The following is a 57671-nucleotide window of genomic DNA, read 5'->3' as shown; positions in this document are numbered from 1 at the left end:
ATCAAGAAGGAGCATAGGTGTTTGTTGAGCAAGTACCATTGCTACCCAAACTCTTTGTCTTTGTCCACCGGACAGCTCGTCTACGTATCGATGTGACAAATCGCTCGTATTCGTAAGCTCCATCGCAGACATTACTGCTGCTTCATCTTCATCAGTCCATTGTCTTATAAGACTCTGATATGGATATCGTCCATGTGCAATTAAATTAGCTACCGTTATTCCGTCTGGAGCCGTTGAAGATTGAGGTAATAGACCTAGTTTACGAGCTACTTCCTTTGACTTATAAGATGTAATAGCTTTTCCATCTAGTAAAATTTGCCCTTCAGATGGCTTTAACAAATTTGAAAGTGTTCGAAGTAAGGTTGATTTCCCACATCCATTTGGACCAACAATTACTGTAAACGATCCATCTGGAATTTGTACTGAAAGGTTTCTGGATATTACCCGATTATCGTATTTGATTGTAATGTTTTCTGTCCAAAGCCTAGACTCTGTTTTTATGGTCTTTTTGCTTTGAATTTCCGCCGCTGTTAACTTCATAATTCATTTTCAACTTCTTTCAATCAGAATATCGTAATACTTGAAACCCCTTCTCGAGAAAGGTTCTACTATGCCTTGTACATTTTTATTTCGTTTAAGCTGCTGATCGTGCTTGACGAAATAATAGCCACACTAAGTATATTCCTCCTAATGATAAAGTTACTACACCTACTGGAAAGATTGTTCCTGGAATTACTCTTTGCGCTAGAACATCCGCTCCAAGTAAAAGAAACGCTCCCATCATCACTGTTGGTAAAATACTTTCCTCTGATTTAGTGATACGTTTAGCGATTTGCGGTGCAACAAGCGCCACAAAACTAACTGGCCCAATAACCGCTGTTGGAGCAGCAGTCAATGCAACTGCAATAAGAATCAGTAATAGTTGGGATCGTTCAATACGAACACCATGAGTTTTCGCAGCATCCATACCGAACTCCATTTCACGCAATGGTCTGTTCATAATCCCAGCACAAATAATGAGAATAATGACAGCAATTGCTGGAGTAACTACTTGTTTCCAATCAATCCCATTTAATGATCCAACTCCCCAAGTTGCAGCAGTTAACGCAACCTCTGCATCACTTTTAATAAGGAGCATCGAATTAATACTTCCTAAGATGGCCGAAACCGCTATTCCGACGATAATTAGGCGAAAGTTCTGCATTCCTTTTCGAAAAGCAAGCAAATAGATTAGAAGAGCTGTTGTGAATCCACCAATCAAGGCTCCACCAGCTACACTAATGTTAGAAGACGACTTAGAGACAAGAAGCACAATAAGTGCTCCAGTATAGGAGCCTGATGTAAAACCAATGATATCAGGAGACCCTAATGGATTCCGAGTGATTGATTGAAAAATCATGCCACTTATTGCTAAACCTGCTCCAAAAACCATCGCAGCCACCACTCGTGGTAACCGCCATTCGACCACAACAGTTCTCATCATCCCTGTCGCTTGGCCAATTAAAGCAGAAAAAACTTCGTGAACACTCAATTTCAGTGTGCCTACCATTAATGCAAACATTGCAATTGCAATCGTGGCTATAAGAAGGATTGCCGTAACAATCATGCTCCTCACATCAATTCGCGCCTTTACAGGCCATTTCAATTGTAGATAGTGCCTACCATAATTAATGGGGCGCATAATATTCACTCCTTCTTACATTCAAACCTTTGCCACAAATCATTTCCATTTTATAATCCACTCGCTTTACGTCTACGAACTAGAATTAATAGAATCGATGCACCAACTAGTCCCGTGATGATACCTACTGGAACTTCTGAAGGTAACAATACAACCCTACCAATAATATCTGAAAGGATGAGTATGATAGGTGCTGCTACTATTGAGTATAGAAAAATCCAGAATTGGTCTGGACCGACGAACCATCGTACACAATGTGGCACCATTAAACCTATAAAACCAATTGGTCCAGCTATCGCAGTAGCACCACCAGCTAATAGTGTAATTGCAATCAAACCTATTGCACGAGTCATACCAACATTTACTCCTAAAGAAGATGCACGATCATCTCCAAAAGCAATCGCGTTTAATGCAGGAGTAATAACAAAAGCTAATAATGCTCCAACGATTAAAATGGGCAGAACAAGCCATAGGTCATCAAGACTTCTCCTAGCTAATGTCCCTACACTCCAGTTCAACATTCGTGCAAATGCCTTACTATTAATTAATGTCAATGAGGTAGTAATCCCACTCAAAGTGGCACCAAGTGCTACCCCAGCAAGAGTAATTTGAACAGGTGTGGGAGCTTTTTTACCAGCTCCTCCACTTATAACATACACAGCTATTGTCGCAATTAATGCACCGGCAAGTGCAAACCACATATAAGCAGACATCGATGTAACAGAAAATACACCCACTCCGATCGCAACTGCGAAGGCAGCCCCAGCATTTACGCCAAGAATACCAGGGTCTGCTAGTGGATTTCTAGTCAGTACCTGGATTAATGCTCCAGCTAGTCCAAATGCAGGACCAACAATTAAAGCAATAAGTGTTCGTGGTATCCTAGTATGATGAATGATTGTGTGATCATAGCTATTGTTTGGTGAAAACAAAGCATCCCATACTATTCCAAAAGGTATGGACTTAGCACCGATCATTAAACTTAAAAACACTACGGCTACCAAAAGTAAAAGTGCTACGATGAAGCCCAAAAATCGTTGCAACCTCATTGAAGTAATTGTCTTTTTATTTTCCCCAACTACTTGAGTCGTTTTGTTTTTTGGTTGCTTCATCGCTGTCACTGTATTACTCCCCGCCTTCTAATGCTTTTTTAAATTGTTGTGGTAAATTATCGATTGCCCATAATAATGCTGGAACCGTTCCTGTTGAGAATGCGTTTGATGAATTTGTATCAAGAATAATTGATCTTCCATCAGCTACAGAAGGAATCTTCTGATAAAGTTTATTATTTGTAATCTCTTTAGGATCAACAAAAATAGGTAAAACAATCGTAAGATCAGCATTTAAAAGGTCTAACTTTTCGTCAGCAACTTTAATAAAGAAATTTCCTTTAGCTAATTTTTCAATCTCTTCCTTGTTTTTGAATCCAAGTCGCGTTACAAAATCAACACGAGAATCGCCTTTTACGTATGCACCAAAACCTGAAGAATCGTAAGCACCAACTGCAACCGTTTTACCTGCAAATTCAGGATTTGCCTTAGCCGCTTTATCAAATGCCACATCTACATCCTTAAGTAGTTCTTCGCCTTTATCTACTTTACCAAGGGCTTGTGCAATCATTCGCACCTGGTCTGTAGTAGTCGTTAAATAATTATCTCCACCCTTAGGAACCCCAACCGTTGGAGCGATCTCTGAAAGGCGTTTGTATCGTTCTTCATCACCCGAAGATTTTACATCAAGAATTAAATCTGGTTTAAGAGAAGCAATTTTCTCATAATCAAGTTCCATTGTACCAAGAATAGTTGGTGACTTTTTATATGCACCTTTTAACCAAGGTCCTACACCGTCACCACCAAAAGCAAGCCAATCACTTGCACCAATCGGTTCAACTCCAAGACTTAGTGCTGTCTCTGCATCTCCCCAACCTAATGCAACAACACGTTTTGGATGCCCTTTAATCTCCACTTTGCCAAATTTAGTCTCAACTGTGACAGCAGATTCATTTGAAGACTTTTTACCAGACTTTTTACTTGAATCTGATGAACAGCCAACTAGACCAATCAATAAAAATAAAGACATGACAATCCCAAGAAATTTAGGCATTCTAAATTTGTTAATCATTTCGTTCTCTCCTTAATTAACATTGAAGTTGATAATCATTTTCAATTATTAATTATACTAAAGCAACATTTAATGTCAATAAATTTCCACCATTGTTACAGAACTTTCAGAATTATTCATTTACCAACTTTAACCATCTCATTGAGTACCACTAACAACGCTATGTACTTTAGCATTAACTTTTCATTCCATTTCATTATATTATAATAACATTTTTTAAAGTAAAAGAATGAAACTTTGCTAAAGTGCTTCCCTATTATCTATAGAAGAAACAATATTTAATTTACGTAAATAGTTAAGAGCTGTTCTATAAAAACGAATAAAAACAAAAGTCAGTAGCTTATGGCCACTGACTTTAAAAAACGAATAAATAAGCCCTTAATAACATTACTTTCCTTGTTTAAGTTTAATGAAGTTTTCCTGCAGCTGCTCTAAACGCAACTTACCTTGTTCGCGTTGAATTTTATTTTCTTCTTCAATCGCTTTCGTTTCTTCCATACCTTTCATAATGATATTCCAAGTTTCTTCCATCGTCTCGATCTTAATGCTAGGAGATCCTGATAATCTAGCAATATCCACACTTTGCTGTGAAATTGTATTAGCATTACGTAATAATAATTCGTTAGTTCTCTTATCTAATTCATTCATTGATTGGGCTACTAAATTTTGTCTCTTAGCTGCTATTGCATTAATTAATGCAGTTTTAAAAATTGGAATTGTAGTTAAAAATGCTGAGTTAATTTTACCGATCAGTTTCGTATTTCCACGCTGTAATAAACGAATTTGCGGAGCTGATTGATACGCAACTTGTTTTGCCATTTCTAAATCGTAAGTACGTTGTTCAAGTAACTCAATCGCGTTTTTTAAAGAATCTAACTCCATCATAGCTAGTTGATTACCTGATCCAGCTCTTTCAGTTAAAGCAGGAAGCTGTGTTTTTAACTCTTCTACTTTCATTTCTGCAGCCACAATATATTTTTCTAAATCCATATAATATGCTACGTTTTGCTCGTAAAGCTGTTCTAATGTATTTGTCGATGTTTTCATTTCGTGTTCATACTTTGTAATTTCTACATAGACTTTATCAATTTCAGTTCCCATTGATTGATATTTATCAAATAATTTATCAATTAACTTTTGACCACGATTAAAAATTTTTGAAAGAAACCCTTTTTCTTCTGCAAAATCTTTCGCATCAAAGCGATCCATAATTTTCCCTAATTGTTTTAATAGGACGCTAGACTCTTCCATACTTGAAGCCTTAATTGTATTTAATATTTTACCTGAGAAGGTTGAAATTTCAGTTGCTGGTTCTTTCCCATACTCCAATAAAGCGATTTGATTTTTATGATCTATTGAACTTGCTAAACGGTGTACTTCAGGTTCATTTCTTAATTGCAATTTCATATCATTTGCATTCGCTTGTAAAATTTCATCTTGCTTTTCTATACTAGTAAGTGTATTTATAGACATTTTAAGTTCCCCTTTTATTTAACTATTTTTCTAAATAGATTTTTAATTAGTGACTGTCCTGATGCTCGCAACACTTGAAATTCAGTATCAAAAGTAACTTCATCTAGCCAATGGGAATCGAATAATTTGTCGTCTACGAATAATTCGATATCATTCTGACCCGTCGGATTAAGTAAAACTAGATCCACTCCAAATTCATTTAATAATAGCAGTAGTGCTGCGTCGTTTCTATTAAGTTCACCATCTCTTTCTGTATTATAAATAATTAATTTTGGAACTTGTTGTGTATAATCAAACTGTTGTAGTAATCTTAATATTTCATTTGGTATATTCATAGATTGTCTAAATAAAAATAGTTGTGTCTGAGCCTTTGTTTCATTTGGTAATGATTTAATATTTGCTCGGTCAACATATCTAGATATAGCAGAAGCTAGACCAAACTGTAGTCCGCTTGGAAGTTCTTTATATCTCCACCAATTACTAGCCACCATTTTATCGGGGTCAAGTAGCCCATCACGCCCTAAAGCATTTTGATAATGATATTGTTGGTTTCCTTTAACTAATTGGGTAAATGGAAATTTATCTATTTTTAGTGTTAAATTGCTTTCAGTTAGTTGGCCAATCTTTTCCCAATATTCACGGTGGTTTTTCGTCACACCTAAAATCTTCATAAAGAACACCGGTATTTCAACATTATTGTCTTTTACTTGGAAATTAGGACGTAACATTGCTCTTTCTTTATGTAAAATGAATAGTTCATCAAAGGTTGTTTTCAACGTAATTGATCTTGGAGCATAATTTCTAAATTGCCATGGTTTAAATAATAATGAATCCTCAGTATGCAATAATTTCTCAATTTCCTTTGTTGCTCTATGGGCAACTGTACTTTTCCTAACTGGCTTTTCGAGTGGAAAAGGTACTAAAGATGTCGTTGAAGGTAATATTTTAATTCCGTCGCTCTTGCTGCCTAATAAATGAGATAATAAGTCTTTTCCTTCAGGGTGAAATATCGCAACATCAAAACCTAAAAGGATTAGTAAGTAAAGGAAATAACATTCACTTAATGTTGTGTCACCATACCATAAGATAAGTGGAGAACTAGTAGGAAAACTCTCAATCCATTTATCTACATGGTTATGTAACCATTTCACGAGATCAACTATGATCCTTCTAAAATTACTATCAAGGAATCCATTTTTATGTAAATCTTTAAAGCTAGATAATGCAGATTTAAGTTGCTCTCGAATATGTCTATGTATGTTCTGATTTTCATGCTTTGGAATTAATCGCTCACCTTCAAGGAATGCAATTAGTCTGTTCACTGACAATCCATTTTCAGCAGTGTTTATTGTTACTATTCTTTGAACTGCTTGTAACATATCATTCGAAATTGTCTTGTTTAATTCTTCGCTTAATAGAATGACATTTAAAGACTCGTCGTGGACTAGTTCATATAAGTTTTCAAAATACTCATCTTCATCAATGTTTGTTCCTAAAATCCGCCATGCAATTTGATTAAACTGTATGGTTTCTCCTTCTACTTGATAAGATTGTCTTAACTTAGAAGGTTGTTTCAAGATACTCAACCACTCATGTTGATTAATATCCATTGCTTTTGGGTTGATCGCAGACATATAGATACTCCTTTCCGATGTCATTATTTCATTTTAGGTTGTCCGAAAACTGCTAACATCCCTTCACGAGTTACTACCCAAGAGGAACCAAATTTACGAATCGTACCGTCTGGAAAATCATTTATTCGTTTCCGTAATGTTGAGTCATTGATTCCCCATTCTTGACACGCTTGACGTGAACTAAGTAAACTTGGATCATTTAAATTTATTGTATTACTTTGTTTATTCAAAATCCCACCCCGAACTTTCAAATAATGCAACATTACATTAGGAAACAGTTTAATCTTAATTACAATCTAGGACATCTTTAGAAACTTGTTCTTCCTTATCATATTGGCGCAGCATTTTCTAAAGATGTACTAAACGATAATAAAAGGGGAAATAACTTTCCCCTTTTGACTATCAACATACTTTTTTTGCTCGGTATACTTAAGCGTCTAAACCATAATCTCTAACTAGTGAAATTAAACCACCTTGGTAGCCGCTACCAATCGCATTGAATTTCCATTCGCCGTTATGACGATATAATTCACCAACTACTACTGAAGTTTCAATTGAGAAATCTTCACCTAGATCATAACGAATTAATTCTTCACCATTTGTTTCATTTAAAATACGAACATAAGAGTTGCTGACTTGTCCAAAATTTTGGTTACGTGCATCAGCTTCATGAATTGTAATAGCAAAAGCGATTCTTTCTACTGAAGCAGGAACGTTTGTTAGATTAACTGTAACTTGCTCATCGTCACCATCACCAGCGCCAGTTCTGTTATCGCCGTGGTGTTCAACTGATCCATTTCCACCTACTGTATTGTTGTAAAATACGAAATCTTTTTCAGAAGCACATTTACTAGCTCCATTTAATAAAAATACTGATGAGTCTAAGTCAAAGTCATTGCCGCCACTGTATTTATTAGTGTCCCAACCTAATCCAACAACAATGTTCGTTAAACCAGGATTTGTTTTCGTTAAATCTACCTTTTGTCCTTTTAATAAATTTACAGTCATTTTAAATGCACTCCTTTTCCATCATGTTAATTATTTATTGAAAACGTTGAACAATTTTATCTAATGCTATATCTTTTGTTCCCTCTCCAACTGCAGAGAACTTCCACTCCCCATTATGGCGATAAATCTCACCAGGGAATAACGCAGTTAATCCTGAATAATTATCAGTGATATTGTAATTTACTAACTCAGCGTTTGCAGACTTGTCTACTACACGAATAAATGCGTTTTTAATCATACCGAAATCTTGCTTACGTTGTACACAAGCATAGATATTTACAACAAATACAAGTTTATGTACATAAGATGGAACCTTATTTAAATTAACAAATACTTGCTCATCGTCACCGTTGCCATCACCTGTTAGATTATCTCCAGAATGTATTACGCTTCCACATAAGCTTTTTTTGTTTCCAAAATAGATTACATCACTTGCACTTCTTAACTTGTCATTTTCATCTAACATTAAAACAGAAGCGTCACAGTCAATATTTTCTTGTTTACCAAATCCGAAGAAACCACCACTTTTTTTCACCGGATCCCAACCTAAACCTACAATTAAAGAGGAAAGTCCCGCTCTTCCTTTTGTAAGGTCGACTTTTTGACCTTTTTGTAAAGAAATTGCCATATGCTATTAACACTCCTTATCATGTATTAATCACGTTTGCGTGATTTATAGTTTCATATTATCATATAAAATTTGGAAATACTATCAACAACTTGGTGATTTGTGGAATATGTTACAAATTCTTGTCATAACGGAACTTGCCTTGAGTAGCCTGGTAGATCGTCTATTTAACTTAATGGAATGCAAGATCAAATGAGGATATCTCAAAAGCGTTCTTATATATTGAATATCAGTTACTTTTGCAATTAAAAGGGGGCCGCCCTATGTCAGTTAACCCGACTTATGAGACAGCCCCAATTTATTTCAGTACATTTTACCTTTATCTTTTTAACTAATAAATTTAACTTTTCCTATTAAAAGCGTAAATATAATATAAATTACTCTATTAAACTTTATTGAATTTGACAACAGTTATAGTAGTCGTAGGACTCACATTTCCACTCTTATCCGTGGATGTTATTGTTAAGATTGTTCCAGCCTTTAAGTGAGAATTAATTGTAATAGTAAATTTACCATTACTACTAGCAGTTACTTCCCCTAATTTAGTAGAACCACTCTTAAAAACTACCTCGCATCCTGGTTCAGCTATTCCTGTAATAACATCTGTTTTATTCGTTACCGTATTAACTGTTGGTGCTGTTGGAGGTGTTTTGTCAAGGACTGTTACTCCAACTGTTGCACTACTATTTCCTGCTGAATCAGTAGAAACAATTTTTAATACTGTTCCAGCTAATTGTTTTGCAATGACTACGTCAAAACTTCCATTATTATTTGTCTTTGCTGAACCAATAGTTTTATCTCCAACAAAAACGAAAATTGTCGATCCTTCTTCGGCCGTCCCAGTCACATGTGTATCAGAATCACCTACTACATTAACAACTGGTTTCATAGGAGCTGTTTTATCTACTACAATTACTTCAGTTATTGAACTATGATTACCTGCGTTGTCTGTTGAAACAACTGATAATTTTGTTCCAGCAATTTGTTTTGAAGATAATAAAACAGTGAAGTCACCATCTTGATTTGTTACCGCTTGACCTAAAATGACAATCCCTCTAGAAACTGTGATTGTTGATCCGGGCTCTGCTTTTCCTGTTACATAAATACTATTATCTTGTACTTCATTTACGACAGGGGCAATCGGTGTAGTTTTATCTACTACAATTACCTCAGTCATTGAACTATTATTACCTGCATTGTCTGTTGAAACAACTGATAATATTGTACCTGCACTTTGCTTTGAATCTATTAAAACAATGAAGTTTCCATCTTGATTTGTTACTGCTTGGCCTAAAATTACGATGCCCTTTGAAACTGTGATTGTTGATCCGGGCTCTGCTTTTCCTGTTACATAAGTACTATTATCCTGTACTTCATTTACAACAGGCGCGCTTGGCGCAGTTTTATCACTTACAATTACTTCTACTCCGTCACTTTCATTATTTGCTGAGTCAAGTGCCGTTATTACAATTTTCGTACCAGCTACTTGTTTTGTAATCTTCATTTCAAAGTTTCCAGTATTATCTGCTATTGCATTAGCAATTTCATTACCATTTACTTTTGCAATTACTTTTGCTCCCACTTCAGATGTACCAGTAATTTTCTCATCTTGATCTGAAATAGCATTCACTACTGGAGCTTTTGGAGCAGCAGTATGAGTTCCAACTAATTCTTTCGTATCCCTTACTCGTATACGATTTCCTTCTGAGAATTTACCTGCTAGACCTGTTGCTTCTAACGTATCCCCAATATTCAGGTCTGGTACAGGTCCGCTTTGATTCACAACATAACCATCTGTAAATACTAATGTTGGTCCTGAACCATCATTAATCACATAGGAATTATCGTCATACTTAGAAACAACTTTACCAGTTACTTTAATTAATTGGCCTTGATTCTCTTCATTATTTGAATCCTTTGTACTAACAACCTTTGCTTCGATTGGCGTTCCTTTACCTAGTTTTACAACACTCTCTGTAAAACTACCAAACTCTAATTCGAAGTTATTTTCAAATATTTTTATATGACCATATATACGCACCTTATCGCCAACTTGTAAACTTCCTGCTGGCACATCATTAAAGGCCATAATTCCACCAGTATCATCTTGAATGTAAGCAGCGTCAAAGAATGAAGTTGCTGTAACAGTTCCTTCAACAACTGCGTTCGTTCCTTCTGTAAGCTTACGAGCATCACCAATTGACTTTACTTCGGTATCAAGATGAGCTAACCAGTTTACAACATTTACTGCAAACGGGTCATTTCCTTTTGGATTATATGTTTGATCCATTTGTTTATCATTAAAGATATTCATACCTGAAACGAATACTCTACCATTACCAACTTGTTCAGAAGCAATAATCGGAATACTAGAGCCACCAGTAACTTGATCTAATGCAGGACCATTTTTCCCATTAGATGTCTGAACATTATATTTCACAGTATCTGATTTGATAGTAGATGTATCTTGGAATGTAGACTCATTCCCTTGAACTAGAACTCTAACAGTATCACTGTCAGTTAATGGCACTTTATTGCCCGAACCATCATTTTTAGCCAGACTTGATCCACTATAATACTCAATCGTTGGAACAAAATCTGTTAATGTTGTTTTTTTATTTGGTGTTGGGTGTAATCTAACTGCATAATTAGCAGTCAGTGGTGTTCCCCAGAAGTTACCGTCATGTGTTTCATCAAAAACCCCATCATTGTTCACTAAAATACTTGATCCTACACCAGATAAAATGCTATTTATGTTTTGATTTGTAGCACCAAAGTTACTCTTTTCTGTCGTTAATAAAGAACCGCCATTTTTCACGAAATTATTAATATCAGAAATTTCACTAGCAGAATATGCTGTAGCTGGATGTGTAATTACTAATACACTAACATTCTTTAATACTTGCTCTGTAAGCGTAGAAGAATTTTCTGCTACAGTATAGCCTTGTTGCTTCATTAACGTTGTAAATAATTTAAAGTTATCTTTATATGTGCCAGTGTCTTGTTTCGAGTTCTCATTATTGTGAGAGCCATCAATCATTACAACTTTGTTTAATGGAGCTTTAATTGTAAATGCTTGCTCGTATTTGTTATTACCGAGATCATGTCCATCAGCTGCCGATAAAACAACAATAACCTTATGTGTACCCGGAACTGGATCCGTCCATGTAACACTAGCACTTGCTGATGAATTTGATGGAAGCGAATCGATTGAAGCATCCGCAATAAAATGATTTGCATCAATGCTATCATAATAGAAATGAGCAGTGATTTGTTTAACATCTAAAGATCCTTGGTTACTTATTCCCGCGGTTAAATTAGCTGAAAGTCCACCAATAATCGCGCCATCTTTTGTCGTAACATCACTTACTTTTACTGCTAAGTCTTTTTGTTGTGACCAAATTGGTGAAGAGTAAATTTGGTCGCCATCTTTTTGTGTAACTTTAACAACGAACCATTGTTGTCCACCAACTACAGTAAAGCTTGGTTTCCAATTAAATGAAGTTGAATCGTTTGTCGGAACATATTTATCTACTACAGTTCCATGATTTGTAATTAATTCTACTTTTACAATTGCATCGTTAGAAGCAGTTTTAATATAGCTATAATCAGGATCACTAGCCTGTTCTAAAACTGGGTCTTTACCTGAAATATTAAAATCTAACGTATCAGTATCCACTGTTGATCCCATATAAAAGCCACTTGCAGATACATCTAACGAAAAGTTTGGATCCTCTGACATATAAACACGTCTGTTTTTCATTGCATCAAGTAGAGCATCTTGACTTAAATCTTTTGCTACGATTACAGTACGTTTTTTGGTTTGACCCCATGTTGCATCATGGTTATCTTCACCATAAGTTGGTGCAACATGCCAGCCGATATCAAGCGCACCATAGTAGCTATCTTCTGCGTTCGCATAAGAGTATTTTCCTGATCCATTCCCTACTTCAAGCATTGTAAATAGCTTGTCTAAATTTTTGTTATAAGGGATGAAGTTATCAAATGCATTTGCAGACATTTTTGGATGGTTAAATTGAGCAACGATATTGTCATATGTTAATACCCATCCATAATACTTTTGTAAATTTTGATAAGCACCACCATCTACAACGCGATCAATGAAATTTTCAGTTCCGAATACATTTGAGTGACCCCATGTTGTTGATGTCATTTCAAACGCAGGGAAAACTACGAATTGACCATCTTTCGTATATTGTTTTGCTAAATCCTTTGTTAACTGCCAATTTGCACCACCAGTTCTCTCTTTAAAACCTTTATGATCGACAGTGTCTTTATTAACAAGGTCTGAATCAATATCGTGAGAGTGGTCTGAGAATGCAAAGAAATCATAATGATACTTTTCAGCAGCTTTTAATGCTTCTTCAGGAGTACCTGCTGCATCATGTGAAATATTCGTATGGTTATGTGTCGTTCCACGGTAATGATTTCCACCAGTAAATCTTTCTGTAACTGTGAATTTCCATGTAAAAGTAGAAGGATTATTTAATTTATCCTTTGCAGACACTGTTATTGTATGCTCACCTTCAGTTAATTCATTAGCAGTTGTAAGATTTAATTTAATTTCTGTATCAGTAATTGTTGCATTTGAAGTTTTATCTTGACCATCGATTGAAATAGTTGCTGACGAAAGATTGATTCCACTTGGATCATCCATTTTTACAACGATTTCAGGATGTCTTGAATCAGTTTTATCACCATTTGCAGGTAACTCATTAAAAAACTTAGGACCATCTTGATCATCTACTACATTCACTTCTAATGGTTTTGAAGAACTACCTACAGCTTGTTTGCCTTCTGCATTTTCCGCTTCAATATAATAGTAGAATTTTCCTTTTGGAACATCTGCTTCTAAAATTTTCCCATTGTAATTAATATGGTCTGCAGTGTCCATGATTACTGAATGATAAGAAGTCTCGTTTTCTCCTTTATAATAAAGCGTAACTGAATCTGCGTTCTTTGCAACGGCACTAAAAGCAGCATCCATTCCCGTATAAGCTTTTGTAATAGGAGTATGATTCAAAACTAATTGACCTTTTACATCACTTGCATTTCTTGGTAAAAGTAGATATCCACTCGTAAAAGGTGCGGCTTTCTTATATTGGTTGACAATACCTGTAAAGGTATAAGTCTGACCTTGTTCAATAGTACCTAAAGTTCCTCGAATACGGACGATTGCTAATTTTTCACCAGATTCGTCACTTACTGTAATATCATAGTTCGGACCTTCTGTAGGAACATTTGTTACTTTTCCTGTAAATGAAACAAGTTTACCTTCAGTTGCCTCATTTAGATCACCGATCGTAATATTAGTAGTTGCCGGTAAGTGATCGTTTCCAACAAAGCGAATCGCCGTTGGAACAAACTGAGTCATTCCCGCTGTAAATACTACTCGTCCATCAATGCTATATTTATTACCTGCTTGAATCGTAGTAGCAGGATTCATATGATTAATAACATTGATTGCACCTGATTGATCTTGAATAAAGAAATTTGTACCTATATCGCCATTAGGCTGATTATCTGTAGTTGCTACTCCTTCAATTGTAGTTGAGTAACCATTGTTGATTGGAAATCCTATTTCATCATTTTTTCTTAATTCGTTAATTGAAGTAACTGATTTATCTTTACCAGCAACATCTACTCTCGTATAGTAACTTTCCTTTGAGGTTGGTTGCGTAGAATCAGTTTCTGTTAAGTAGATAGATGTCTGATCACTAGGATCTGTAAAGCTTAATGTAAAAGAACCATCAGCTTCTGCAGTTATTTGTTGCCCATTAGTTAATTTACCTTCACTCTCAAAATAGGCTTTCACAGTAGATGAAGCAGGTACTGATCCAGCTTGCCCTGTAACGGTAGATGTACCATTAGATTTTATAAGAGTAATTTTAGATCCATCTGGAGAAAGCATAAATTTTGAGTTGTGTACGACCATTTCATCAGCATAGTTCGCACTTGATGGTTTATTTAGGACGAAATCTTTTGAAGGATCTTTTGTAAACCAGCCATTTCCAAGTCCATATGCTGAACGTGGGTCTGTGCCGATATTTGTTTTACGTTGAATTGTACCCCCACCAATTGTAGAGTCTGAAATTGGACTTCCCCAATATAAAGGGTTTTTATAAACTGCTGTACCATTTGTATACGCAAGTAAGTCAATTGCGTCTGGGTCATCTACTCCTGTAACAGCTGTCGTTTTCTTTGCAAGTACTAATGCCCCACCAGTTGATCCACTTGGGTTTAAAGTAGTCGTACTGTCTGGAATCACAGGAAGTGCTTGTCCTGTCGCACCTGTACTACCTGCTACTAAGAAGTAACTATGCGCTTTAATAATGCCTGATAAAGCTTGTCCTGCCCCAAAATTCATTGTTGATGCTGAAGTATAAGCAATAGACCAGCCTGTTAAATTTATATCTTTATCTGTATTATTGTAAAGTTCAAAAAACTTTGTTTTATAGAATGCTCCCCCATTACCACCATTTACATAGATTTGGCTAAATACTACGTCACCTGGTGAAATGCCTTTTGGGTTTTCAGTTGGACCCGTATAGTTTACGGCAGTTCGATCACTAGGATTCTTTTCTGCTTCTTGAGCAACTAGATTAACTACTGATTTCGACCCGGGATTTGCAAACGTTACGTTAAACGAACCATCTGCTGCAGCTGTTGTAGTTGCTACTATTGTGTTGTCATCGAAATATAGATTTACGATTGCATTACCAGCAACTGCTCCTGCAGTACCTGATACATTCGTATACGAATTAAAAGTAATTTTTGATGCGATTGGAGGGGCTGTTTTCTGAACGACAGAACCTGTGAAATTTACTGAAACTTTATCACTCTCAGCTTTTCCATTTTCTTGTGCAGTAACATATACAACCGATTGTGAATTGGTAACTGTAGCGGTAAAAGCACCATCCGCAGAAGCTATAGCCGTACCAACTAGTTTATTAATATCATTATAAACCTTTACATTGGAATTACTTGCGACTGCTCCAGCATTTCCAGTTACAGTTGAATTAGTAGAATAATTGATTTTTGTTGTGTCTGGTGCAGTGGTTTTTTCTAAAGTTGGAGATCCACTTGCCTCACCATTAATAACAATATCAGCAATACGACTTGTACCTGTTGTAGTACTAAAATTAGTACCGTCATTTTTTGCAGCTAATGTTGAATTGACGATCCATCTTAAATAAACTAAGTTCTTATCGTTTACCTCACTTGGCAACGCTACATTATTTAGCTGTCCCCCACTTGCCCATGTAGCATTTCCAATTGAAACAGCACCATTAGTTACATCAGTCCATGTATTTTCATCCAAACTATATTGAAGTTTGAAATCTTTTGGCCCCGTTGAAGAACTATATTGTTTAGATGAAAGAGTTATATTTTCGTAGTTTTTTGTTGATAATGAAACTTCCCAATATGAATTATTATTAGACCACGTATTAGCGTTAATAACTGTATTTCCAGAAGGGCCGGCATTATAACCATAAACCTTAGAACCAGTTGTTGTTATATTTCGATTCATATTTTCAGGTATTCCAGCAGATGGTATGGTTACTTGTCCATTGCTAAAATCCCATTTCGCTAAAGTAGTTGTAGTGGCTGCTTTAGCCATTTGTGGACTAACTGTTGATAATAGCAATAGTATCGTTGCAAAAAGACCAAAATACCTTTTGTACTTATGCATTATTTTGTGCATGAAAATTTCCCCACTTTAATTTATTATTTCTAAATAACCAAAACCTTCTCTCAAAAAATTAGGACTATTTTACCTTTGGGAAATAATTACAGTTTTCTCTCCTCTCCCACCTTGAATTTGGTTAACGCCAGTTAACTATATAATGTATATCATAGAAAATTCTACAATACTAGTCTAAATTGACAAACTCTTTACAATTTAAATACAATTCTGTAACATCTAATTTGTACGATAACTATGTCATTCTTACTTTTATTTCCCGGAGGAAACAAATGAATAATAGTATTTTATACTTACAAAAAAAGAGATTCAGTCATGCTTTTCCCCTAGTTTTCTGCTTTCTCATTTTTTTTAGTACATCTTTTGGTACTGCAGAAGCTCATTCATTAAGTGCTAGTTACACTACACTAAATCTCTTAAAATCAAAAACAACAATGAACTTTGCATTAGATGAAGTTTCTGTCATGGAATTAACAGGCGGGGATGTTAATAAGAACGGAATGTTAGATCCAGATGAATTTGAAGCTATAAAGAAAAAAATTGAATCCATAATTCAGACTAATCTTATTCTGGAAATGAATGGAGAAAAACAAAATTGGACAAAGGTAAATAAATTGGAGCTTAACCGCAAAGGTGACGCTACTCAGCTCATCCTTGAGGTTGATTACCCTGCAATCCAACCTTCTCAGTCTATTAGTCTCGCTGATCATCTGTATGAAAAAGATACAAGTACAAGTACAACCTATGTTGATTTGTTGAAAGTGAAATACGGAAATGACAGTAGCACTGCCGCTCTTTCAGAACAAGGTCGTATGTGGTCTATGATTCTTAGTGATAGTGCATATGAGGGATTAAGCAATAATTTGAACACAATGCAATCTGCAAAACAACAACAACAGCCCGTAATAAAAAAAGAATCCCATTTGGACTCTACTACAAATACATCATCCAAAGGATGGGTAACGTTTTTAAAGCTTGGTATGAACCATATACTTACCGGGTATGATCACTTGCTTTTTCTACTTTCACTACTGATTGCAAGACAAAGCTTTAAGCAGTTTGCTAAAGTAATTACTGCCTTTACAGTCGCACATAGTTTGACTTTGACACTGACTGTTTTAGGAATTATTTCAATCCCTTCTTATCTAGTCGAACCTGCAATTGCAATTAGTATATGTTATGTAGCGATTGAAAATATCTTCCGTAAAAACATAGGTCATCGTTGGGTATTAACGTTTATTTTTGGATTAATTCATGGAATGGGTTTTGCTGACTTATTAACAGCAATGCATCTTTCAAAAAGTGAATTAGCAGCTGATTTAGTTAGCTTCAACCTTGGAATTGAAGTGGTGCAACTTTCGATCGTCCTTTTATTACTACCACTATTAACACAATTACATCGCTCGAGGTATTCGAGGAATGCAATTATTTCTACCTCTACAATTGCCTTTATATTAGGTGGAATTTGGTTATTTGAACGCATCATATCTTAAACAGAAAGAGTGAAACCTTTGCGAAGTATTGCTACCGAGAACAGATCGCCAGTCAATTCAAATCGACATTTTCTAATCATTATTTGCTTATTATTCGTTTTCCTTTTATATATTTCATCTACTACAGGACTAAGTTCAGTTTTTTCGATTACGAAACTACAAGTTTTTAAAATGATCTTTATTAGTATTATTATCGAAGCTTTGCCTTTTATCTTAATCGGTGTATTCGTTTCAGCGATTCTTCAGGTTTTCGTTACAGATCAAATGGTCAGACGGTTTATACCAAAAAATCCTTTATTAGGTATAATCGCAGCAAGTGTTTTAGGCATCATCTTTCCAATTTGTGAGTGTGGAATGGTACCAGCTATTCGTAAACTGATAAAAAAAGGAATGCCCTTGTATGTCGCTGTTACTTTTATATTAGTCGGACCGATTTTAAATCCTATTGTGTTTTTATCAACAATAACAGCTTTTCGTAATCAACCAACTGTTGCCTATTATCGGATGGGACTTGCTTTTGTAGTTGCACTAATCGTAGGTTTGATTGTTTTTCAATTTGTTAAGTCAAATCAATTACGAGAACAAGCCGTTCAAACCGATGAAGATTATCACGGTCATAATCACAATACTTCAACTCAAAATAAGTTCATTCAGATTGTAGGACATGCAGTAAATGAATTTTTTGATATGGGAAAATACTTAGTTTTCGGTTCGATCATTGTTGCTCTACTCCAAATTATCATTTCTCAAAGTAGCTTAATCGAATTAGGAAAAAGTGGTCCATCAGCAAACTTCCTTATGATGGGATTAGGGTTTATCTTATCTCTTTGTTCAACATCAGACGCCTTTGTCGCTCAATCACTTCAAACGATTTTTTCAAAAAGCTCTTTAATTGGATTTATGGTTTTCGGACCAATGATCAATATTAAAGGTATTTTAATGATGCTTGCTGTTTTCCGATCTCGATTTGTTTTATTACTTAGTACACTAGTTTTCATTTTTGTTTTCATTGGAACCCTTGTTTTACAGTCTATTAATTTATAAAGGCAGTGATCTACTTTGAAAAATAAAATCAACTCCACTTCGATTCATCATTTTATAAAAGCTGCTATACTCTTAGGACTTGCTATTTATATTTTTCAATTGACACTTACAGACGAGATCCTACAATTTATCGTGCCAGAGCTTGTCATTTATGTAATAATTGCAACTGTTATTCTTTTAGGTGTCGCAATCGTTCAAATCTATATAGCCGTTCTTTCATTAAAAAGACATATCATCATTTGTGATTGTGGTCATGATCATAGTCACGACCAAGTTTTTAGCCATAATCATCATCATCTTTTAAAAAAATCAGTCTTAAAAGATGTTTTTATTTACAGCTTATTTTTATTCCCTTTATTACTCGGTTATATCTTGCCAAACCATGCGAGTTCTAGTTCACTTGCTAATAACAAAGAAATGAATTTCAAAGGACTAGCAGTTCAAGCTTCTTCGAATGGACAGGCAGTTGAAGTAGAAAGTCATGAGGACCCTGCTTTAAAAAAAATGTTCAAAACAAATGTGTATGATCAAGATTACGCTAAACTTGGAATGCTATTGTACAAACAAAGTACAATCGAGATGAAGGACAAGTGGTTTATTGAAAAGCTTCAATCAATGAATACGTTTGTCGACAATTTCCAAAATAAACAAATTAAAATTAAAGGTTTTATCTATAGAGACCCTAAGTTAGCAGGTAATCAATTTATTATTGCAAGAATGGGTATGACTCATTGTATTGCCGATATTTCACCATTCGGTATTATTGCAGAATCAACCAATTCACAGCAATTTACGAATGATTCATGGGTAACAATTACAGGAACAATCGGAAAAACAAGCTTTAATGGACAAACAGTCATTAAAATAAACGTTCAACAATCAGAGCCAGCTAAATCTCCAAGTGTTCAATACGTATATCCAGATTGGAACTTTGGATCAAAGCTGTAGCTTTTAAACGAATTTAGAGGTGTTTATATGGTATTGAAGTATGGAAGTCTTTTTTTAGTACTCCTTCTTACGTGTTATAGCTTTAATCATTTTTATCGAAATAAAGAGAGATTTCCTAGTACTTTAAAATTAACGATCTCTTTATTGGTCGGTGTATCCTCAGCTACAATTAGTTTCTTAATCATCTTAACTACAAATTATAATGTATTATTGGCTTTCATTTTGAACCTTATGTTAGTCATTTTAATCTTTGTTCTATCGAAGAAACTAATTGATAAAGGCGTTACAGAAACGTTAGCATCTCTACTCGGAGCGTTTATCGGATTTGTCATTGGTTATATGACATTCACCTCAAGTAAAACGATTGTTATTGTGGATATTCTGTTTATTATTTTTATTTATGTATTGTTATTTATCGTAGATCGACAGTTAATTTCAAATTCAAAACAAAAAAATAAGAATAAGAAAAAACATGGAAAATCATTAAATAGTACCGTCATACTAACTTCAATCCTAGTTATATTCGTCATCCTATATGGCGTTAATATGAATAAAGTAAAAGTTGGTGTAATTGGACAACCACAAAAGCAAGCTGCTAAACAAGATGATCAGAATGACCTTCAATATGCAACAATTCACGTAACACCATCAGGTTTTAGTCCGAAAAATACAATTTTCAAACCTGCCACAATGACCAAAATTATTGTTGACGTTAATCCAGATGTTGGGGGTAATGCAAGATTGGCCTCTACAGACTTAGGTATTAACATCCCATTGAAAACTGGAAAAAATATTCTCTTATTAAATAATCCGTTAAAAGGAGAATATGCCATCTCTTTGGAGCCATCTAAATCGGTTGGTAAGTTGCTTGTTAAATAAATTATGAATGAAGAAAAAATCCACAAGTATTTTGTTTTGCTTGTGGATTCTTTTTTGTATAAAGAGTAAGACACCGTTAAATAATCTTACTATCTAATCCCCCCTAATCTTATAAAATTTTAAAATTTATCACATTTTTATCACATTTTTACTTTAGAATTTAGAAGTTGTTTTATTTTCTAATTTTATCCAATAGAAATGAGGTGACGTAGAAAAGTGAAAATCCGAGTTATGGGGTTTTCTTTCTTAATACTATTGATTGCTGCCGCCTTTTTTCCGTCCTTAGCTTCAGCACATGCCTATATCATCAAATCTACACCTAAAGAGAATGAAGTTTTTATAAAATCTCCTCAACGTATTCAAATACAATTTGATGAATCAGTACAGTCTGCATTTCATTCTTTACAAGTTTTAGATGAGGTAGGGAATCGAGTTGATTTGCGAAATGGCAATATAAATAAGCAAAAGCATTCAATTTTAGAAGGAAGCTTAAAACCTAATTTACCAGATGGAAATTATCATATTGTTTGGAAGGTAATTTCTAGTGATGGTCATTCAGTAAATGGTGTAATTCCATTCCGAGTAGGAAAAGTTGATGGGTCATCAACAATTTCGAATAAAAAAAGCCAATCCTTACCCAACACAGACGTAATGGGAACTTACTGGATTGAATATATGAGTTTACTTTCATTTGTTGGACTGTTATTTTTTTGTTTATTTATTTACAAAAGCGTTCAGAAAAATCGAACGATTGCTTTTAATAATTCTAAAACTTTACTGCTAATCTTCTATTTTGGAATTTTATTTAGTGTTCTTTTAAGCCTTTTAGTTGAAACAAAAAACTATACAAATGGTTCCTGGCAAAGTATTTTCCAAAAAGACTTGCTATTAGAAACAATGAACAGTACAAAATTCGGAAGTGTATGGGTAATCCAAATTCTTCTTCTTATTGTTTTAGCTAATTCACTGTTTATGGCTTGGAGAAGTGAACAAAAAAGTTCTTTCTATTGGTGGTTGAGTGCTTTATTTATTGGCATTTTCTTACTAATCTCAAAAGCTTTTATTGGGCATGCATCTATGCAAAATGAATTTTTACCAGTTTTCTTTGATTTTATTCATTTACTCTTCGTTTCGATTTGGCTTGGAGGATTAATAGGCATAAGCTATATACTTCCTAAAGCCCATAAGCAACATGACGCGAATAGGAATTACTGGAAGACGATTCAACGATATTCTAGTTGGGCAACATTATCAGTCGTTTTATTAATGGGAACTGGTATTTACGCAAGCTTAAGGTATATCCCTAACTTTTACTCTTTATTACATACAACTTATGGCAAAGTTTTATGCGGAAAAGTTATCTTATTTCTAGTCATGCTACTTTTAGGATTGATTCACTTTATTAAAGGAAAACAAAGAAAAAATAAATTAAGAAAGTCTGTTTGGTTTGAAATAAGTATAGGAGTAATCGTTCTAAGCCTATCATCCTTATTAACAAACCTACCAACTGCAATGGAATCACCTGGACCTTTTAGCAACACAAAGCAAACCAAAGGTTATTCAGTTACATTACATGCTAGCCCAAACATAGTCGGTAAAAATAAATTTAAGATAAAGATCCGAGACAAAAATAATAAGCCTGTTTCTACTATTCAACAAGTTACATTAACCTTTAAAAATACTGACATGAACATGGGAAATAACACTACTCAAGTTAAGAAAACTTCGGCAGGTGTTTATGAAACAAAAGGATTTTATACAGATATGGCAGGGCATTGGAATGTAAAAGTCCACATTTTAACGAACTCTCTCGATTCTGTAGATGTAGATTTTAAATATATAGTAGGTAGTAAATGATTATTGCATGAAAAGGAGACTAAAAAAATGAAAAAACTTATTTTAAAATCGTCTAAAATTATCGCTTCAGCATTTGCGATGACAATGCTCTTTACTGGGATTACGAGCGCTCATGTCGTAGTTAATCCTAAAATTTCAACCCCTGGTGCTTGGGAAACATACACAATGAAAGTACCATCTGAAAAAGAAATTCCTACAACAAAAGTTACACTTAAAATACCTTCAAAATTTGAATTTGTTTCATATCAACCTGTCCAAGGATGGAAATTTACTGAAACAAAAGATGGAAACGGTGTTGTTACATCTGTTACATGGAGTGCAGAAAATGATGGTATTCAAGCGGGACAATTTCAACAATTCGTATTTATGGCCAAAAACCCAGACGCTGAAGTAAATGGAGCTTGGGATGCATATCAATATTATAAAGACGGTAGTATTGTTGAATGGACTGGTAACGAAAAATCAGAAGCACCACATTCGATTACGAATATCGTAAAAGACACAACAGTAAAAAGTGAAACTGTTAAAACGACAAAAGATGAAGCGGTTAACGAAGATACTGACAAATCAAATTCTAGTAATACCCCTTTAATTATGTCAATTGGGGCAGCTGTCCTTTCGGTTATTGCTTTACTGATCGCGATTCTTAAGAAGAAATAAATTAGATTGGTAAAATCATAAAACGAGGGTGCCTAAAAAGTCTAACTTTTTATTAGTACCCTCGTTTTTTTATTGTGTATGTAAGATTTGAAAAGCTTTTGAAAGAAGAGTTGTAGCGAATTAAATCTCATCTGCAATTAAAATCTGAAAATCGCAATTAAACTTAATAATTACCCGTACCAGTTAAGATATTATGCCTTAAAAAAAGATCCTTTCAAATGGAAAACTATCAAATATACTCTATAGATTAAAGTCTTGCTAGAAATCTGATAATTATTATAAAAAAGATTGCTAAAAATAAAGATTGTTATTGAAATACCTCCCTTTAAATCTATATTCTATTTTTTCAATATAGAGTGCTCCAATTTGCTATACGGCTCTATTTATTAATCATTCCAAACATGCTAAAAAAGTAAAACCTGCTCCCTATCTTTCAGGAACAGGTTTGAAAAATTTATTTTACAAGATAATTTAAAAAATTTTCCGCTGTTGTCGATCATCTTTCAGAATTTCCACAGCTTCTCTAAATCTCTGTGAATGGACAATTTCACGTTCTCTTAAAAATCTTAAGCTATCATTTAAATCCATGTCATCCGAAAGATCAATGATCCATTGATACGTTGCCCTCGCTTTTTCTTCCGCAGCAATATCTTCATATAAATCTGCAATTGGATCACCTTTTGCTTGAATATAAGCAGTAGTGAATGGAACACCGTCTGAGTTATGGTAGAACAGTGCACTATCATGAGATGCATAATGAGCATCTAGTCCAGCAGCCTTCATCTGGTCTGGTGTTGCGTCTTTTGTTAACTTATAAATCATCGTAGCAATCATTTCTAAATGTGCAAATTCCTCTGTTCCGATATCAGTTAAAAGTCCAATAACTTTATCTGGAATAGAATATCGTTGATTTAAGTATCTTAAGGCAGCTGCTAACTCACCGTCTGCTCCACCGTATTGTTCAACTAAAAATTTGGCAAGCATAGGGTTACAGGTACTTACTTTAACTGGATATTGTAATTTTTTTTGATAAACCCACATGAATATTCCCTCCTTCTAAACCTGCCATGGCCATGGGCCTTTATGCCAGTTCCAGTTTTGATCTGAATAACTGCCACCAAATTGATAGAGTGGTCCATACTTAGATTCGAAATTAGCTTCGATTTGTTTTTTATATTGGACGTATTGATTAAATTGGTTAATTGCATTTTGATCACCTGGATGAGTATCTAGGTATAAAGTTAGTTCTACAAGAACGAAATCAACAGCTTGCAGTTCCTCTAAATCCTGGTAATATTCTGGAGGAAGTTGCTCAGTCATTTTTAATCCCTCCTTGCTTTATATGGATTTTCGTAAAAGTCATAAAACACTTTCCATAAAGTACCTTTTTTCAATGCCTCCTTGTATGAAAATTGCTCTAGTCCTGGTGGCTGAAATCCTAAATATAAGTGTGGAGGTGTAGAATAATATTTTGTACCAATAGGTGGGCAAGGGTCATTTGGACCATGAAAAACATTCCATGATTTCACAGGGGTAAATTGAAGTCCTTGATTATTATTCACGTTCAAGCTAATCACTCCCTCGAATAAAAAAACATCCACTAATGTCACTATATTCGAAGCCAATATAAAAAATGAATTTTATCATTCATAAATAGTCCGATTATTTACTTCAAAAGCTGAACGAATACCAGATTCAACTGCACCTTCAATCCATGCAGGCGCAGAAGATGTATGTTCACCAGCAAAATGTACTCTCCCCTCAGGAGTCGAAATATAAGGCGTCAACTCTCTGTTTTGTTCTGGTTTAAACATAGAAAACGCTCCTCCAGAGTATGGATATAGAGCCCAACTATGCGTGTAACCTGTAATAAATTCTGTATAGACTTGATTACCATGGATTGTGGCCAAATTACTTAAAGCATTCATTATCCGATCATTTTCAGACATACTATCCCAAATCAACGCATCATCTTCCCAAGTATAACTAGCTAAAACAATGCCCGATCCATTTTTACCATTATGATTACTTGGATAATATGCAAATCGGATTGGTAAATCTGTGGTTAATTTCCCACCTAATGTACCATCTTTTTCCCAAAATCTACTTTTAAATTGAAGTCCAATTTTAGTAGAGGGAACATAGTGTAATTCGCGTATTGCCTTCCATTTATCATACGAAAATGAATTTCTTGGAACCACTTCGATGAAATTTAATAACGAAAAAGGGATAGTAATAATGGCATAGTCAGCAGGAGTTTGATAAGGCAGATGGCTTGTATAATGATCTGAGTGAATTGTTACTTGATTATTCTCTTGCACGATTTTATTCATTTTTTGTCCAAAGAATAGATTATCCTTCAATTGTGTTAAAAACTTTTTAGCGAGTTGATCATTTCCACCTGTAATTTCATAAAACTTAATTTCCTTTGAAAATAATACAATGAACTCTCTTAAAATAGCCGTAAAGGCAAGTTCAGGAAATCCTTCCATCCCTTGAAGTACTTTTACTTTCTCTACAGCGCCAGGTGACAATGACGTACCGAGTGGGTTGTATCTTAAGAATGAATCCATTGAATGATGATCATAATTTTCAATAATAGTTTTCCAATTTTCATCAGGGTTTTGTTTAATAAAATCCATTGCGGACTTTAGCGACCTTTCAATTAACTGGTCAACATTTACCCTTTTTTCATTGTCCGCTACACGATAACCTAAAATATCAGGATTTTGCTCATATTGCTTCTGAGTTGTTTTTATCCCATTAACGAAGATAATATCCTCTGACTTCCCATTTATAAATTCATTTACTTTTAAGTTAAATTTATTTATATATTCAAGAACAAGCTTGTGATTAGAAGCAATACGCATTGCACCCAATTCTAAGTATTGATTATTAATAAAAGGCGCTCTTTTCGTATAAATTCGTCCACCTACTCGACCATTTGCTTCTAAAATCGTCACTTCATGTCCTGCTTCCTTTAATAAAGAACCAGCCACTAATCCTGAAATTCCCGCTCCTACTATAACAATCTTTCTCGGATTAATTGTCCTCTCTAGTCCATTTTGTATTAAAGTAACCATTTCATCCTTCGATAAATGCCTACCAGATGTACTATTCATGTTCCCTCTCCTAAAAAATTATTTTAGTTCATAAGATTTTTATTCATTGAAATATTTCATTAGAATAACAAATCGATTTATGCCTGAATTTTTTAGGAAATTTTTTACAATTATAAAATGAGTTATTTAATAAAAAAAACACTCACTTCAAAAGTGAGTGCTTTCTAACATTATTCTTTCACAAATTCTTTCGTACTTCTTACGGTATCAATATGACGAACCATTCCTTCAATTTCATCACGTTTTGGTTCTAAGAAAGGAGGTAATGATAACTTTTCACCAAGTGTTTCATATGGTTCGTCACCCATAAATCCAGGTCCATCTGTTGCAAATTCGAATAAGATTTGTGGAGCAACTCTAGCGTATAATGACTCGAAGAAGTGACGATCTACATAGCCAGAGTTTGGTAAACGGAATGAGTCAAGACGTTTAATCCACTCTTTTAATACTGATGTATCTTCTACACGGAATGCAACATGGTGAACAGTACCAAAACCTTGGAAAGCTTGTGGTAATATTTCGTTATGCTCTGCGATAATTTGTGCTCCGTTTCCACCTTCACCAACTTCGAATAAATGGAATGAACCTTCTTTATCAATCTCTTTAAATAAAAGTACTTTTTCAACTACTTCTTTAAAGAATGCGAAATTAGCAACGCGAATAAAAATTGGTCCTAGTCCTGTAATAGCATATTCTAATGGAATTGGTCCTTTTTGCCATGGTGTGCCTGAAGCAATTCCTTTATTATGTTCATCAGAAATTAATTGATATTGTTGGTCGTCGAAATCAACAAAAGATAATGTTTTCTTACCAAATTGTGTTTTTATTCCTGAGTGCTTTACTTCTAATCTGTCAAAACGCTTCACCCAATAATCTAATGCAGCATCAGTTGGTACTCGAAACGATGTTTTTGAAATTTCATTTGTGCCATGTACTCCTTTTGGAATTCCAGGGAAATCGAAAAATGTCATGTCCGTTCCAGCACTTCCCTTATCGTCTGCAAAGAATAAATGGTATGTTTGGATATCATCTTGATTGACCGTTTTCTTTACTAAACGCATACCTAAAACATAAGTGAAAAATTCATAGTTCTTTTCTGCACTACTAGTTATAGCTGTTACGTGATGAATCCCTTTTAAGCCGTTCATATTAATTCCTCCATATAAATTATTTATCTATATAAGCTTTTTTATTTTGTGAATCTATTGCTGAAGAATACTGAAAAAATTTATTAAAATTTAGTTTGAATTCAAGATATCTCGAATTCGAGATAAATATATCATGTAATTCATTTTCCGTCAAATTGTATTTACTATCTAAAAAAGACTTTGGCAAATGTGCCAGAGTCTCCGGATTAAAATCTATTCAATTACTCTAAATGGTCGATCTAACTCAAAGAGGTTTCGATATCGGTCCTTTGTTTCGATAAGTTCTTCATGTGAGCCTTTCATAGCGATTTTGCCTTTGTCTAAGAAGAGAATTTGATCAGCCATTTCTGCACCGATTAAATGGTGTGTAATCCATAATACTGTCTTTCCTTCTAATACTTTAAAGATCGTATGAAGTAGTTTTCGTTCTGTTATTGAATCTAATCCGACAGTTGGTTCATCTAAAATAACAATTGGTGTATTTTGTAGAAGTATTCTAGCTAAGGCTATTCTTTGTCGTTCCCCACCCGAGAATCTTACTCCCGTTTCTTGCATTGGTGTATGATAACCTTCTGGAAGTGATGCTATATAATCATGCAGTTCAACCATTTTCGTAACCTCGATTACTTCTTCATCACTTGCTGCAGGATTTCCTAATCGAATATTATTTATAACTGAAGTATCAAATAAATATGGTTTTTGATTAAGTACTGATACAACTTTCGAAATATTATTTCTTAAAGCTATACTTTCAATTTCATTTATTATTACTTTTCCATCAATAGGAGTTTCTACCCCTTCAATTAACTTAAGAATAGTCGATTTTCCTGAACCACTCGGACCTAATAAAGCAGTTTTTTTGTTTTCCTCGATTGTAAAAGAAACATTTTTTAAAATTGTTTCGTGTTCCGAGTAATGAAATGAAACGTTTTTAAATTCGATTTTTCGATAATCATCAACCTTACCTTCAATAGTAGGTAATTTCTGATCACACTTCACCTCTTTAATCTCTTCTAGACGATTGATTGAATCACTATATAAAGGGACACTTCCAAGAGAATTTGATAGTGGAATAAAAGCTTCTGTTAAAGGAAATAGCACTAAAACAAATGCAGCGATAAATGTTCTTGGAATTTCTCCAGCTAAGCTTTCATTCCCTGCCCAATATATCATCATTAAAACTAAAACTGCTACAATACATTGAGCAATTAAATCTCTCCGTCTTCTAAATCTTTTTTCCTTGTTTTGGATGTTTCTTAACGATTCATCCATTTCTCTATAATTTTTAATAAAGCTACTTTGTTTACCACTAAAAAGCCAATCACTAATCCCCATAACTGCATCGGTTAAATTTTCATATAGATGACTCTTTTCCTTTTTTATTTGGTAAGTTCGCCCTTTTTCAACTAATAATGAAAAATACGGTAGGACACCTACTAAAACAAAGGAAATGAGTGCTGTTAATATTGCAAATGGAACAGAGAAGAATCCAAGTGCTACCACCGATATAAAATAGATAAATAATGAAGCAATTCCAGGGAAAATAGTTTTTAAATAAATATCCTGTAAATATTCAATATCATTTGCTAATAACCCTAAAATATCACCTGTTTTAAACTTTGAATTGATCGTAAGTGCATACGGTTCCAGATTACTAAATAATCTTGTTCTCATTCTAGATAAGATTTTTAAAATTGTATTGTGTCCGACTAATCTTTCAACATACTTAGATGCCGACCTTAAAATACCAAAAGTACGTACAGCTACGATTGGTACATAAATCATTAATATATTTTCAGGTCTTGTTGCTGCTTTAGAGATTAAATAGCCGGAGGTATACATAAGAGAAGCCGCTGCAAAGATCGTCAGTGAACTTAAGAAAATTACAAATATAAATAAACGACGATTTTCTTTTATATATGGTAATATCCATCCATTTTTATTTAACATATATTTACCTTCTAACTATGAATTAATCGATAATAATGACCTTTTTTCATTAATAGCTCTTCATGAGTACCAACTTCAATAATGCTACCTTCATTCATCACTATGATTTGATCCATTTCTTTCATCCAATGTAAGCGATGTGTCGCCAAGAATACTAATTTACCAGTAAATAATTGAAGCATTGTTTGTTTTAATTCAAACTCAGTTTCAATATCAAGATGACTAGTAGGTTCGTCTAACAAAAGAATTGGTCGATTTTCTAGATATGCTCTAGCAAGCGCAACGCGTTGACTTTGCCCGCCACTTAAGGCTCTTCCACCTTCGCCAATTTTTTCTTCTAATCCTTTTGGTAATTCTTCTATTAAAGAAGTTAACCCAGCTTGAACAGCTGCATTTTTAATTTCTTCTGTAGTAGCATTAGGTTTATAGAAACTTATATTTTCGTTTAATGATTTTGAAAAAATATAAGGACTTTGTGGAATGTAGATTAACTGTTTATGCCATTCTTGTATTTGCAGATGAGATACCTCTTCAGCAGAAATTTGAATAGTCCCATTTGCCGGCTCTAAAAATCCACCGATTAAATCTATAAGCGTTGACTTACCAGAACCACTTTCACCAACAATCCCAATTTTTTGAAACCCTTTAATACTCATATTTATATTTGATAAAATCGTTTGACCATCTTTTTCGGGTCTTACTGATATATCTTTTAAATTAATTTCGCTGGCATGATTCCAAACTGATATAGGAGCAAATTCTTGAACCTTAAATTCTTGCTCATTTAAAATATCCTGCATTGCTTTCCCAACTTCTTGACCATTTAAAGTTGCATGATAATCAGCTCCAACTTCACGAACTGGTAAAAAGTATTCAGGAGCTAAAATTAAAATGGTTAGTGCAGGGCCTAATAAGATTACTCCGTCAATCAAACGAAGTCCTAAAAAAACAGCAACTGTTGCGATTGACAGCATTGTGAATAAATCTAGTGCAAATGATGATAAAAATGCTACTTTTAAAGTGCCCATCGTTGCTTCCCTGTATCTTTCACTTACACTTTCTATCTTTTTAATATGTTTTTTACTTAATCCTAAAAACTTTAATGTTTCCAGACCACGTAATGAATCAGTAAAATGGTTCGATAATATACGATAAGCCTTCCATTGTTTATTTGATTTCTTTTTAGCTGCCAAACCAAGTAAAATCATAAAAATAATAATGATTGGAAATGTTACGATTAGAATAAGTGCAGAAACTTTATCAACAAAGAAAATATAGACCACGATTACTGGTGAGACAATTGCTAAGTTAATCATTTTCAATGGAACGATTTCTAGGTAATTTCTTAGTTGTGTAGTTCCTTCCATAATAAGCGTTACCATATTACCTGTTCCTGATTTTCTTGCAAATCTAGGTCCAAGTATAAAAATCTTTTCCAAAACTTTCATTTTCATTTCGGTTGAAGCGATGTCCGCAAAATGCTCTGAACATTTTTGTTTGATTGTCGAAATAATATACCGACAGACAAATGCGAGGATGAAGAAAATAGTAGCGTATACTATATCGCTACTATTTTTTCCGTTGAACAATTTGACAATAGCTTGTGAAAGCATATATGCCTGAATAATAATTGCCGTTACTTGTATAATTGTTAAAAAAGATAGGATTATTAATAACCGATTAATCCCTTTATATTTAATAAGATCTTTTCCCATTAATAAGTCAAATCCTTCTCATCCACTCTTTTTCTAAACACATAATAACTCCAAATTTGGTAACCTAGTACGAATGGCAATAAAGTACATGCAACAATCGTCATTACCTTTAATGAATAAGGGCCTGATGAAGCATTATAAACAGTTAAGTCATACGTATTTTTGATTGAACTAATCATGACTCTTGGGAATAATGAAGTAAACAGTGTCCCAACTGTTAGTACAATACCAAGGCCCGACATAGCGAATGACCAACCATCTCGCTTTTTAAAGATGAATATTGTAGCAAGAATATAAGATACTACGATTAAAAAAACAAGTGGAATTGTTATATGTGCTTTTACTTTAAACATATCCGTTTCAAAATATGCCATACCAGTAAAGGCAACTAAGAATAAGAACACTGGTATGATTACCATACGTGCTAGTGAACGTGCTCGGTTTCTTAATTCTCCAACCGTTTTTAATGTTAAAAACATTAATCCGTGTAACAGACACAGTAATGTCACCGTTACTCCGCCAACTACTGTGAATAAATTTACGTAATCTGTAAAACCAGCAGAGATATTCATATTTTTATCGATTGGCATTCCTCTAAGGATACTTGAGAATAATACACCGAATAAAAATGGTGGTAATAAACTTCCTAAGAAAATGACCCAATCCCAAGCTTTTGCCCATTTAGAACTTTCAACTTTCCCTCTAAATTCAAAAGCAACACCGCGTCCGATTAATGCCATTAATACAAATACAAAAGGAATATAGTAACCGCTAAACATCGTTGCATACCAATTTGGGAATGCTGCAAATATTGCTCCACCTGCAGTTAATAACCACACTTCATTTGCATCCCAGAACGGCCCAATTGTGTTTATTAAAATTCTTCTTTCAGTATCATTTTTGGCTAGTAGCTTTGTAGATATACCTACACCAAAATCGAAGCCTTCTAAGAAAAAGAACCCTATAAATAAAACTGCTACAAGTAAAAACCATAATTCATTTAACTCAATCATACAATTGTCACTTCCCTTTCAAACGGATCGACCGTAGGAACCTTTTCAGTTTCAACATGGTGTGTTCCTTTTTTAATTTCTTTCACAAACAAGTAAACTAAAACAACTGCTAATATTGCATACATAGTTGTAAAAGTTGCGATTGAGAAAATGAGTGATCCTTTTGAAACATTTGGTGATACCGATGCAGCAGTAGTCATTAAACCGAATACAGTCCATGGTTGGCGGCCTATTTCTGTCATAACCCATCCTGCTGTATTTGCAATGAATGGTAGAGAAATTAATAAAATTGATGCTTTTAAAAATAGATTTTTTGATTCTAATTTTTTACGATAGCTAAAATATAAACCAAGCATCGACATTAAAATCATAACCATTCCAGCTCCTGCCATAATTCTAAAGCTCCAGAAGGTTGTATTAACTGGTGGAATATAGTTCCCAGGACCATATATTTTCTCGTACTGTTTTTGTAATGTATTCATACCAGGTACTTTACCCTCAAACTTCTCATAAGCTAGATAACTTAATAAATATGGTACTTCTACCTCGTATTTATTTTCTTTCTTTTTCGAATCAATCAGACCAAAAACCATCCAGCTTGCAGGGTCTCCACTATCATCCCATAACCCTTCACTTGCAGCCATTTTCATTGGCTGAGTTTTCATTAAATGCTTCGCTTGAGAATGTCCGCTAAATGCAACACCTATTCCAGCTATTAGCGCGAACACCATCGCAAGATTAAACGCCTTTTTAAATAATTCCGTTTCCTGTTTCTTTAAAATTTTATAAGCACTTACACCGGCAACAAATAACGCTCCAGTTGCTAATGCTCCAGCAATTGTGTGAGGAAACTCAACTTTAAGTTGTGGATTTGTAATAATTGCTAAGAAGTCTGTCATTTCTGCACGACCATTTTTAATCGCAAAGCCTACTGGCTCCTGCATGAAAGAATTGGCTGCTAGTATCCAAAACGCAGACATTAAAGTTCCGAAAGCAACTAACCATATGCACATTAGATGAATTTTTTTATTAAGTCTTTCCCAACCAAATATCCAAATTCCTAAAAATGTAGATTCCATAAAAAATGCTAAAAGTGCCTCAATAGCAAGTGGTGCTCCAAATACATCTCCAACAAAACGGGAATATTCAGACCAGTTCATACCAAATTGAAACTCTTGAATAATACCTGTCACAACACCAACTGCAAAATTAATTAAAAATAAATGCCCAAAGAATTTCGTTAACTTTTTATATTCCTCGTTATTTTTAAAAACGTATAATGTTTCCATAATTGCTACCATAAATACTAGACCTATTGAAAGTGGTACAAATAAAAAATGGAAAATCGTAGTTGAACCAAATTGTATTCTTGCAAGCTCTAACACACTCACAGTGCATCCCCCTTAGGATAAAGATCATTTCAAAAAAATTTTCATTAAGCTCGAGCATAACTTTGAACATTTTTTCACAAATAATTCATTAAGTAATTTCGGATAACCTTTTAATGGTACCTCTTGTTACTACTAGTTTACTTTTCCAAAGGGGTTTTTGACTTAATCTTATTTGTCTAAATCGTGTCTATAAATTGTCTATTTTGTGACATAATTCACATTTACTGTTAGATTACATTTATTATGATAAAATAATTGCCTTTTTTATTCCTTAACTTTGAACACATTAAAATAAAAAAACATTATTGAAGCAACCTTAAAATGGCAATGCTTCAATAATTTTTTAATAAACCAAAAAAAGTTGTTCATTGCTTAAGATAAAAATACTGCACCATAAACAAGAGCTCCTCCGATTACATATGCAGAGTGAATTTTCCAAAGTTCTAGAAATAATAAGGAAAGTACGCTAATAATAATGGTTTGCGTTACGCCTATCCCATTATATGAATCGTTAAAAAAGTCAAACGCCATAATGCCAAGTAAAACAGCGATTAAAGGCCTTTGACTTTTAGTGAATTTTTATGTCTCATTACCCTCGCCATGACAACTATAATTTCAAGCCATTTCTACTCTTAAATCTTCGTAATAAAATATGACTTTCTACCCTTGTTATTCCTTCTAATGCATATAATTCATTATTTATAAATTGTTCTAATCTGACAAAATCATCAACTAATACATGCATATGTAAAGTGCTTGGACCTGTCATTTGATAACAACTTGCTACAACAGGATTATCTGCAAGTGCTTCTGCTACGACTACTAAATAGGCAGGTTCACAATCTACTTCAAAAAATGCTGATACGCCTTTGCCTACTTTTTCTGAATTAATGACTACTGAGAACCTCTCAATAACCCCGTTTTTTATTAATTGATTCACTCGTTCACGGATTGAAACCCTTGATAAATTAAGTTCTTTTCCAATATCGGCATATGACATCCGTCCATTTTTAGTAAGCATCTCTAGAATTTTTTTATCGATGTCAGTTAGTTTCATTTATTCACCACTTTTCTATCAAATGAAAACGCTTCCTTATATTTTATATCTTATAGTACTAGTACAATAGCAAGTATGTACAAATATTACACTAACCACGTTAAAATTTTAACGATAAGTTCCTTACAATGTAAAGGAATTCTCAACTAATCCCTTCATTATTCCCATCTTCCATTTTTAATTTTACAATAAAAGATTGACCTAAAGATACTGGATTTTTATTTCATTATTCGTAAAAAAGGATTGAAATCTTTTTTTATAAGACTCCAATCCTTTTTATTAATTTATCGTTTTAAGCTTCGATTTCACTTAATTGTTCTTTTTTAAAAAATTTAACACGAACTGCAAAAGTTACATTTGTTAAGATAATGAATAACACTGCAAATCCACATAAATAGTAGACTTGATCCCATACAAACCCTTTGCTAACAGAACTAGAGATTAATTCTCTGAATCCTTTTATTGCATACGTCATAGGTAAATATGGATGAATCGTTTGGAAAAATGTCGGTGTTAATGAAATTGGGAAAGTACCTGAAGTCCCACCAATTTGTAATAACATCATAACAAACACTAAATATTGCCCTATATTTCCTAATGTAACAGTTAAGAATTGTATTAATGAGTAGAAGGTCAAACTAGTGATGATTGTAAACACTACGAACAACCACACGTTTTTCACATCAAGACCCATACCATAAATTAAAACCATATCTGCTACGATTGATTGCATGATCCCCACGAATATAAGAACACTATATTTACTAAAGAACCAAGCTAAACCAGTAGTAGGAGCAATAGAATTCTTTCTCATTGGATAAACTGAAGTGAACATTAACCCACCTGCAAAAAGTCCAATCGATAATATATAAGGTGTTAATCCTACACCATATTCTTTTACATTATTTAATTTATGAGAAACTAGCTCTGTTGGCTCTGCAAAGAATTTATCAGTTTCATCACTTGTTTTAACTTTATTAACTTCATCTCCACCATCTTTCAGCGATTTATGAAGTTCAGTTGTTCCTTTTGTTAAATCTGTTGCTCCTTTTAATAAGTCTCCAGACCCGCTATATAACTTATTCGTTCCATTAGATAGTTGTTTAGAACCATCATTTAATTGATTGATCCCTTGGACTAATTGGTCCCCACCTGTATTTAATTTTCCTAGGCCAAATGAAAGTAACGAACTTCCTTCACTCAATTCCTTTGTACCATTGTATAAATCATTACTTCCTTGAGCTAATTTATTTGCTCCATTAGATGCTTCTTGCAATTTACTATTAAATAAACTTAAATTTGTATTTAATTCTTTTTGTCCAGCAACTAGATTATTTGAACCTTCATATAATTGACCTTGTGCTGCAGCAATTTGATCAACACCAGTTTTAATTTGATTACTTCCTTTTGAAAGTTGATCTAAGCTATTCGAGATTGCTTGTAATTTCTGTAAATCTTCTTTACTTAATGATCCATCCTGTAATCCATTAACAATTGATTTAAGAGCATCATTAGTAGCACCAAGATTCTTATTAAATCCAACTTCATTTTTTTGCAATTGAGTTGCACCAGCATAAGATTGTTTTAGTCCAGCATTTAATTGGTTACTTCCAGCTTCTAGCTTAGAAGACCCAGCTTCGATCTTTTTACCACCTTCAGCAAGTTGCGATAGTCCATTATTTAAATCACTTGAACCAGCTTTTAATGTACCAGTTCCTTCTAGCAGAGCGTTTAAACCCGTATTTAATTTATTAGCACCATCTTTTGATTGTTTAATCCCATCTGATAATTGTGTCGCTCCACTTTTCAGTTTTGTACTTCCATTTTCAAATGTGATCATGCTGTCATTTAATTTTTTTAAATTTTTATTTAATACATCTGTTCCATCTGTTATTTTTGCTGCACCATCATTAATTTTACCTGCACCATCAGATGCTTTTGTCATGCCATCTCCAATATCTTTGAAATTATCGAAAACTGTTTTAGCATATTGTTCTGTAATTTCTTTGGAGATTGTAGCATTTACTTCTTTGATCGCATTTGTACCAATTTGTGCACCTACATAGTTTTTACCCGCATTCGTGTAATAATTTAATTTCATTTTCTGTGGTTTTTCGTCTAATAACGTAGATGCATTTTTAGAAAAATTAGAAGGTAATTCGATAACTAAATAATATTTTTCATTATTTAAACCTTCCATCGCCTGTTTTTTACTTGTAATTTTCCATTTGAATGACTTATTATCTTTCAATCCTTCTACAAAATCTTTCCCTACATTAAGCTTTTTATCATTAAACTCAGTACCCTTATCATTGTTAACAATTGCAACAGATAGTTTTTCTGTTTTATTATAAGGATTCCAATAAGCAGATAAGAAAATTAATGAGTAAAGCATTGGCACAAGACCAATTGCAATGATAGTTGCAATAGTCATAGGTTTCTTTAAAATATTTTTCCATTCTTGTTTAAACACATTCTCACTCCCCTTTTAGACCAATTGACCAAATATGTATTATGGTCAATTTTATACATATAAATAGTTTAACACTCCCTTTTATAAAAAAATAAAAGGTAATACTAAACCATTCTCCTGTTAAACTCATTTCAAGTTTATTCAGGATTTTTATTTCCTATTAATCCAAATAAAATTAATTGCACCATTTTATGAATAGCGTCATCTGGAATATGCATTGGATCTTTATCCAGAACACTCTTTTGTAGATTAAGAATCGATATAATTGTCGTAATCATACTTAAACTTAGTATAGGAATTTCTAAATGGAAATTTGTTTCTTTTGCAAGCATTCTCGATTCTATTTCTTCTTCAATTGGTGTTTTACGATAAATTTGTTGAAAGAAAATTTCTGATAACTCAGGGTGTCGTAAAGTTTCACTGATCAAGATCTCGATTTGATTTCGATTCTTTTCCACCCATTTAATTCTTTTTTCGACATATATCCTAAGCAATTCTTCAATTGAAAGCTTACTAAAGTCCTCTTCCATCCAAACGTCTTGAATATCTGGTTTTACACAAGTAATCAATACATCTAGTTTGCTTTTAAAATACTTATAAATCGTCGCTTCGGAAATTTTACTTTCCTTTGCAATTTGATTAATTGTCGTACCATCATAACCATTTTTTGCAAAAAGTTGGATAGACTTCTCTAAGATATGATGTTTTGTTCTTTCTCCCTTATTCACTTTTTACCTCCAAAAAACGTTGTTAAAAAGGCATTAAAAATTAGTACGCTACAAAAAAGTAAGTATTTATTTACTTTTCTAGTATATTAACCGAAATGGATTTCGTCAACAAAAAAGTAAGTGAACACTTACTTTTTTAATCATTTTTTAAAATTAACTTTTTTTAATCAACAAAAACTAAAAAATTGTTGCCTTTGTTAACAGAATAATTTATCATTACACTTTGTAGTCGAAATTATCGAATAATTTCGCGAATATTCTTACAAAGGAGTTGGATTCATGACGGAATTGGTTACAGTACTCAACGACTATCTATGGGCTAAATTAATTGTTATTTTATTAGTAGCAATTGGCCTATTTTTAACGGTTTATTTAGGATTTATTCAGTTTAAATTCTTTCCTGAAATGATTCGATTATTATTTGTTGATGGTCGAAACAGAGACAAAAGCAAAAAAACTGTTTCATCATTACAAGCATTTATGATCGGAATGGCTGCTCGTATAGGTACGGGGAATATTGCCGGTGTTGCAACAGCAGTGGCATTAGGTGGACCTGGTGCAGTTTTTTGGATGTGGTTAATGGCTTTAATTGGTTCAGCTTCAGCATTTGTAGAAAGTACATTAGCTCAGCTATATAAAGTGAGAGATGGTTCTTCATGGCGTGGCGGACCTGCCTATTATATGGAAAAAGCTTTAGGAAATCGAAAGCTTGGAGTAATTTTTAGTATTTTAATTACTTTATCTTTTGGTCTTATTTTTAACGCAGTACAAGCAAACACGATTGCTGCGTCTATCAATAATGAATTTGGTGTAAATACAAGAACAACTGCGATTGTACTAGCTATTATTACAGCATTAATTATTTTTGGTGGCGTACATCGAGTTGCGAAATTTTCAACTGTTTTAGTACCAATTAAAGCTGGGGTTTATATTATTTTAGCTTTATGGGTTATGATTTCAAATTTCGATATTTTACCAAATGTTTTTGGTGCAATTTTCTCTGATGGTATTTTTACGTTTAAACAAATGTTTGGCGGTGTAATGGGTGCTGCAGTACTTCACGGAATTCGTCGTGGATTATTCTCTAACGAAGCTGGTATGGGTTCTGCTCCAAATGCGGCTGCAACGGCTGACGTAACCCACCCAGTAAAACAAGGTTTTATTCAAGCATTAGGTGTAATTGTTGATACATTTATCATCTGTTCGTCTACAGCAATGATCGTATTAGTTTCAGGCGTTTATAAAACATCTAAGCTATCTGGTATTCCTTTAACACAGGAATCTTTACGTGTAAGTATTGGAGACTTCGCTGCAACATTCGTTGCAATCTCAGTATTCTTATTTGCATTAAGTACAATTATGGGTAACTATTACTACGGTGAATCAAATATTAGCTTCATGAAGCATTCGAAAACATCAATTTATGTATACCGTTTTTCTGTTATTGGAATGGTGTTATTCGGAGCATTATATAGCGCTGAATTAATTTGGTCTTTAGCAGATATCTTCATGGGATTAATGGTACTAGTTAACCTTTACGCTATTACGCGTTTAGCAAAAATTGTAAAGGCTTTATTAAAAGATTATATTTCTCAAAAGAAACAAGGATTGGATCCAGTTTTCTCTGCTGATAAAATCGATAACTTACCGGGTCGTGATCAGTTAGAGGCTTGGGTTCATGAGAAGGACGTTAAGAAAGACGTCGTTGGATAATAATTTCTGAGTAACCACCCTTCATCTTTTAAGATGAGGGGAGGGGTTATTCTTTATAACTCTTCCAAAAAAGAAAAAAAGCCACCAATGAATGATTGTTGGCGTTAGTTCTTCTACACTTAATTTTATATTCTGTCTAAATCTGATTTTTCAAGAAGGTTTTTAGATAGTTTATTCCCTTCTCCTACTAATATTTTTATACCTAAATAAATTCAAATTGAATTTAAAATTGAAATTAAAAAAATTAATATTTTTTAATATATCATCTGAAGTAGGACATTAACTCTAAATAACCCGGAAAAATTATATACATTCCTTATTTTTCATAATCCAGTCATAATAAAAAAGTAATCTCATCCACTATCAAATATTCCCCTAATAAAACCTTATAAATTATATCAAAAAAACAAAAGACCATCCAAAATATCAGACGCCCTTTCCTTTTCAATATAAAATTCCAGATCTTAATAATTCTCCATAATATAGCCTGCAAGTGTAGGACCGATTAAGAAATGACATGCCCTATACCCCTCAATCTCTCGCTAACCAATTACCTTTGCTTTTTAGAAAAGGTAATAAGATGGAATAGTTAGGACATCCAAAGCACGCATAATAACTGTAAGCAGATTCGCTTACAGTTTTTTAGTGTAGTTCTTTCTAGTGCTGGCCCTAAATAAATAAAAAGAATTGGAGGATATGTAATGGTTCCTCTTAAAATTTGAACGCAATTTTACATTTCCTTAACATATCATTAAGTATTACTTCACATGCTACACCAGTTTTCTAAATATACTAATTTTGTTGTTAAATGTAGAATTTTAGTATTAGGTACTATTTTTAACATCCTAGAGTGGGAGGAGGACTTGGTTATGTATGAAGGAAAAATTATTAAGTTTTATCGAGAAAAATACAAACTAACACAAGAACAATTAGGAAAAAATATTTGCTCCGTTACCCATATAAGTAAAATAGAATGTGGACAAACAAAGTACGCTCCCGAAATTATAAATTTATTATCAAAAAGATTAGGCATTGATATGGATTTAGAAGTAGCCAATTTTAAGAATATAAAATATCGCTTACTTCATTGGCATGACGTAATCATCATGCAGTTATTTGAAGAGATGGATCAAATATACTTTGAATTTGAAATGGAAGAATTAATCCAAATCTCAGAGTATAATGATATGTATCAATTACTAAGAGCCAAATATTTTCTTGCACATAGTAAATGCAATGAAGCATTTAAAATTATAAAAAAGCTACAAAAAAAAGAAGAGAAATTAGCACCATATGAACAAAATCTATTAAAGCATATTCTAGGTATTTATTATTTAGCAAAGCAAGAATATAGTAAAGTCATCCAAATTTTAAAATCGATCGATAATACAGTTTATAAAAACCCTGAATTTTATTACCATTTAGCATCTGCTTACCACACTTTAAATTCACCTGTACTAGCTTATTATTATGCTGAAAAATCTCATCATTTTTTTAAACAAATCAATAACTATCTTAGAGTTATTGATGCTGAAATGTTAATGATTATCCAAATTCAAGGTGAAACTTTAGATGAAGAGATTATCAATCGTTTTAAAAATTTAATTAGAAGCTGCGAACTATGTAATGCCCCTGATCGTAAGGCTAAAATTTTGCATAATTTAGCATATGAATATTACAGAGGTAAAAACTTTAAAGAAGCAAGTAAATTTTACAAAGATTCTATGTCACTAAAAGAACCAGAAAGTTTACCCTATTTATTATCATTATGGGGCTATATTCGAAGCTCTTTTGAAGACAATTATTCTAGCAAAGAAAAGTTAATACAAGATGCTGAAACTGGGTTGTTCATAGCGAAAAAGAATAATTATATTTTATATATCCATTTATTTAAACTTTTACTTTATTTATTAAAATCCAAAGAAAAAGAGTACTATAATTATTTAAATAATAAAGCATTACCAATGTTTATTAAAAATGGTTTTACTTTTTTAGTGGAGCATTCTAAGAAGGAATTATTTAATTATTATTCAAAAATGAATTTAAATGACCAAGCATTGGAAATAGCACAATTAATTGTAAACACTTAAATTTATGAAGTATATCGGCTTTAATCGGCATTTTAAAATAAAAATAAGACAAGAATACTAAATTTGTATTCTTGTCTTTTATTTTTTAAGGATTATTAAAGTCCTATTTATTTAGATTTAATAGTTTTAGCAATGTAAATAAAATCAAAATACAAAGTGGTAAATACAGAAATGAATAAAATTTCAAACTTAGATCTAAAGCATTTTTTAAAATATTCATTAAGGAAAAATAAATAGTTACTATAACAAAAAAGTTAATCTTTGCAATTCCACTTATTAATTCTAGTTTTTATATGCAATAAGTCTCATAGCATTTGCGATTATTTATAGTGTACTAATAATTAAAATGAACTGTGTCCCAAATTTAATTCAACGTGCATCAAATTTAAAACCTGATTCTGTTTAAAAAATCGGTTAAAGTTGCTCTAAGTTTATTTTAAAATTATCAGATAGGATGTACCAAAATAACGTAAACACAAAAAAACATTTAATAACTAATCAAAAGAAAAACCTCTTAAAACATTAATAAATCAACGTTTTAAGAGGTTTACGTGATATTATCTTTGGCATAAAAAAGCCACCAACAGTATGTATTGGTGGAGACGGTGGGAGTCGAACCCACGTCCAAGAATATCGGCACTTAAGCTTCTACGAGCGTAGAACCCTTGCGTATCAACGATTTTTCCTATGTAATCCTAAACTAGGTATTCGTACCTTTTCCGTACTTAGTTCGATGACTTCATTTTAGATGATTAATCTTATAAAATCAAGACGGATAATCATGTGTAATACTTATATCCTTTTAGCACTAACCACTACATATGGTATACCGTATAAAATTTCTATAGAGTAGTGATTGTTAATTAAACTGGTCTAAGGTGAAAAGAATCCCTGCTTAAAAGTAAAAAGAAACACAGTATGAATAATCAATAACTGGTAATATTTTTATGAATAATACTTTTTAAAATATTGCCTTATTGCCTCTTCGTCATCAACATCACTTGCCTCTAAATGCTTCTCTAAATTAGATAAAAACTCTTCTTTCGTAACTTTACCGTTAAACAAACTTTTTATTATATAATCTATTCTAATTTCATTCGCCTGAATAAATATATTCTTTTCATAATCGTTAATTTCACTATATGTATCGCTTATAAAAAATATTTTTATCGTATTGCTAATCAAACTAATAGAATAAAAAATTATAAATGAAAAGAAATAAAATAAAACACCAAATAATAGGTAAAAGAAAAATTTTGGAACTATCACCTTATCATTAAATAAGCTTATATGAACTAATAAAAAAATCATTATCGCAATCCCAATATTAAAGGCTAGAAATTCAAAACTATCAAAAATCTTCCGAATATCCTCTTTGCGGTTTAATTTCTTTAATTGTTTCATTACCTCTTTATTAAAAACACTCATCACAATTGCAACACCAGCAATTATCATCCCAATAGCACCAATTAAAGCTTGTACAATATATAATGTAATATTCTGTATATCAACTAAATAATGCTCTAAGTTGTTATACACATCTATAACATAAATAAATAACACAAAAAGTAAAGATATGAAAAAAGATACTTTACATTCGAAAGATTTAAAATTTATAAAGTCTTTCCATTTTCCACTTTGGGTAAACCTATTAATAATGTTATTTTTCATAGCTACTCCTTTTAATTATTGTAGAAAAATAGAAGCTATTTTATTTTTACATACTTTTGCAAAATCCAATAAACCTTGTGGTTTATCTACCTTATCTTTAACAGGTTTTGTATCATTTGTTGTAAATGTTCTTCCACTAACATTTGAACCTTCAACTGTTATATATCCTTTTTCGATAGCTTCTTCACTAGATAATTTGGAATGTATTTTACCTATTTGCTCGAGTTCTTCGTCAATCATTTCGGCATCTATATCTAATCCCTCTGGTGTTGTAGAAGAGAATGCTATACTTCGTTGGGTTATTTTTCCTTTTTTTAATTGTTCTAAATAATTTTCTCCATTCTCATGTATACTATCCAATAATTCTTCGTCAGGATTAGGAGGTATTACATCTATTCTAAGGGTTGCAATTTTACCTATCTTTTTTAATTCTTGTTTAATACTTTCTACTGACAAGCCCTTTCTAAATAATGATACCTCAAAGTTATATTTTTCGTTTGGAGTAGACATACTTTGGTTTAATAATTCTCTAAACACTTGATTAAACTCTACATACCCAAATCTATTTGGTATATGAAAAGCAATTACTTCTTTATATAAATCATAATGAAATTCTATTACCTCAACGTGTTCAGTTGGTTTTTTTGTTATTTGACCTGTTTTCTCGTCTAAATCATTTATAAAAATGGTCATTTTTTTAATTACTCTACCAGTTATGGTATACTCCAAATCATCTCCAAATTTTTGTAATCCATTAAACTTGTAAACTATTTCTTTGGTAAAAGTATTACCTTCTTCATCTTCACCTATTATTTCTTTAATATATTCAACATTATCTTTAACCTTTATATATAAATCCTTTATTATCCTATCAAATTCTCTTTTATCGTCATATACCTTTAATATATGCGAGTTAATATTTACTTTTGAAAAATAAAGAGTTACTGACACAAAAAAGCACCACCCAAACAAAATTATTTTAATTGTAATAATATTACCACAATAAAGGCTCGTACATAGGATAAAGATTTCCCTTACTCATCTAAAAGTAATGGTATCCCTTGATATTAGGGATTAACCGCTCGTATCGAACGTATCGTTTAATCAAAGTTATGCATTTCAACCTACTATGTCAATTTCCTAAAAATTCCACCCCCATAACTAGTGGAAATCATCCCCCCCCATTTACATAAATAAAGAGACTCTCTGGGAGTCTCTTTATTTTGCTTTTTGCTCATTCTTACGTCTAATCAGTGTTCTTTTAGTAATACCTGTCATTTGCTCTACTTCTTTATAAGTATGTGACTTAAGCAATTCTAGAGCATGTTCAACTTGCTTCATAGTGTGCTTTCTAGGTCGGCCTTCTTTAAAGTCTTCTCTTTGCCTTGCTATTACTTTGCCTTCTTGAGTACGTTCTACAATTAAGTTCCTTTCCATCTCAGCTACTGCTAATAAAGTTGTAAGGAAGAATTTACCCATAGTTGTATTCTCTAGCAGCCCTACATTCAATACATGTACTTTGATTTCTCTTTTAAATAGGTCTTCAATGATTGTAATACCCTCTTTAGTGTTCCTTGCAAGTCTATCTAGCTTTGTCACTACTAGCGTATCACCCTTTTCCAACTTCATAAGCAAATTTGTGAATTGTGGACGTTCGGTCGTTGTACCTGTGAATTTTTCTTCTATGATAATATCACAACCTTCATTAGCTAATGCTTGCGATTGTACTTCTAATTCCTGTGCTATTGTGCTTACTCGTGCGTATCCGTATTTCATTTATTTTCCTCACTTTTTACCCTTTAATATATGTCACTAAGTTTTGTCACCTTCTGATACGTTGATTTTACTGCATGCACTTTACGGTGTCAATACTACTGAGTTATGACACTCTAATAATATAAAAAAAGCCGAATTTTATCGGCATTTAAAGGAAGATTAATCTGATTAGTTTACTATTTGTTTAACAGCCTCTTGAGCAATCATCTGAGTCCCTTTTTTTAGTAATTCTGGATTCCTTGTAAAAATAAAGAGACCAGCACCTAACCTACAACGGCAACACCAGCCACTAATGCTCCCAACTTAAGTTCGTGTTCTTTATTATCTTTGGATTCTTTTTGTAATCGATTAAGTATATCATCTATTTTTTTATCAATTCTCTCTATTCCCTCAAAAGTCGTTACTTTTTCAGATTCTTTCCTTAAATCTTCAACAAGCCATTTTAGCGTTTTTGAGTATGTATCACTTGCAGACTCATGAATTTTAGTGATATTGCATAATCCATCAACAAAGATTTTATACGTTGTATTGTTTTCTTTTACAAATTCTTTAAAAACATCTTTACCGAATTCACCTTTGATTTGCATTTCAATTAATTTATTCATGTTATCACTTGTTAGATTATCAGGATTCATTCCTAAATCTATTATTTTTCCAACTAATTGTTCTCTCTCCATTCAAGACCCCTCAATCTATTTTTGTTTCAATTTTACCAGTTATATATAAATAGTTATGTCATCTTAATAAATTACAAAAAATAAACATATCATTTGTATGAATCTAAAAAAACAAACTATGCTTGATAAATTGAATGGTAACAGAAGTACATAAAAGAACTGCACTCATAAGTTGAAAGTAGTATACTGCCACAAAAAACAATAATTTTTAGTAGATTCATACAATAACCAAAACGTTTTACAATAACATATGTTTTTATATAAAATAAAAAACCAGACACAGATATGCCTGGTTAAAAACTTAAAAATCTTAGGTCAAAACACCTATATATACTATTACAATATAGTTAAAAATAACTGAATATAGAAAACAAACACAAAATTGGTAGATTTTGTGAATTTAAATTGATATATTCATAGAGTAGGAGTCTGCTATATTAGTAGTATAGCAGTTCTTAATTGAATACGGAGGTGATTAGCGATGTCAACATTGGAAATTATTGCTTTACTTAACTTAGTAGTAGCTGTTGTAGCAGTTACTAAAAAGTAATCCTCTTATTTCTATCATTTTTTTAGTCGTAAAGTGTGCGAAACTTTACGGCTATTTTTTTTTCTTTTTATTTATATATTTTAATGACATCTATTATATGTCGTTATTGTGCCATAAAAAATTACTAATCTAGTTAGTAGATTTAGGTACTTGCGATTCGATGCGCTTCATCTACTACAAATTTTAATAGTTAATCATGTAAAAGTATGCGCTCCATCAAATACTGTGAATGGAGGATTAGCTAGCATACAATCAAAAGTTTGATTTTCTAAACCAAATATATACTTTAGATTTAGAGAAAATCTATGCAACTATTAATAGTATATCTATAATATATATACTTGACAATAAAAATATAAAATATAAGTGGTTTTTTTTTATATTTTTTATTGTATTTAATTTTTTTGAAGTTTTTGTTTATATCTCTCTATTCGGAGATTCTAAGAGATTTCCTTCTTTTTTATTTATATATTTTTGGTTTTTTAAAATTTATCTTTTTGGTTTATTTAAATTTATCTTTTTTGGTTTTTTAAAATTTATCTTTTTTGGTTTTTTAATATATTCATTACCAATTCGACTAATCGCGCAATATATAGCACCAAAAACGTTAGTAATAGTAAACTCTTTATTTTCTTTTAGTAAGTCATTTATTTGAGTCGTATCGAAAATTTTATGACTATTTGTGTGAATGAAAGTGGTTTCTGAATCAATTCCATACAGATTTCAATAGACTTACAGAAATGCTTCATATTCAATCTTATTATAAGCATCTGAAGGTTTACCATTTGACACTTATTACTTATAACAACTTTATAAATACAGAGATTTTTTATGCCAGTTAGAGGGAATAAAACTCCAATGAAAAATCGTTATCGAAATTAAACTGATTTTTTCTCATTGTTTTACTTATTTAAAGTACGAAATCATACATATTATTTGAGTCGTATCGGAAATTTTTCAGATGTCAGTTTGTGAATTAGAGTGGTTCTGTTGCACATATAAACTCAACTCGATTACATCATTCTTTAAATTCATAACATAGTTGAATAAGAATAAAAGAGTTGGGGAATTCTTCATTTTGCACGGTATTACAATGTGCGATATTAAACTCCATATAAGGAGGACAAATTGGAGAATTATTAATTATTTGAATGGAAAATTTATTAGAATTCATCTTAACGGGTAAAAATGGAGGACTGTTTAATTATGTTATTTCTTAAGAAAAGGGAAAAGCCCCTTATCGATGTAAATGAAGCCTGGATTTTAATGGAACATTATAAGACTGAAAATAAAAAGATTCTTGATGAAAACAAACTATTATATCAACAATTAGAAGGTTTAACTACAGAGATAGCACAACTAAAGGTGGAAAAAGGTCTTACTCTAAAACAAGTTGACTCATACAAGAAGGAGATTTTTAATCTTAAAGAAGAGTCTAGCAAAACGCATTCAGAAATTAATATATCAAAGAAGTTTGCAGAAAAAGAACATACCACATCACTTAAGAAATTAGAAGCTGAGAATGGTATGCAAAGCAAGATTATAAATTACTATTCTAATAAAAGCAGACAGTTTTTACTAAAAAAAGAATCACTGCTAGCATACGACGTTATCAGTCCAATATTTAAAACACTAGCAGACTTAAGAAATATATTTATGGATTTAATAAGGGGGCTTTACAATGGAAGTATTGAACTAGAAATGAGTGATAAGGACAAATTCTATACCCGCTCACTTATAAAATTTGTAGAACATATTGAAAATAATCTTACTGAATACGAACTTATATTTATACGTAATGGATACTTTCCCCATTATTGTAAAAAAATTAATAGAATATACGATTTCACCAAGGAACTTAAAGATTCATACACTTTAAACAGGAATTTCTTGCATGGTCTTTTCCAATTTTCCATAGATACTTTTGAGATAGAAATGGATATTGCATCTACACCATTTCAAAAAAGAGAGATTATCGATTTAAAAACAATGTACAAAATATTATCTAAAAAAGCTAATTATTTTTCCGAATATGACTCTTTTGAGATAGAATTCTACGAGTTAGCATCCAAAGGGAGACTGCCATTAAATTTGGTCACAGCAAAACTCTTTCAGAATAGGATTCCCTTTGTATTAAAAAATGGTGTTGACAAGTTAAATTGGGATTTCAAACTACTTTAAAGGTACTCTCTTAAGAAAACTTTTTATATTATGGGATGTACTGATTCCAAAGTCTTCAAGTATGGTGTATCAATAAATGATGCAATGTCTCGGTTTAAAGACCATTCAAAGGTGGCAGATAATAATGGTCTTCCCAATTTTAAGCTGTTGATGGAGTTCAAGACACGAAATGCTTTAAACATTGAGCAATACCTTAACAAAAAGTATTTGGAGAGGAAATGGAGTGATAATAACGAGAAGACCCACTCACTGGAGTGGATAACTCTTAAGAACAATACAGAAGTTAACTACCTGCTTCACGAGATGTGGCAGCGAGATGAAGAACTGAAAAAAATACTTTACTTTAGTCCAAAACTATCACCCAAATAGGAAAAGAATGCTGGTCATCCCTTCGTTATCTTAACGAAACCTAAATTCTAAAATCTCCTATATAAGGAACTCTTAGAAATAAAAATATAATTCCAATTAGTTTCCATGTTCAGACTTATATTTTTGTGTCATTAATCAAGTACTTAATGACATGATAGTTGTCGTTCTGAACGCAGTGAAGAACGAGCAACTGCCGAGGAGGAACGAAGCGATAGCGTAGTGACGGGCGTGGACAACGCCTTCTTAGTCTCTTTTAAAAGCATTTTAGGCTTGGCATCCCGTCATGAGTTCGTTCCTCACTCATTCCTCCCCGCCCATGTGCTAATCTTTGCTACGCTACGATTAGACACATGTATATGTTTCTTTCCCATCACTACTTATGCATTTCTTATATAATCTTCTATAAGGAAAATGAATCAAACCCCAGCACCCAAAAGGGTTTGAAGAATCACTTATGCAAAAAAATATACATCAAGTTTAATATCTCCTATTTCACTACAAATACTTCATCTTTTTCAAACCACGCAACAGCTTCTCCATTTAAATACTTCTCTAGTAACCCTCTCATTCTACTCGAAGGAATATATAATTCGATTTGTTCTCCACGTCTTATTCTGCTTCGGAACAGCCATTGAATTAACTCTGATAATGCCCAGAAATCCTCGTCAACTTTGACTTTGTGATATTGAAAAAACTTCACTTCAACTGGATTCATAAATCGATTTGCAAGGTAAATACAAACTTCTTTATCAATATAATCATTTGTTGCTCTAGCAGTAAGTGATACGAACTGTTTCTTTGCTGATTTAGGGGTCATTTTCTTTTCGAAATCCTTCAAGCATGTCCACATTACTTTTTCAGACTTTACTTTGCACTTGTTCCAATAGAAATTATAAGCATGACTCTTTATCAGTTTAACCATCTCTTTATCCTTCGTGTTCTCTAATAACCACGCTTTGCTAAACGCACCTTTTTTATCTCCTACAGCGTTCATATTCTTTTCATTGTATCTAGTCGGGGAATAAATGTTGATGTTTTGTTTAAGGAATGCGACATTCTCTTGCGTTGGTTTAACATATGGAATTAATTCAAAGCGACCTGTTTCACGGTTTAATTCTACAGAATAAAAATACATTCGCACTTCGAACATTTTGAAATAATACCGCTGCGATTGTCCCCAAAACATATAAGTGAGTATGAAAACATCCTTGAACGCTTTGAATACTGATACTGGAAATGTCCAAAACATAGCTGTATTGTTGAAAATCATTAGATTGTTTGTCTTAGCTAATCTTTCAATTCTTTTAAACGTTCCATCATATTTTTCTTTTTTCCAAGCAATAAAACCATTTTCATCAACCGTTACGTATGGTTCATTCCCATCATGACCAAGCAATAATTTAATATCATCTTTCGAAATTTGTGCTTGTTCAATAACGTTTGCAACCTCATCTAATATTAATATATAGTTATGAGATTTGATAAAAGTTAATGTTGCTTCATCGATATTAGAAAATAACTCATGAGTGCTAACGATGTCTTTTCCAAGCCTTACTAATCTTTTTAAACTGTCTAGTTTCGTTACATTGTCTTTATCCGTCTCAGGCTCAGAAAACTTCCTGTTTGTAACGGCGTTTTTAACCCTTTTAACTTCAGATAAAAATGGAGTAATAAACATAAACTTCTCTGATTTATCTGCCTCATTCATACGTTGAATTGCCCAAGAAGTTTTTCCTTTTCCACAAGTCGCATCAATAATATTTATTGGATTTTGATTAGATAAATTTACCAACAAATTCACTCTCTTTCTGTATTTAATTTACAAATATTTATTGAGGTTTTACTATCCTATACTTTACTTTGATAGTAACATTAGTTACATTTCATACTTTTATTATACTAAACCCAAATTTGCTGTTTTTCGCAAAATCCTTCAGAAAAATTCAGAGAAATCTCATGAAATAGTCCACCAAGAACTTTTTTGTTGGTAATTCTTGGAAACACCTTGCTATTTTCTCGTAATCTGAACTTGCATCACAATAGAAAAATTGAGCGATTTTACAATGTTAGTTATTTAAACACATGATGATAGGTAAATATTAATACCCACAAATAAGATTGCTTTAATCCAATCCTATCCTTAAAATAAGGATATACAACATAGAAAGGAGTATTGGCATGCCTACTTTTCAATACGGAACAACTGCTATTGAGTATGACCTTGAATACTCCGAGAACAAAAAAGACGTATCCATTATCGTTGAATGGATGGAAGGTATACGAATAATAGTTCCCAAAAATATTACTGAGAAGCAAGTTATGGATATCATGCAAAAGAAAGCTTCTATCATACTTAGAAAACTGAAAGAAGTAAATCAAATAACAGAACCACCTTTGCCAAAGGAATTTGTCAGCGGTGAAAAGTTTACATACTTAGGACGAAACTATCGATTGAAGGTACATAAAGAAGCAGGGCTTAATAAAGTTAAGTTAGATTTTCTAAGGGGAAAATTTATCGCAACTGTCCCAGATAGAATAGATGAGGATGAGAAAAGACAGCAATTGATAGATTTGTTCAAGACATGGTATCTTGAACACGGCAATGTGAAGATACAGTCACGTTTAAACCTCTATTGTTCTAAGATTGGTGTTACACCTAATGATGTGCTACTAAAAGAGCAGAGAATGCGTTGGGGTACTTGTACTTCGGAGGGGAACATCTATTTAAACTGGCGAATTATTATGTCGCCGATGCCAATTGTGGACTATGTACTTGTTCATGAATTAGCACACTTAAAATATATGAATCACAGTAATAACTACTGGAATTTAGTACGCACTATCCTGCCCGATTACGAACAACGTAAAGAATGGTTGCGTTTAAACGGACCTACTTTAACGTTGGAATAGAAGAAAAGCCATCTCGAGCAGATGGCTTTTACGTTATCATCGTTATTTCCTATAATGCACTGTTGCTAAGTCAATCAATTGCTGTGTTAGACTCTCAAGCTTTTCTTTTGGACAAGGACTTACACGTAGCTGCTTCTTTATCTTCTTCCGCATCTCTCTTTTTACATCTTCTTTGTTTATCCATTCTACTACTGTTTCTTGTTCGATAATGTCCGAGATAAGGTGCGTTAATACCTTTAAATCCTCTACATCATCATATGGAGGCATTTCTTTCTCAAGCATCTGATAAAACGGATATTGCTCACGAGTGAAGCCTTGTTCTTCACCCTTTTGCACTGTACTTCGCATATCCTTTACCATATTATGATATTCCTTCAATAATTCTTCGATATCTATCTGACGTTCTTTTCGTCTCTGAAGGAGTTCTTCCAGCCGCTCCTTTAATGATGTATAGTAAACTGGATTCTCTTCTATCTTGACTCGAATCTCATGACGGATAGCATGTTCCATTTCAGCTGCTTTGCCTTCTGGTGACTTTGTTTCCTCTAGTTGCTTTTCGAATCGATTAGAGAGAATATCAATTGGCTCATGAACAGCATCAATACCCACAGCTGCAAGATGCTCTTCTATAAGCAGTTTCACCTTTTCTCCGCAATCACTGATATCCATCCCATCAATAATACGGTAACGAGACTTAGCCGCTTGCCTAATCTTTCCTAAAAATCTTAAATCACCTATAAAATCATGTGCTTTTGGATTTGGCATAACCATATCCATACTTTGTGAAAATCGTTTAAAAGCTGTATCGAACTCATTTCGTACATCCTCAGGTTCAAGCACCTGTAAGCATGCTTCAAGATTATCTTTATTGATGTAATCGAAAAAGCGCATAGCCGAGCGATGGCGAGATTGAAGTCTCGGTATTTCAGTATCAATATTCTGTAATGCCCCTTGTATATCTTCTTCATTGAAAATATGAAGCGCTTGCTCTAGGAATCTTGAAATCCCGTAGTAATCGACAATTAAACCATATGTCTTTTTATCATAAGTACGATTGGTACGAGCAATAGCTTGAAGAAGATTATGTTCTTTAATAGGCTTATCTAAATACATAACCTGTTCGATTGGAGCATCAAAGCCTGTCAGGAGTTTGTCACATACAATAATGAAACAAAGTGAGTCCTCCGACATTGGCTTCTTGAATCTAGCAATAATATCTTTTTCTTCATCCTTTGATATGTGATGCTTTTGCAGATGTTCCTTATCATTATGACCCGATGATATAATAACCTTGGATTCATAGTTGCTAAGTTCATCTAACATCTCTTTATACATTACAGCTGCTTCACGACTAATCGCTACTATTTGTGCTTTAAAACCATTAGGTTGGATATGAGTTTCATAATGTTCAATGATGTCTAAAACAATACGTTTAATCCGCTTTCGAGACGAGATAATTGCTTCTTCCGTTACAAACTTCTTTTTAATTCGCTCACGGTCTTCCTCTTTATAATCACGGAACTGTCTTTCAAAGAGTTCGTCTAACGAATCTCCTTGTACATGAAGGTCAACCATTCTCGCTTCATAGAAAATTGGTACAGTTGCCCCATCCTCTACAGCTTGTTCAATAGTATATTTGTCGATGTATGGTCCAAATGCACGCTTGGTACTCTTATCTTCCTTATCTATTGGTGTACCAGTAAAAGCTAAATAGCAAGCATTTGGCATGGCACTTTTCATTGTGGTCGCCAGTCCCCCATATTGGGAACGGTGAGACTCATCAATCATTACAAAGATGTTCTCAGCAGTAGATAGATTCTTGAATTCCTTCGTCTCCGCATCCTCTTGGAATTTTTGAACCAAGGTCATGATAGTAGAACCTGTACCTTGCTGAAGCAACTTTCTCAATTGAGAAACTGATTCTGCTTGTTGAGGATTAGGGAAGCCACAGCGACGAAACGTGTTAGAAATTTGGTCATCTAGGTCTTTTCTATCCGTCACAACAACAATAGTGGGATTCTTCATTTCTTGAATACGTCTTAACTTTACAGCAAGATAAACCATTGTAAGAGATTTTCCGCTTCCTTGTGTATGCCATACAACACCACCTCGTTGGGTTGTATCCTTTGCACGAAGAATACGGTCAATTGCTTTATTCACAGCTCGGAATTGTTGATAGCGAGCAAGTTTTTTTATAGTACGACCTTCTACTGGCTCATAGACAATGAAGTTACGAATTAGGTCTAATAGGTTCTCCTTTGTTAGCATTCCAGCTGTCAAAATATCCTGTGGTGTTGGAGAAACTCCAAGTTCTGCTACTGTCCTTGGATATGGGTCTTTCCACTCGCCATAGTGCTGTGCTTTTGCACCAATCGTTCCTGCTTTGGCTCGGTCATTACTTGCGACAATCATGAACAGATTGTAGTGGAATAACTGCTCATGTGTATTTTGATAACGGTTAAGTTGCTGTACCCCCTCACCTACTTGTTCATCTGGAGGCAGCATCGGACTTTTGCATTCAACAATAACAAGCGGTAATCCATTTATGAAAATGATAAGGTCAGGGCGAATGTTTCCTTGAGCATTATTGATAGTGAATTGGTCTACGACAAGGAACTCATTGTTCTTAGGTCTTTCGAAATCGATAAGTTTAACTGTTTGATTTTTCTTACCTTTACCAAGGTCTTGTTGAACAGAAATCATGTTAACTATCATTTCATGGAACTTTTGATTTGCTTCTATTAAGCTAGTCGATTCAATATGAGTAATGGAACGCATGACCTTTGCTAGATTGGTATCGGAAAGCCAAGGGTTTAATCGTAAGATGGCTTTGTTTAAACGTTCTTTTAGCACGATTTCACCTCTAGATTCTCGTTCCGAATCTAGAGAAGGACCATGAAGATGTTCATAGTCCAATTCCTTTAATTGTGTAATCATGCGGTTTTCCACAAGTTCTTTCTCATTCCATTTTGCGGAAGAGGTCATACTTGTGTCACCTCGGTTTCATCCACTTTTACACGGACTTTTCCTGTTAGAAGGGATTGCATAAGTCCTTTCTTTAAAACCTGTAATCGTCTATATTTAGATGTTTCAATGTTAAGTTTGTGGTCAATATTAGTCAGTATATCAATTATTCGTAGTTGTTCGTCTAATGGTGGTAATGGAAAATGTATGCTCTTTAATATTTTACTGTTAATAACTCCCATAGTACCACCCTGGCTCATTCCTTCTAGTTGTTGATAAAAGGAAGAAGAAGACATATAGTATTTATAAAAGTGAACATTTGCTTTAGATTTATCAAATGTAACTTTGAGTAATCGTGGGTTAATAATCCCTGGCTTAAACTGTAATTTAGGTATAACTGCAATTTTACCAAATGTACCTACTAAACTAATGAGTAAATCGAGTGGCTTTACTTTAAACCCATTTAACTCCTCGTATTTTTTATCATCAATATAATAATCCCCGATTGTAAAGTCGTTCGCTATAACTTGTTCCTGCCCATACACTTTAAAACCTGATTTAACATAGAATTCTTTTTTCAATGACGAGCCAAATGGACCAGGTTTCACAGCATTTTTCTCATTCTCAGCGATATCAATAATACCAACAACTTCCCACTCCTCAGGAATCTCTCCAAATTCCGTCTTCTTAAATATCGTATGTCCAATTCCTTTTGTAAAAAGTTGTTGCATCAATCCTTTTTTCATTTTTTCTGTTTGTTCAATAATAGCTTTTGTTTTTTCAATTGTTTTATCAACAGAGGAAAGAATAGATACAATTTTCCTTTGCTCATCCTTAGGAGGTAAGGGAAAAGGATAACTTTTTAAAGCTTCCATATCTATTCCTGTTTGCCCCGAAGTCCTCTGTGACAAACTGTCGATTAGTTCAAACAAAGCATCTTGTTTAAGATAATAATAAACGTAATCTTTAGAAACGTTTTCTTCATTAGGGATAGCCTTAATTAAAGCAACATTGTAAGCTCCTCTTAATCCTCTTAATATTTGAAAAATGGGAGGACCATATCGTCCAATCATTATATCTGTTTCATCACAAAACTTCCTAGCAAGGTGTATAGGAATATAGGTTTTAAATTTATCTGTTTTGTAATCTCGAATCTGGAGTAAACGTACATAGCCTTCCTTAGGTTCAAAATTAAAGGTATCTCTGGGAGGCTGAGAACCACCTTCAAATTTTATTAACTCTCCAACAGTCTTGTTAATCCATCTGTTACTCACCATATCCTAACTCCTTTAAGTACCCATACATTACAGATTCAATCTCCTCACGCTCTTTCTCCAACTTACGAAGTTCACCCAATGCTACAGCTATATCAATTTGCTCTTCTTCCTCTGTTGTGTCAATATAACGAGCAATGTTTAGATTGTAGTCATTTGCACGTATTTCTTCGATACTTACAAAACGGCAGTACTTCTCCACTTCTTTGTATTTGTTGTATGCTTCTGCAATCTTTTCAATATCTTGGTCACGCAATGTGTTTTGACTTTTTCCTTCTTGATAATCCTGAGAACCATCTAAGAAGAATATTTTATTTTTACGCTCTTCTGGCTTGTTACGATTAAGGATAAGAATACACGCTGGAATACCTGTACCATAGAACAAGTTTGAAGGTAAACCGATAACTGCCTCAATTAAGTCTTCTTCAATAATTCCCTTACGAATCGTTCCCTCTGCTCCGCTACGGAAAAGGACACCATGAGGCATTACTACTCCAGCTTTTCCTTCATGAGTTAACGTTGCAATCATATGTTGAATAAATCCATAATCCCCTGCTGTTTTTGGTGGTAGCCCAAAGCGAAATCTACCGTATTCATCACTTTCTGCTTCCTCACGTCCCCAGTTCTTTAAGCTGAATGGTGGATTAGCGATAACACGGTCATATAGGATGAGTTCGCCTTCCTCTGTCAGTTTCGGGTCACGAATCGTGTCTCCCTTTTCAATGCGATGGTCGCTTAATCCGTGAAGTAAAAGGTTCATCTTACATATAGCCCATGTATTAAGGTTTCGTTCCTGTCCGTGTAGAACAAGGTTGCGAGGGTTTCCACCTTGTTCTTTTATGTAATCGACGGATTGGATAAGCATACCACCAGAACCAGCTGTTGGGTCACATACACGCATACCCTCTTCTGGCTTAATCAACTTTACAATAAGTTCGACTACTTTACTTGGTGTGTAGAATTCCCCACCTTTTTTTCCAGCATCGTCTGCAAATTGCTTAATTAAGTACTCGTACGCACGACCGAGCATGTCAGGCTCAGATAGACTTGCATTGCTTAAGTCAATTTTAGAAAAGTGTTGTAGCAATTGTAAAAGAAGATTGTCAGGCAGCTTCTCTTTATCATTAAAGTCGATTGTTGCTAATACCCCTTGTAAGGATACATTTTCTTCTTCTAACTTTTCAAATGCTTTGTTAATGGTATCACCAATATCTTGTGTTTTAGAACGAATATCTTCCCATCTTGCACCTTCTGGAACGAAGAATTGATGCTCATCACGGTCAGTCCAACCATAATCATCTCCTTCTTCCTCTTCTATTCGTTTTGCTGTTTCTACAAATACATCATTTAAGCGTTTCAAAAACAATAAACCAAATATGTAATTCTTATAATCGGAAGAATCAATACTTCCTCGTAATATATTCGCAGATTCCCATAAATGGGATTCCAATTGTGATAAAGTCAATTTCTCCATGTTCTTTCCTCCATTGAATTGTATCTATATCCATGTATGTATAATAATAAAGTGTTCTACTCTTAATATAACAAAATAAGACCCTAACAACTAGCTTCTGCCTAGCTATACCTAAGTATATAAATACTGAACTAGAAACTAAAAAGCTCACTTAAAATCACAAGTCCGTAATAACTAATAAAAGCAATATTTTAATAAGTATTTGGTAGTCAAATTTATATTTAATTTAGAATACAATACAAAAAAAGGTTAATCCATTTATGGGATTAACCT

At 33.3% G+C, this 57671-nt stretch carries 40 protein-coding genes (1 of these 40 running past the window's edge); 10 read left to right on the top strand and 30 right to left on the bottom strand.

What is annotated here, in order from left to right:
- The 10 genes from RAH41_RS18620 to RAH41_RS18575 all read right to left on the bottom strand — a co-directional run.
- Positions 1-540, bottom strand: the 5' portion of a protein-coding gene (locus RAH41_RS18620) for an ABC transporter ATP-binding protein (RefSeq protein ID WP_331224625.1). Its footprint begins 291 nt before the window's first position; only the first 540 of its 831 coding nucleotides appear in the window; the start codon lies at positions 538-540; its stop codon lies beyond the left edge, outside the window.
- Positions 541-634: 94 nt separating this feature from the next.
- Positions 635-1681, bottom strand: coding sequence for a FecCD family ABC transporter permease (locus tag RAH41_RS18615; protein ID WP_331224624.1), 1047 nt, complete (start codon positions 1679-1681; stop codon positions 635-637).
- Between the two features lie 50 nt (positions 1682-1731).
- A complete protein-coding gene (locus tag RAH41_RS18610; RefSeq protein WP_331224685.1) occupies positions 1732-2793 on the bottom strand; it encodes a FecCD family ABC transporter permease in 1062 nt (353 codons plus the stop codon).
- 13 nt (positions 2794-2806) lie between these two features.
- Complete coding sequence (locus RAH41_RS18605) at positions 2807-3802, bottom strand: iron-siderophore ABC transporter substrate-binding protein (RefSeq protein ID WP_331224623.1); 996 nt, start codon at positions 3800-3802, stop codon at positions 2807-2809.
- Positions 3803-4189: 387 nt separating this feature from the next.
- Positions 4190-5209, bottom strand: coding sequence for a toxic anion resistance protein (locus RAH41_RS18600; RefSeq protein WP_419471629.1), 1020 nt, complete (start codon positions 5207-5209; stop codon positions 4190-4192).
- A gap of 80 nt (positions 5210-5289) precedes the next feature.
- Positions 5290-6909 carry a YceG family protein gene (locus tag RAH41_RS18595; protein WP_331224620.1) on the bottom strand — a complete coding sequence of 540 codons (1620 nt, stop codon included), beginning with the start codon at positions 6907-6909 and terminating at the stop codon, positions 5290-5292.
- Positions 6910-6932: 23 nt separating this feature from the next.
- The gene (locus RAH41_RS18590) at positions 6933-7139 is read right to left on the bottom strand and encodes a helix-turn-helix domain-containing protein (protein WP_025671239.1); all 207 of its coding nucleotides are present in this window, start codon (positions 7137-7139) and stop codon (positions 6933-6935) included.
- A gap of 199 nt (positions 7140-7338) precedes the next feature.
- Positions 7339-7917: a TerD family protein gene (locus tag RAH41_RS18585; RefSeq protein ID WP_331224619.1), complete on the bottom strand. Its 579-nt coding sequence runs from the start codon at positions 7915-7917 to the stop codon at positions 7339-7341.
- Positions 7918-7951: 34 nt separating this feature from the next.
- A complete protein-coding gene (locus RAH41_RS18580; protein ID WP_331224618.1) occupies positions 7952-8545 on the bottom strand; it encodes a TerD family protein in 594 nt (197 codons plus the stop codon).
- Positions 8546-8930: 385 nt separating this feature from the next.
- Positions 8931-16271, bottom strand: a complete 7341-nt coding sequence (locus RAH41_RS18575; RefSeq protein ID WP_331224617.1) for an Ig-like domain-containing protein — start codon at positions 16269-16271, stop codon at positions 8931-8933.
- Positions 16272-16543: 272 nt separating this feature from the next.
- On the opposite strand from RAH41_RS18575, the gene RAH41_RS18570 reads away from it, so the two are divergent.
- The 6 genes from RAH41_RS18570 (at position 16544) to RAH41_RS18545 (ending at position 23152) form a co-directional block, all read left to right on the top strand.
- A complete protein-coding gene (locus RAH41_RS18570; protein WP_331224615.1) occupies positions 16544-17764 on the top strand; it encodes a HupE/UreJ family protein in 1221 nt (406 codons plus the stop codon).
- Positions 17765-17782: 18 nt separating this feature from the next.
- Positions 17783-18808 carry a permease gene (locus RAH41_RS18565; protein ID WP_331224614.1) on the top strand — a complete coding sequence of 342 codons (1026 nt, stop codon included), beginning with the start codon at positions 17783-17785 and terminating at the stop codon, positions 18806-18808.
- A gap of 15 nt (positions 18809-18823) precedes the next feature.
- On the top strand, positions 18824-19756 hold the full coding sequence (locus RAH41_RS18560; protein WP_331224612.1) for a TIGR03943 family putative permease subunit: 933 nt from the start codon (positions 18824-18826) through the stop codon (positions 19754-19756).
- A 27-nt stretch (positions 19757-19783) separates the two neighbouring features.
- A complete protein-coding gene (locus tag RAH41_RS18555) occupies positions 19784-20635 on the top strand; it encodes a hypothetical protein (RefSeq protein ID WP_331224611.1) in 852 nt (283 codons plus the stop codon).
- Positions 20636-20851: 216 nt separating this feature from the next.
- A complete protein-coding gene (locus RAH41_RS18550) occupies positions 20852-22492 on the top strand; it encodes a copper resistance CopC/CopD family protein (protein WP_331224610.1) in 1641 nt (546 codons plus the stop codon).
- Positions 22493-22519: 27 nt separating this feature from the next.
- Complete coding sequence (locus tag RAH41_RS18545) at positions 22520-23152, top strand: YcnI family protein (protein ID WP_331224609.1); 633 nt, start codon at positions 22520-22522, stop codon at positions 23150-23152.
- A gap of 471 nt (positions 23153-23623) precedes the next feature.
- Here RAH41_RS18545 and RAH41_RS18540 read toward each other — a convergent pair whose 3' ends face one another.
- From RAH41_RS18540 to RAH41_RS18485, 12 genes are all read right to left on the bottom strand, one after another.
- Positions 23624-24193 carry a manganese catalase family protein gene (locus RAH41_RS18540; protein WP_331224608.1) on the bottom strand — a complete coding sequence of 190 codons (570 nt, stop codon included), beginning with the start codon at positions 24191-24193 and terminating at the stop codon, positions 23624-23626.
- A 15-nt stretch (positions 24194-24208) separates the two neighbouring features.
- Positions 24209-24472 (bottom strand): spore coat protein CotJB, encoded by a 264-nt coding sequence (locus RAH41_RS18535; RefSeq protein ID WP_025569246.1) that lies wholly within the window; start codon positions 24470-24472, stop codon positions 24209-24211.
- 2 nt (positions 24473-24474) lie between these two features.
- Positions 24475-24714, bottom strand: coding sequence for a spore coat associated protein CotJA (locus tag RAH41_RS18530; RefSeq protein WP_331224684.1), 240 nt, complete (start codon positions 24712-24714; stop codon positions 24475-24477).
- An 81-nt stretch (positions 24715-24795) separates the two neighbouring features.
- Positions 24796-26274, bottom strand: a complete 1479-nt coding sequence (locus tag RAH41_RS18525; protein WP_331224606.1) for a flavin monoamine oxidase family protein — start codon at positions 26272-26274, stop codon at positions 24796-24798.
- A gap of 170 nt (positions 26275-26444) precedes the next feature.
- Positions 26445-27422 (bottom strand): ring-cleaving dioxygenase, encoded by a 978-nt coding sequence (locus tag RAH41_RS18520; protein WP_331224605.1) that lies wholly within the window; start codon positions 27420-27422, stop codon positions 26445-26447.
- A 213-nt stretch (positions 27423-27635) separates the two neighbouring features.
- The gene (gene cydC / locus RAH41_RS18515; protein WP_331224604.1) at positions 27636-29372 is read right to left on the bottom strand and encodes a thiol reductant ABC exporter subunit CydC; all 1737 of its coding nucleotides are present in this window, start codon (positions 29370-29372) and stop codon (positions 27636-27638) included.
- Positions 29373-29383: 11 nt separating this feature from the next.
- Positions 29384-31087, bottom strand: a complete 1704-nt coding sequence (cydD, locus tag RAH41_RS18510) for a thiol reductant ABC exporter subunit CydD (RefSeq protein ID WP_331224602.1) — start codon at positions 31085-31087, stop codon at positions 29384-29386.
- Positions 31087-32100, bottom strand: a complete 1014-nt coding sequence (gene cydB, locus RAH41_RS18505; protein WP_331224601.1) for a cytochrome d ubiquinol oxidase subunit II — start codon at positions 32098-32100, stop codon at positions 31087-31089. Before cydB ends, cydD begins: the two co-directional genes overlap by 1 nt.
- Positions 32097-33491: a cytochrome ubiquinol oxidase subunit I gene (locus RAH41_RS18500; RefSeq protein ID WP_331224600.1), complete on the bottom strand. Its 1395-nt coding sequence runs from the start codon at positions 33489-33491 to the stop codon at positions 32097-32099. Before RAH41_RS18500 ends, cydB begins: the two co-directional genes overlap by 4 nt.
- A 607-nt stretch (positions 33492-34098) precedes the next feature.
- Positions 34099-34548: an Lrp/AsnC family transcriptional regulator gene (locus RAH41_RS18495; protein ID WP_056468974.1), complete on the bottom strand. Its 450-nt coding sequence runs from the start codon at positions 34546-34548 to the stop codon at positions 34099-34101.
- Positions 34549-34840: 292 nt separating this feature from the next.
- On the bottom strand, positions 34841-37021 hold the full coding sequence (locus RAH41_RS18490) for a YhgE/Pip domain-containing protein (RefSeq protein WP_331224597.1): 2181 nt from the start codon (positions 37019-37021) through the stop codon (positions 34841-34843).
- A gap of 137 nt (positions 37022-37158) precedes the next feature.
- On the bottom strand, positions 37159-37749 hold the full coding sequence (locus RAH41_RS18485) for a TetR/AcrR family transcriptional regulator (protein WP_331224595.1): 591 nt from the start codon (positions 37747-37749) through the stop codon (positions 37159-37161).
- A gap of 279 nt (positions 37750-38028) precedes the next feature.
- Here RAH41_RS18485 and RAH41_RS18480 point away from each other — a divergent pair, with 279 nt between their 5' ends.
- Together RAH41_RS18480 and RAH41_RS18475 are read left to right on the top strand one after the other, a co-directional pair.
- Positions 38029-39462 carry an alanine/glycine:cation symporter family protein gene (locus RAH41_RS18480; protein WP_331224593.1) on the top strand — a complete coding sequence of 478 codons (1434 nt, stop codon included), beginning with the start codon at positions 38029-38031 and terminating at the stop codon, positions 39460-39462.
- 869 nt (positions 39463-40331) lie between these two features.
- Positions 40332-41552: a helix-turn-helix transcriptional regulator gene (locus tag RAH41_RS18475; protein WP_331224591.1), complete on the top strand. Its 1221-nt coding sequence runs from the start codon at positions 40332-40334 to the stop codon at positions 41550-41552.
- Between the two features lie 945 nt (positions 41553-42497).
- On the opposite strand, the gene RAH41_RS18470 is transcribed toward RAH41_RS18475, so the two are convergent.
- The 4 genes from RAH41_RS18470 to RAH41_RS18455 form a co-directional block, all read right to left on the bottom strand.
- A complete protein-coding gene (locus tag RAH41_RS18470) occupies positions 42498-43223 on the bottom strand; it encodes a hypothetical protein (protein WP_331224589.1) in 726 nt (241 codons plus the stop codon).
- Positions 43224-43238: 15 nt separating this feature from the next.
- Positions 43239-44174 (bottom strand): hypothetical protein, encoded by a 936-nt coding sequence (locus tag RAH41_RS18465; RefSeq protein WP_331224587.1) that lies wholly within the window; start codon positions 44172-44174, stop codon positions 43239-43241.
- Between the two features lie 267 nt (positions 44175-44441).
- Positions 44442-44999 (bottom strand): recombinase family protein, encoded by a 558-nt coding sequence (locus RAH41_RS18460; protein WP_331224585.1) that lies wholly within the window; start codon positions 44997-44999, stop codon positions 44442-44444.
- A gap of 263 nt (positions 45000-45262) precedes the next feature.
- Positions 45263-45676 carry a hypothetical protein gene (locus RAH41_RS18455; protein WP_331224583.1) on the bottom strand — a complete coding sequence of 138 codons (414 nt, stop codon included), beginning with the start codon at positions 45674-45676 and terminating at the stop codon, positions 45263-45265.
- A 1756-nt stretch (positions 45677-47432) separates the two neighbouring features.
- Here RAH41_RS18455 and RAH41_RS18450 point away from each other — a divergent pair.
- The gene (locus RAH41_RS18450) at positions 47433-48407 is read left to right on the top strand and encodes a hypothetical protein (protein ID WP_331224581.1); all 975 of its coding nucleotides are present in this window, start codon (positions 47433-47435) and stop codon (positions 48405-48407) included.
- A gap of 856 nt (positions 48408-49263) precedes the next feature.
- On the opposite strand, the gene RAH41_RS18445 is transcribed toward RAH41_RS18450, so the two are convergent.
- Positions 49264-50577 carry a DEAD/DEAH box helicase family protein gene (locus RAH41_RS18445; protein WP_419471628.1) on the bottom strand — a complete coding sequence of 438 codons (1314 nt, stop codon included), beginning with the start codon at positions 50575-50577 and terminating at the stop codon, positions 49264-49266.
- Positions 50578-50954: 377 nt separating this feature from the next.
- On the opposite strand from RAH41_RS18445, the gene RAH41_RS18440 reads away from it, so the two are divergent.
- The gene (locus RAH41_RS18440) at positions 50955-51686 is read left to right on the top strand and encodes a SprT family zinc-dependent metalloprotease (RefSeq protein WP_331224577.1); all 732 of its coding nucleotides are present in this window, start codon (positions 50955-50957) and stop codon (positions 51684-51686) included.
- A 42-nt stretch (positions 51687-51728) separates the two neighbouring features.
- On the opposite strand, the gene RAH41_RS18435 is transcribed toward RAH41_RS18440, so the two are convergent.
- Genes RAH41_RS18435 through RAH41_RS18425 form a run of 3 tightly spaced genes read right to left on the bottom strand, consistent with a single transcriptional unit; the run spans position 51729 to position 57398 of the window.
- Positions 51729-54671 carry a type I restriction endonuclease subunit R gene (locus RAH41_RS18435; RefSeq protein WP_331224575.1) on the bottom strand — a complete coding sequence of 981 codons (2943 nt, stop codon included), beginning with the start codon at positions 54669-54671 and terminating at the stop codon, positions 51729-51731.
- Positions 54668-55927, bottom strand: coding sequence for a restriction endonuclease subunit S (locus RAH41_RS18430; RefSeq protein ID WP_331224573.1), 1260 nt, complete (start codon positions 55925-55927; stop codon positions 54668-54670). The genes RAH41_RS18435 and RAH41_RS18430 overlap by 4 nt, the downstream gene beginning before the upstream one ends.
- A complete protein-coding gene (locus RAH41_RS18425; protein ID WP_331224572.1) occupies positions 55917-57398 on the bottom strand; it encodes a type I restriction-modification system subunit M in 1482 nt (493 codons plus the stop codon). The genes RAH41_RS18430 and RAH41_RS18425 overlap by 11 nt, the downstream gene beginning before the upstream one ends.
- Positions 57399-57671: the final 273 nt, after the last annotated feature.

The sequence above is a fragment of the Gottfriedia acidiceleris genome, assembly GCF_036421055.1.
Classification (GTDB): Bacteria; Bacillota; Bacilli; order Bacillales; family Bacillaceae_G; genus Gottfriedia; species Gottfriedia acidiceleris_C.
This window is presented reverse-complemented; position numbering and strand designations above follow the sequence as displayed.

What these genes read in the sequence shown, in the direction of transcription:
- RAH41_RS18475 (WP_331224591.1), top strand. Translation starts at nt 40,332, where the DNA reads ATGTATGAAGGAAAAATTATTAAGTTTTATCGAGAAAAATACAAACTA.
- RAH41_RS18605 (WP_331224623.1), bottom strand. Translation starts at nt 3,802, where the DNA reads ATGATTAACAAATTTAGAATGCCTAAATTTCTTGGGATTGTCATGTCT.
- RAH41_RS18580 (WP_331224618.1), bottom strand. Translation starts at nt 8,545, where the DNA reads ATGGCAATTTCTTTACAAAAAGGTCAAAAAGTCGACCTTACAAAAGGA.
- RAH41_RS18425 (WP_331224572.1), bottom strand. Translation starts at nt 57,398, where the DNA reads ATGGAGAAATTGACTTTATCACAATTGGAATCCCATTTATGGGAATCT.
- RAH41_RS18525 (WP_331224606.1), bottom strand. Translation starts at nt 26,274, where the DNA reads ATGAATAGTACATCTGGTAGGCATTTATCGAAGGATGAAATGGTTACT.
- RAH41_RS18600 (WP_419471629.1), bottom strand. Translation starts at nt 5,209, where the DNA reads ATGAAATTGCAATTAAGAAATGAACCTGAAGTACACCGTTTAGCAAGT.
- cydB (WP_331224601.1), bottom strand. Translation starts at nt 32,100, where the DNA reads ATGATTGAGTTAAATGAATTATGGTTTTTACTTGTAGCAGTTTTATTT.
- RAH41_RS18595 (WP_331224620.1), bottom strand. Translation starts at nt 6,909, where the DNA reads ATGTCTGCGATCAACCCAAAAGCAATGGATATTAATCAACATGAGTGG.
- RAH41_RS18450 (WP_331224581.1), top strand. Translation starts at nt 47,433, where the DNA reads ATGTTATTTCTTAAGAAAAGGGAAAAGCCCCTTATCGATGTAAATGAA.
- RAH41_RS18430 (WP_331224573.1), bottom strand. Translation starts at nt 55,927, where the DNA reads ATGGTGAGTAACAGATGGATTAACAAGACTGTTGGAGAGTTAATAAAA.
- RAH41_RS18610 (WP_331224685.1), bottom strand. Translation starts at nt 2,793, where the DNA reads ATGAAGCAACCAAAAAACAAAACGACTCAAGTAGTTGGGGAAAATAAA.
- RAH41_RS18575 (WP_331224617.1), bottom strand. Translation starts at nt 16,271, where the DNA reads ATGCACAAAATAATGCATAAGTACAAAAGGTATTTTGGTCTTTTTGCA.
- RAH41_RS18480 (WP_331224593.1), top strand. Translation starts at nt 38,029, where the DNA reads ATGACGGAATTGGTTACAGTACTCAACGACTATCTATGGGCTAAATTA.
- cydC (WP_331224604.1), bottom strand. Translation starts at nt 29,372, where the DNA reads ATGTTAAATAAAAATGGATGGATATTACCATATATAAAAGAAAATCGT.
- RAH41_RS18535 (WP_025569246.1), bottom strand. Translation starts at nt 24,472, where the DNA reads ATGACTGAGCAACTTCCTCCAGAATATTACCAGGATTTAGAGGAACTG.
- RAH41_RS18545 (WP_331224609.1), top strand. Translation starts at nt 22,520, where the DNA reads ATGAAAAAACTTATTTTAAAATCGTCTAAAATTATCGCTTCAGCATTT.
- RAH41_RS18435 (WP_331224575.1), bottom strand. Translation starts at nt 54,671, where the DNA reads ATGACCTCTTCCGCAAAATGGAATGAGAAAGAACTTGTGGAAAACCGC.
- RAH41_RS18470 (WP_331224589.1), bottom strand. Translation starts at nt 43,223, where the DNA reads ATGAAAAATAACATTATTAATAGGTTTACCCAAAGTGGAAAATGGAAA.
- RAH41_RS18585 (WP_331224619.1), bottom strand. Translation starts at nt 7,917, where the DNA reads ATGACTGTAAATTTATTAAAAGGACAAAAGGTAGATTTAACGAAAACA.
- RAH41_RS18520 (WP_331224605.1), bottom strand. Translation starts at nt 27,422, where the DNA reads ATGAACGGCTTAAAAGGGATTCATCACGTAACAGCTATAACTAGTAGT.
- RAH41_RS18460 (WP_331224585.1), bottom strand. Translation starts at nt 44,999, where the DNA reads ATGAAATACGGATACGCACGAGTAAGCACAATAGCACAGGAATTAGAA.
- RAH41_RS18440 (WP_331224577.1), top strand. Translation starts at nt 50,955, where the DNA reads ATGCCTACTTTTCAATACGGAACAACTGCTATTGAGTATGACCTTGAA.
- RAH41_RS18555 (WP_331224611.1), top strand. Translation starts at nt 19,784, where the DNA reads ATGGTATTGAAGTATGGAAGTCTTTTTTTAGTACTCCTTCTTACGTGT.
- RAH41_RS18570 (WP_331224615.1), top strand. Translation starts at nt 16,544, where the DNA reads ATGAATAATAGTATTTTATACTTACAAAAAAAGAGATTCAGTCATGCT.
- RAH41_RS18455 (WP_331224583.1), bottom strand. Translation starts at nt 45,676, where the DNA reads ATGGAGAGAGAACAATTAGTTGGAAAAATAATAGATTTAGGAATGAAT.
- RAH41_RS18540 (WP_331224608.1), bottom strand. Translation starts at nt 24,193, where the DNA reads ATGTGGGTTTATCAAAAAAAATTACAATATCCAGTTAAAGTAAGTACC.
- RAH41_RS18615 (WP_331224624.1), bottom strand. Translation starts at nt 1,681, where the DNA reads ATGCGCCCCATTAATTATGGTAGGCACTATCTACAATTGAAATGGCCT.
- RAH41_RS18495 (WP_056468974.1), bottom strand. Translation starts at nt 34,548, where the DNA reads ATGAAACTAACTGACATCGATAAAAAAATTCTAGAGATGCTTACTAAA.
- cydD (WP_331224602.1), bottom strand. Translation starts at nt 31,087, where the DNA reads ATGGGAAAAGATCTTATTAAATATAAAGGGATTAATCGGTTATTAATA.